Origin of the sequence: Pseudomonas costantinii (assembly GCF_001870435.1) — a bacterium.
GTDB lineage: Bacteria > Pseudomonadota > Gammaproteobacteria > Pseudomonadales > Pseudomonadaceae > Aquipseudomonas > Aquipseudomonas costantinii.
Map to the genome: position 1 here is coordinate 57,672 of NZ_MDDR01000004.1, position 57,106 is coordinate 114,777.

Here is a 57,106-nt window from a genome sequence, read left to right on the forward strand (position 1 = left end):
GCGCGAAGTGCAGGAAGCCTTTGATGACGTGATCCGCGCCCGTGAAGACGAACAGCGTTCGCGCAACCAGGCTGAAACCTACGCCAACGGCGTCGTGCCGGAAGCGCGTGGTCAGGCCCAGCGTATCCTCGAGGATGCCAACGGTTACCGCGACGAAGTGGTCTCGCGTGCCAAAGGTGAGGCGGATCGCTTTACCAAGCTGGTCGCCGAATACCGCAAGGCTCCAGAAGTCACGCGTGAGCGTTTGTATCTGGACACCATGCAGGAAGTCTTCAGCAACACCAGCAAGGTTCTCGTGACCGGCAACAAAGGTGGGCAGAACAACCTGCTTTACCTGCCGCTGGACAAGATGATCGAAGGTGGTCGTAGCGGCGCGCCGTCCACCGGTTCGACAGCTGCTGCCAACGAAGCGAGCGCCCGTACGGCCGCTGACTTGCTGCAACAGCAAACACGTACCAGGGAGAGTCGTTGATGAGCAATAAATCGCTGACCGCCCTGATTGTGGGCGTCGTCGTGGTCATCGCTGCCTGGAACTGCTTCTACATCGTGTCTCAGACCGAGCGCGCGGTGTTGCTGCAATTCGGTCGTGTGGTGCAGGCGGATGTCCAGCCGGGCCTGCATGTGAAAGTCCCCTACGTGAACCAGGTGCGCAAGTTTGACGCCCGCCTGATGACCCTGGATGCACCGACACAGCGCTTCCTGACCCTGGAAAAGAAAGCCGTGATGGTTGACGCCTACGCCAAGTGGCGCGTCAAGGATGCCGAGCGTTTCTACACCGCTACCTCCGGCCTCAAGCAGATTGCCGATGAGCGTTTGTCGCGCCGTCTGGAGTCGGGCCTGCGTGACCAGTTTGGTAAGCGCACCCTGCATGAGGTGGTATCCGGTGAGCGTGATGCGCTGATGGCTGATATCACGCGTTCGTTGAACGTAATGGCGGAAAAAGAGCTGGGCATCGAGGTTATCGATGTTCGGGTCAAGGCCATCGATCTGCCGAAGGAAGTGAACCGCAGCGTGTTCGAGCGCATGAGTACCGAGCGTGAGCGTGAAGCTCGTGAGCACCGCGCCAAGGGTAACGAGTTGGCTGAAGGTATCCGTGCGGATGCCGACCGTCAGCGCCGTGTACTGCTGGCCGAAGCCTATCGCGAGTCTGAAGAGGCCCGCGGTGATGGTGATGCTCAAGCTGCGTCGATCTACGCCAAGGCTTATGGTCAGGACCAGGAGTTCTACGCGTTCTACCGTAGCCTGCGTGCTTACCGTGAAAGCTTCGCGAACAAAACCGACGTCATGGTACTGGACCCAAGCAGCGACTTCTTCCGCTACCTGGAAAAGTCCAAGTAACAGCCTGTGACTTTAGGGCGCACTCCGTCGGGCGGCTAAAACGCCTGGCGGGGTGATCCTTTCAGAAAACGGGTGTATGATGCGGCAGCCGGGAAATTCCCGGCTTTTTTGCGTCTGCATGTTTGATTCGGCAGGCGTGACAGGTTTTTCGAGGAAAGTGCCCGACGAGGCCGGTTATGGGTCGTTCGTCACGTCGTTCTTGCGCGTTGTTTATGCAGGAGCAGGGCGTTTTCTGCTTCACTCAAGGCTCGGCCGAGGGCTGGCCGCCCGGATCATAGGGGAATGGCGTAATGGCAACGGTAGACCGCTGGCTGCTGCCAGATGGCATCGAAGAAGTACTGCCACCAGAAGCTGCGCGCATTGAAGTGGCGCGTCGTCAGGTGTTGGATCTGTTCCAGAGCTGGGGTTACGAGTTTGTCGTGACCCCCCATATCGAGTACCTGGAATCCCTGCTGACTGGCGCGGGCCAGGACCTGGATCTGCGCACCTTCAAGGTCATCGACCCGCAGTCGGGCCGGCAAATGGGCTTCCGTGCCGACATCACGCCGCAAGTGGCGCGTATCGATGCGCACACCCTGCGTCGCGAAGGGCCGAGCCGTCTGTGCTACGCCGGCAGTGTGCTGCATGCTCAGCCGCGTGCCTTGTCATCTTCCCGTAGCCCGATCCAACTGGGCGCCGAGCTGTATGGCGATGCGAGTCCGAGCAGCGACGTTGAAGTGATCAGCTTGATGTTGGCCATGCTGCAGCTGGCTGATGTGCCGGATGTCCACATGGATCTGGGCCACGTCGGCATCTACCGTGGCCTGGCCCGTGCGGCCGGTTTATCCGGTGAGGTCGAGCAACAGTTGTTCGATGCCTTGCAGCGTAAGGCTATCGATGAAGTGATTGCTCTCACCGAAGGTGTCCCTGCTGACCTGGCCGGCATGCTGCGCGCGCTGGTGAATCTGTGCGGTGGCCGTGAAGTGTTGGTGGCTGCGCGTGAGCGCCTGGCCAATGCGCCAGCGCCGGTATTGGCTGCGCTGAACGACGTGCTGGCCATCGCCGAGCAGTTGTCGGCGCGCTTCCCGGAGCTGCCGCTGTATTTTGACCTGGGTGAGTTGCGCGGTTACCACTACCACACGGGTGTGGTGTTCGCGGTGTTTGTACCGGGTGTTGGCCAAGCCATCGCCCAAGGCGGTCGTTATGACGATATCGGCGCTGACTTCGGTCGTGCACGTCCGGCGACTGGCTTTTCCACCGATTTGAAAACCCTGGTGACCCTGGGGCGTGCTGAGGTCGAGCTGCCGTCTGGTGGCATCTGGATGCCCGACAGTACGGACGCAGCACTCTGGCAGCAGGTTTGTCAGTTGCGCAGTGAGGGTCAGCGTGTCGTCCAGGCTTTGCCTGGGCAGCCATTGGCCGCCGCCCGTGAAGCGGACTGCGACCGGCAATTGATTCTGCAGAACGGGCTTTGGCAAGTATCGCCACTGGCTTCTTGAGTTTTCCTGCCGGCCATCGCCGGCACCAAGTTTGCGCGAATGAGGACAAGTGTTATGGGTAAGAATGTCGTAGTCCTGGGCACCCAATGGGGTGATGAGGGCAAAGGCAAGATCGTTGATCTGCTGACCGAACATGCTGCCGCCGTAGTGCGCTACCAAGGTGGCCACAACGCTGGCCACACCCTGGTCATCGATGGCGAAAAAACCGTCTTGCACCTGATCCCCTCGGGCGTCCTGCGCGAAGGCGTGCAGTGCCTGATCGGCAACGGCGTAGTAGTTGCACCTGACGCCCTGCTGCGCGAGATCACCAAGCTGGAAGAGAAAGGCGTACCGGTGCGCGAGCGCCTGCGTATCAGCCCGTCGTGCCCGCTGATCCTGTCCTTCCACGTAGCGCTGGACCAGGCTCGTGAAAAGGCCCGTGGCGAGCTGAAGATCGGTACTACCGGTCGCGGCATTGGCCCTGCGTACGAAGACAAGGTTGCTCGTCGTGGTCTGCGTGTTGGCGACCTGCTCAACATGCCGCGCTTTGAAGACAAGCTGCGTGAGCTGGTGGATTACCACAACTTCATGCTGGTGGGTTACTACAAAGAGCCGGCCATCGAATTCGACAAGACCCTGGCCGAATGCAAAGAATACGCTGAGCTGCTCAAGCCGCTGATGCTGGACGTGACTGCCGAGCTGCACGACCTGCGTCGCGCTGGCAAAGACATCATGTTCGAAGGTGCTCAAGGTTCGTTGCTGGACATCGATCACGGTACCTACCCGTACGTGACCAGCTCCAACACCACCGCTGGCGGCGTTGCTACCGGTTCGGGTGTTGGCCCTATGTTCCTGGACTACATCCTGGGCATCACCAAGGCTTACACCACCCGCGTAGGTTCGGGTCCGTTCCCGACTGAACTGTTCGACGAAGTCGGTGCACACCTGGCCAAGCAAGGTCATGAGTTCGGCGCGACTACCGGCCGCGCTCGTCGCTGTGGCTGGTTCGACGCGGTTATCTTGCGTCGCGCTATCGATGTGAACAGCATCTCGGGCATCTGCCTGACCAAGCTGGACGTGCTCGACGGTCTGGAAACCATCAACATCTGCGTCGGCTACAAAGATGCAGAAGGTAAGGACGTTGCTCCGACTGACGCTGACAGCTACGTGGGCCTGCAGCCTGTGTACGAAGAAGTGCCGGGCTGGACCGAATCGACCGTGGGTGCCAAAACCCTGGAAGAGCTGCCAGCCAATGCTCGTGCTTACATCAAGCGCGTTGAAGAACTGATCGGCGCACCAATCGACATTATTTCGACGGGCCCGGACCGCAACGAGACTATCGTTCTGCGTCACCCGTTCGCTTAATAAGCTGTTGATGTAAAAAGCAAAGGGCTCCTTCGGGAGCCCTTTGTCGTTTCTCGCTGGCAAACGGCACGACCCTTGCTATGGTTCTTCCTTTCGCGGTGCTATCAAATTAATGGCACCCGTGGTGGAGGGATTTCCAGTGTCTGCTGTTCTCTCATTGTTACAAAGCCGTCTGTTGCGGCCAGTGTTCGTTACCCTAGGTATCGCTCTTTTGGTGCAGGTGCTGGTGGCCGTCGCTCTGACGCGGAGCACCGTCACGGCATTGGAAGCCGATTTGGGCAACCGCCTGGGTATCGACAGCCAGAAGCTGTCTGGCGAACTGGCGCAGGCCGGCAAGGAAGTCACCTCCAGTTTGGACAGCCTGTCTTCCAGCACCCGCCAGCGTCTCACCAGCGGTTTGTCTTCGCGCTTGCAGGAAGAGCAGAAGCAGCTGCGTGCGACCCTGGAAAAAGACCTGCAAGACTCTGCCAATGACATGGCGCAGTTGCTGGCCTCGGTGGCGCCACGCGCCATGTGGGACAATGATGTGCCGACGCTGTCGGAGTTTGCCCGGCGTGCGCAACGTAATCCCAATGTGCTGTTCGTGGTGTATGACGACGCAGCCGGGGAGCATCTGACCCGTTACCTGAACCGAGACAACCCGATCAACCAGGCGCTGTTGGCAAAAGGCCAGGGCGACCGCGCCTTGGACAAAGTGCTGAGCGCCGCCAAGAACGACCCGTCGGTGTACTACGTCGAGGCCTCCATCAGCCCTAATGGCGTGGAGATCGGCAAAGTCATCATGGGCGTCTCGACAGCCTCGGTTGAGACCGACCTGGCGGCGTTGGATAAGCGTTTTGCCGCGCTGATTGCCAGCAGTGACCAGTTGGTGGGCGACAGCCTGAAAGGCGCAGCTGCCGACAGCGCAGCCGCCATGGGCGCTCGCCTGCAGTCGGCGCAAGCCACTGCCACCCAGATGGCCGCCAACACCACCAGTGCCGTACAGGACGCGGCGGGTACCTTGCGCTGGCGCATTGGCATGGGGCTCGCAATTGTCGGATTCGGTGTATTGCTGCTGATCGCCATTGTGTTGGGGCGTCGCGTGGTTAATCGCCTGAAGCTGCTGATCGCCGCTATGAATGATCTGGCTGCGGGTGAGGGCGACCTTACCAAGCGCGTGCAGATCAGCAGCAAGGATGAAATCGGCGACATGGCCTCGGCGGTCAATCGCTTTGTGGATAAGTTGCAGCCGATCGTACGTGAGGCGGGCGATGTGGCTCAGCGTACCGGTGTGGAAATCGGCGCCATGACCTTGCGCAATGCCGGTGCCGATGCGGCGGCGGGTTTGCAGCGTGATGAAGTGGCAGAGAGCTTGCGCGCGCTGTCGCAAATGGCCGATGAGGCCCAGGCCGAAAGCCACGCGATGCAGGCGGCGTTGCAGCAGGTGGTGGATATTCGCCAGGCAACGGATGAGAACTCGCGCACCTCAGCAGAGGTTGGTAGCTTGATCGAGGCGTTGGCCGGGCAGGTTCAGACCGGCGCCAAGGTGATCGAGCGTCTGGCCCAACAAAGCGAGCAGATTGAGGTGGTGCTGACGGTGATCCACGGTATCGCCGAGCAAACCAACTTGCTGGCCCTTAACGCGGCTATCGAAGCTGCGCGTGCCGGTGAAACCGGACGTGGCTTCGCGGTAGTGGCGGACGAAGTGCGTGCACTGGCCAGCAAAACCCAGAGCTCTACAGGTGATATCCAGGCGCACATTGTGGCGTTGCAGCAAGGCGCACGCGAGGCGGTGGAAACCATCGGCAAGGCTGGGCGCCAGGCCAGTGAGGGTCTGCTGGTGCTGCGCGACAGCGTGCGTTTACAGCAGACGGTACAGGCGTCGGTGGAGCAGGTGCATGCGGCGATTGGGCTGGCGACGCGGGCGGCTGAGCATCAGGCTCAAGGCGCGCAAGCGGTGCGTGGGCGGGTCGAGGTGATCCATGCCCAGGCTGAGCGTGCTGCACAGGCGGTGGTAGAAACTACGGCCAGTGGCAAAGTGTTGGATGGGTTGGCGGCGCAGTTGAAGGCGAGCTTGGGGCAGTTCAGAGCCTGAGGGTGTCTGGCCTGGCCTCATCGCAGGCAGGCCAGCTTGTGCCATTCGCCGGGAACATTTTTAAACCCCTGAAACGAAAAAACCCGCTTTCGCGGGTTTGATCTGAATTTGGTGCCCAGGAGAAGACTCGAACTTCCACGACCTTGCGATCACCAGCACCTGAAGCTGGCGTGTCTACCAATTTCACCACCTGGGCAGCATCAGCAACGTTGCCGCTGTTGATGGAGCGAACTATACGGAGCGCTTTTTGATCTGTAAACCCCTGATATCAAAAATATAATTCAATATTCTCGTTAAAAATCAAAGGCCTGAAACGAAAAAACCCGCTTTCGCGGGTTTGATCTGAATTTGGTGCCCAGGAGAAGACTCGAACTTCCACGACCTTGCGATCACCAGCACCTGAAGCTGGCGTGTCTACCAATTTCACCACCTGGGCAGCATCAACAACGTTGCCGTCGTCGATGGCGCGCACTATACGTAGGGGACTTTGAGCTGTAAAGCCCTGCCATGAAAAAAGCCTGGAAAATTTCGCCAATGGTCGTGCAAGGTGTCCGACGCGGGCTGCAAAGGGCTTTTAAACGCTTGTTGATGTCTGAAATTTCCCGTTTCAATACGCGTATGCCAAACTAACCCGCATATAGACAAGGTGAAAACTCTCTAATGGCCGATTGGCAGTCCCTCGATCCCGAGGCCGCTCGTGAAGCGGAAAAATATGAAAACCCTATTCCTAGCCGCGAACTGATCCTGGCGCATCTCGCCGATCGTGGTTCGCCTGCTAGCCGCGAGCAGCTGGTTGAAGAGTTCGGTCTGACCACCGAAGACCAGCTCGAAGCCCTGCGCCGCCGTTTGCGTGCCATGGAGCGCGACGCTCAACTGATCTACACCCGCCGTGGCACTTACGCGCCGGTAGATAAGCTTGACCTGATCCTGGGCCGCATTGCCGGACACCGTGATGGCTTCGGCTTCCTGATCCCGGACGACGGTAGCGACGACCTGTTCATGAGCCCGGCGCAAATGCGCCTGGTGTTCGATGGCGACCGTGCCTTGGCGCGCGTCTCCGGTCTGGACCGTCGTGGTCGCCGTGAAGGCGTGATTGTCGAAGTGGTTTCCCGTGCCCACGAGGCCATCGTCGGCCGTTACTTCGAAGAGGGCGGTATCGGCTTTGTGGTGCCGGATAACCCGAAGGTCCAGCAGGAAGTGCTGATCACCCCGGGCCGCAATGGCGCCGCTAAGGTCGGTCAGTTCGTCGAGGTGAAAATCACCCACTGGCCAACCGCGCGCTTCCAGCCTCAGGGCGATATCGTTGAAGTGGTCGGCAACTACATGGCGCCGGGCATGGAAATCGATGTTGCGCTGCGCACCTACGATATTCCTCACGTCTGGCCTGAGGCTGTGCTGAAAGAAGCTGCCAAGCTCAAGCCGCAAGTTGAAGAAAAAGACAAAGAAAAACGCATCGATCTGCGCCATCTGCCGTTCGTTACCATCGACGGCGAAGATGCCCGCGACTTCGATGATGCGGTCTACTGCGAAGCCAAGCCTGGCAAGTTGCGCCTGTTCTCCGGCGGCTGGAAGTTGTTCGTCGCGATTGCCGACGTCTCCAGCTACGTGAAGATCGGTTCTGCCCTGGATAACGAAGCCCAGGTGCGCGGCAACTCCGTGTACTTCCCTGAGCGCGTGATTCCGATGCTGCCTGAGCAGTTGTCCAACGGTCTGTGCTCCCTGAATCCGAAAGTCGACCGTTTGGCCATGGTGTGCGAGATGACTATCTCGAAAACCGGCGAAATGACCGACTACCAGTTCTACGAAGCGGTGATCCACTCCCAGGCACGCCTGACCTACAACAAGGTCAGCACCATCCTGGAAGCGCCGAAGACCAGCGAAGCCAAGGCTCTGCGCACCGAATACGCTGGCGTGGTTCCGCACCTCAAGCAGTTGTACTCGTTGTACAAGGTGTTGCTGGGCGCCCGTCACGTACGTGGTGCGATCGATTTTGAAACCCAGGAAACCCGAATTGTCTTCGGTTCCGAGCGCAAGATCGCCGCGATTACGCCAACCACGCGTAACGATGCACACAAGCTGATCGAGGAATGCATGTTGGCAGCCAACGTGGCTACCGCTGAATTCCTGAAAAAGCACGAAATTCCTGCGTTGTACCGGGTGCACGACGGCCCGCCGCCAGAGCGCCTGGAGAAGCTGCGTGCGTTCCTCGGTGAGCTCGGCCTGTCCCTGCACAAAGGCAAGGACGGTCCATCGCCGAAGGATTACCAGGCACTGTTGGCAGGCATCAAGGATCGTCCGGATTTCCACGTGATCCAGACCGTTATGCTGCGCTCTCTGAGTCAGGCGGTGTACAGCGCCGACAACCAGGGCCACTTCGGTCTGAATTACGAGGCGTATACCCACTTCACCTCGCCGATTCGCCGTTACCCGGACCTGCTCACGCACCGCGCTATCCGCAGCGTGATCCACTCCAAGCAGAACACCCCGCACGTCAAGCGCGCCGGTGCCATGACCATTCCGAAGGCGCGGATTTATCCGTACGACGAAGCGGCCCTGGAACAACTGGGCGAGCAGTGCTCCATGAGCGAGCGCCGTGCCGACGAAGCGACCCGCGACGTGGTGAACTGGCTCAAGTGCGAGTTCATGAAGGATCGCGTAGGCGAATCGTTCCCGGGTGTGATCACTGCCGTGACCGGCTTTGGCCTGTTCGTCGAGCTGACCGACATTTACGTCGAGGGCCTGGTACACGTCACCGCCTTGCCGGGTGATTACTACCACTTCGATCCTGTGCATCACCGCCTGGCGGGCGAGCGCACCGGTCGCAGCTTCCGATTGGGCGACACCGTGGAAGTGCAGGTCATGCGCGTCGACCTCGACGAGCGCAAGATTGACTTCGGTATGCCTGAGCAAACTATCGATACGCCGACCGGCCGCAAAAAGCGTGGCGGCGAAACCGCAGCTCCAGCCGCCAAAGGCAAAGGCGCTCCTGCGAAAGCAGCTGCTGAGCCTGAGCCGGCCAAGGCGGGCCGTCGTTCGTCTTCCAAAGACAAGGCCCCTGAAGCCTACCGTCCAAGTGATGCCGCCGCGAAAAACGCCGAGCTGCGCAAAAGCCGCGAGTTGAAGCAGCAGTTGCTCAATGAAGCCAAAAGCGGTGGTAAAGCGGCGTCTGGGGGAAAGTCCCACGGGGCGGAAAAACCGTCGAGCAAGCCAAGTAAACACCGTAAAGGCCCGCCTAAAGCGGGTTCGGCTCCCGCGAAAAGCGGCGGGTCGCGCAAACCTAAGGCCAAGTCATGAGTCTGGAAAAAATCTACGGCGTGCACGCCGTAGAAGCACTGCTGCGTCACCACCCTAAGCGCGTCAAGCAAGTGTGGCTGGCCGAAGGCCGTAGCGAGCCGCGCGTGCAAGCGCTGGTCGAGTTGGCTACCCAAAACAAAGTTGCCATCGGTCAGGCCGAGCGTCGTGAAATGGACGTGTGGGTGGACGGCGTTCACCAGGGCGTGGTTGCGGACGTGAGCCCGAGCCAGGTCTGGGGCGAAGCAATGCTCGACGAACTGCTCGACCGTACTGAAGGCGCTCCGCTGTTGCTGGTGCTGGACGGCGTGACTGACCCGCACAACCTTGGCGCTTGCCTGCGTTCGGCGGACGCTGCCGGTGCGCTGGCGGTGATCGTGCCAAAAGACAAGTCGGCCACTCTCACGCCAGTCGTGCGTAAAGTGGCTTGCGGCGCCGCGGAAGTGATTCCGTTGGTCGCCGTGACCAACCTTGCGCGTACTCTGGAGAAGCTCCAGCAGCGCGGCCTGTGGGTCGTGGGTACGGCAGGCGAGGCCGAGGTCAGCATTTATGACCAGGACCTCACCGGCCCGACCATCCTGATCATGGGGGCCGAAGGCAAAGGCATGCGTCGCCTGACCCGTGAGCATTGTGACTACCTGGTGAAACTGCCGATGGCCGGTAGCGTCAGCAGTCTCAACGTTTCGGTCGCGACCGGCGTGTGCTTGTTTGAAGCGCAGCGTCAGCGTGGCGCGAAGGCCAAGACCAAGAAGTAACGGTTTGGATCGTTCCCATGCTCTGCGTGGGAATGCATCTTGTGACGCTCCGCGTCACGCTTCAGCAGCGGACGCAGAGCGTCCAGGGCTGCGTTACCACGCAGAGCGTGGGAACGATCAGTTAATTGCGCGGTGATTGTTCAAATAATCACCAATCACCTTGCGCCGTTTCTCCCCCTTCTCTACAATTGCGCCCCTTGCCTTCCTGGCAGGCACCGATGTGCCTCCCTGCGGCAAGATCCATAAGTGTCATTCACTCCTTGTCTGACCGTTTTTGAGCGGCAGGCTACAACCCGTAAGGAGCATTCATGCGTCATTACGAAATCATCTTTTTGGTCCACCCGGATCAAAGCGAGCAAGTCGGCGGCATGGTAGAGCGTTACACCAAGCTGATCGAAGAAGACGGCGGCAAAATCCACCGTCTGGAAGATTGGGGCCGTCGTCAACTGGCCTACGCAATCAACAATGTTCACAAGGCTCACTACGTGATGCTGAACGTTGAGTGCACTGGCAAGGCCCTGGCCGAGCTGGAAGACAACTTCCGCTACAACGATGCTGTGATCCGTAACCTGGTCATCCGTCGCGAAGAAGCCGTTACCGGCCAATCCGAGATGCTCAAGGCTGAAGAAAACCGCAGTGAGCGCCGTGAGCGTCGCGACCGTCCTGAGCACGAAGGCGCTGATAGCGTTGATAGTGATGACAGCGACAACAGCGATAACGCTGACGAGTAATCCACGGACCTTTTAAGGAGCCTATCAAATGGCACGTTTCTTCCGTCGTCGTAAATTCTGCCGCTTCACCGCTGAAGACGTGAAAGAGATCGATTACAAAGATCTCAACACTCTGAAAGCCTACGTATCCGAGACCGGCAAAATCGTTCCAAGCCGTATCACCGGTACCAAAGCACGTTATCAGCGTCAGCTGGCCACCGCTATCAAGCGCGCCCGCTTCCTGGCCCTGCTGGCCTACACCGACAGCCACGGCCGCTGAGACCGGGCAGTCGACAAGTAGTAAGGGATTGAATGCATGCGCGCCTTAGCTGAGTTCATCATGCGCGGTCGCGTGCAAGCCACTCTGGTAGTGGCTGGATGTGCGGCATTGCCGTTGCTTTATTGGTTGGGTGCTGCCGCAGGTTGCCTTGTGCTCCTGCGGCGCGGTTTGAAGGACGCCCTTGGCGTTCTTGCCCTGGGATTGTTGCCGGCCTTGATCTGGTGGCTGCAATTCGGCGATCCACGAGTACTTCTGGTACTGCTGGGGTCATCGAGCCTTGCGTTGGTTTTACGCGCAAGTGAGTCCTGGGTCCGCACGCTGCTGGTCAGCGTGGCATTGGGGTTGGTGTACTCAGTGATGCTTGGCGCGGCTTTCCGCCCGCAAATCGAGGCGCTGTCGCAAGAGATCGTCAAGATCCTGCCGATGGCCCTCGGGGATCTCTACCAGCAATTGTCGGTAGATGAGCGAGCGCGGTTTGCGTCACTGATTGCCCCGGTCCTGACCGGCCTGATTGCGGCATTGTTGCAGGTTGTCAGCGTGCTGAGCCTGATTCTTGGGCGTTATTGGCAGGCGTTGTTGTACAACCCGGGTGGTTTTGGTCGCGAATTTCGCAGTATCAGAATCCCCGCGGGGCCGGCGATGTTGCTGCTGGCGTGCATGGTTGTCGGGCCGAATTTCGGTCCACAGATGGCCTTGCTGGCGCCGATTTGCAGCGTACCGCTGGTGTTTGCCGGACTGGCCCTGATTCATGGGCTCGTTGCGCGAAAGCGCCTGGCCAAGTTTTGGCTGGTGGGGTTGTACGTGACGCTGTTGCTGTTTATGCAGCTGATCTATCCGTTACTCGTGGTTTTGGCCATTGTCGACGGCCTGATTGATTTTCGCGGTCGTCTGGCATCGAAAGATGCCGATAACGCGAACGGTGAAGGTTAAAAGTTAGAGGATTTTCACATGCAACTGATCCTTCTGGAAAAAGTCGCCAACCTGGGCAACCTGGGCGACAAAGTGAACGTTAAGGCCGGTTACGGTCGTAACTACCTGCTGCCATACGGCAAAGCCACCGCTGCAACCGCTGCCAACCTGGCTGCGTTTGAAGAGCGTCGTGCTGAGCTGGAAAAAGCAGCAGCAGACAAAAAAGCTTCGGCCGAAACTCGCGCTGCCCAACTGGCTGAGCTGGAAGTGACTATCACTGCCACCGCCGGTGACGAAGGCAAGCTGTTCGGTTCGATCGGCACCCACGACATCGCTGATGCACTGACCGCCTCCGGCGTTGAAGTGCAGAAGAGCGAAGTTCGTCTGCCGAACGGCACCATCCGCAACGTAGGCGAATTCGACGTAGCCGTGCACCTGCACGCCGAAGTTGAAGCCACCGTACGCGTTGTTGTGGTAGCAGCTTAAGCAGCACCTAACTGACTGGCACCTCGCGTGCCAGACGGTTAACATCGGGCACGATCCTGTTTACAGGTCGTGCCTTTTGTTTTTCTACAAACCCCTAATTCCAAGTGGCCATGAACGATATTTCAGCTCCTGAGCAATACGATCTGCAAACCGCTGCCCTGAAGGTGCCGCCGCACTCCATCGAGGCCGAACAGGCCGTGCTCGGTGGTTTGATGCTGGACAACAACGCCTGGGAGCGCGTGCTGGATCAAGTCTCGGATGGTGACTTCTATCGCCATGACCACCGCCTGATTTTCCGCGCCATTGCCAAACTGGCTGACCTCAACTCCCCGATCGACGTCGTGACCCTTGCCGAGCAATTGGACAAGGAAGGTCAGACTTCACAAGTGGGCGGTCTCGGTTACCTGGGTGAATTGGCAAAAAACACCCCGTCGGTCGCCAACATCAAGGCCTATGCGCAGATCGTTCGCGCACGGGCGACGTTGCGTCAGTTGATCGGCATCGCCACTGAAATCGCTGACAGCGCGTTCAACCCGGAAGGGCGTACGGCCGAAGAAATCCTCGACGAGGCTGAACGGCAGATCTTCCAGATTGCCGAGGCGCGCCCGAAGACCGGCGGCCCAGTCAGCGTCAACGACCTGCTGACCAAGGCCATCGACCGTATCGATACCCTGTTCAACACCGACAACGCCATCACCGGCTTGTCCACCGGCTACACCGACCTCGATGGCATGACCAGTGGCCTGCAGCCGGCTGACTTGATCATTGTTGCGGGTCGTCCGTCGATGGGTAAAACCACCTTCGCCATGAACCTGGTGGAAAATGCCGTTCTGCGCAGTGAAAAAGCGGTGCTGGTCTACTCCCTCGAGATGCCAGGTGAATCGCTGATCATGCGGATGCTCTCGTCCCTGGGGCGTATCGACCAGACCAAAGTGCGTGCTGGCCGCCTGGAAGACGACGACTGGCCGCGCCTGACCTCGGCAGTCAACCTGCTCAACGACCGTAAGCTGTTCATCGATGACACCGCAGGTATCAGCCCCTCGGAAATGCGTGCCCGCACCCGACGCCTGGTGCGTGAGCACGGTGACGTCGGCCTGATCATGATCGACTACCTGCAACTGATGCAGATCCCGGGTTCCAGCGGCGACAACCGAACCAACGAAATTTCTGAGATCTCCCGCTCGTTGAAAGCCCTGGCCAAGGAATTCAACTGCCCGGTAGTGGCGCTGTCCCAGCTCAACCGTTCCCTGGAACAACGTCCCAACAAACGCCCGATCAACTCCGACTTGCGGGAATCCGGAGCGATCGAGCAGGATGCCGACGTAATCATGTTCGTGTACCGGGACGAGGTGTATCACCCGGAGACCGAGCACAAGGGTATCGCCGAGATCATCATCGGCAAGCAGCGTAACGGTCCAATCGGTACGACGCGCCTCGCGTTCATCGGTAAATACACCCGCTTCGAAAACCTCGCGCCAGGCAGTTACAACTTCGACGACGAGTAAATAAGTGCCACCAATTCCGACTGCAAAGGTCGGAATTGATCAAATTTTGTGCTATATTCCGCGCCCGCGATTTTTCATCTCAACACCGGTCACCGTCATGCAAACAGCCAAGCCGTTATTTGACTATCCCAAGTACTGGGCCGAATGTTTCGGCCCTGCGCCATTCCTGCCGATGAGCAGGGAGGAGATGGATCAGCTTGGCTGGGATTCATGCGACATCATCATCGTCACCGGTGACGCGTACGTGGACCATCCGTCGTTCGGCATGGCAATCATCGGCCGGCTGCTGGAGTCCCAGGGCTTTCGCGTCGGGATCATTGCCCAGCCCAACTGGCAGTCCAAAGACGACTTCATGAAGCTCGGCGAGCCGAACCTGTTTTTCGGCGTCGCGGCCGGCAACATGGACTCGATGATCAACCGCTACACCGCCGACAAGAAAATCCGTTCCGATGACGCCTACACCCCAGGTGGCATGGCCGGCAAGCGCCCGGACCGCGCAAGTCTGGTGTACAGCCAGCGTTGCAAGGAAGCCTACAAGAACGTGCCGATCGTACTCGGTGGCATCGAAGCCTCCCTGCGTCGCATCGCCCACTACGACTACTGGCAAGACCGCGTGCGCAACTCGATCCTGATCGACGCCGCCGCCGATATCCTGCTGTACGGCAACGCCGAGCGCGCGATTGTCGAGGTTGCCCAGCGCCTGTCGTGGGGCCACAAAATCGAAGACATCACCGATGTGCGCGGCACCGCGTTCATTCGCCGTGACACACCCGCGGGCTGGTACGAAGTGGACTCCACGCGTATCGACCGCCCGGGCAAGATCGACAAGATCATCAACCCGTACGTGAACACCCAGGACACCCAAGCCTGCGCCATCGAGCAGGAAAAAGGTCCGGTTGATGATCCGGACGAAGCCAAGGTCGTACAGATCCTGGCCAGCCCGCGCATGACCCGCGAGAAGACCGTGATCCGCCTGCCGTCGGTAGAAAAAGTCCGTGGCGACGCGGTGCTCTACGCCCACGCCAACCGCGTGTTGCACCTGGAAACCAACCCAGGCAACGCCCGCGCCCTGGTGCAGAAACACGGTGAAGTGGACGTGTGGTTCAACCCGCCGCCCATCCCGATGACCACCGAAGAAATGGACTACGTGTTCGGCATGCCTTACGCACGTATCCCGCATCCGGCGTACGGCAAGGAAAAGATCCCGGCCTACGACATGATCCGTTTCTCGGTGAACATCATGCGTGGCTGCTTCGGCGGCTGCACCTTCTGCTCGATCACCGAGCACGAAGGCCGGATCATTCAGAACCGTTCCGAAGAGTCGATCATTCGCGAAATCGAAGAGATCCGCGACAAGGTGCCCGGCTTCACCGGCGTCATCTCCGACCTCGGCGGCCCGACCGCGAACATGTACCGCATTGCCTGCAAGAGCCCGGAAATCGAATCCGCGTGCCGCAAGCCGTCCTGTGTGTTCCCGGGTATCTGCCCGAACCTGAACACCGACCACTCGTCGTTGATCCAGCTGTACCGCAGCGCCCGTGCGTTGCCGGGTGTGAAGAAGATTCTGATCGCTTCCGGCCTGCGCTACGACCTCGCGGTTGAGTCGCCGGAGTACGTGAAAGAACTGGTCACCCACCACGTCGGTGGCTACTTGAAGATCGCCCCGGAACATACCGAGGAAGGTCCGCTCAACCAGATGATGAAACCGGGCATTGGCAGCTATGACAAGTTCAAGCGCATGTTCGAGAAGTACACCAAGGAAGCGGGCAAGGAGCAGTACCTGATTCCTTACTTCATCGCGGCCCACCCGGGCACCACCGATGAAGACATGATGAACCTGGCCCTGTGGCTCAAGCGCAATGACTTCCGCGCCGACCAGGTGCAGGCGTTCTACCCGTCGCCGATGGCCACCGCCACCGCGATGTACCACTCGGGCAAGAACCCGCTGCGCAAGGTCACCTACAAGAGCGACGCGGTGACCATCGTCAAGAGCGAGGACCAGCGCCGTCTGCACAAGGCGTTCCTGCGCTACCACGACCCGAAAGGCTGGCCGATGCTGCGTGAAGCGCTGACCCGCATGGGCCGCGCCGACTTGATCGGGCCGGGCAAGGAGCAGTTGATCCCGCTGCACCAGCCGTCCACCGACAGCTACCAGAGTGCCCGTCGCAAGAACTCGACGCCGGCCGGCAGCCACAAGGTCGCCAAGGAAACCACCACCAAGATCCTCACCCAGCATACCGGTCTACCGCCGCGTGGGAGTGACGGCAGCAACCCATGGGACAAGCGCGAGCAAGCCAAGGCTGCGGCCATGGTCCGCAACAAGCAGGCGGCTAAAGAGCGCACCGACGCGGCCAAGGGCAAAGGCAAGAAGCCAGCCCGCAAGCCAGTCGTGCCGCGTTGATCGCAGCCTGAACATGCAAAACGCCAGCCTCGTGCTGGCGTTTTGCTTTCTAGGCGGTGGATGGAGCGTTTGTTAAGGTGGCGCCCATTAGATTGTCATTGCGGGCTAGGCCGCAATGAGGCCGGTCCGGCCATCATCACCCTCAAGGAAGAACGTACATGGGCAACCCCCTACTCGGCATCGGCATGGATTCCAACCGCTCACAGTTCATGGCGCGCCAGCGCATCGAAAGCCAGATCAACCTGCCGCGCTTGTTTGCGGCCATCGATGCAGACCCTGCGATTGTCGGCGCGGGTGTCGTGTACATCGACGCTGACTTCAATGTGATCACCCTGCGCGAATTCCAACCCATCTGCAGTATTGCGCCCAAACGGGTGATTTTGCGCGAGGCGCAGAAGTACATCGCACCGGCGCAGTTTGCGCAGCAGGTGCAAGACAACCCCCGAGAGTCGCGCGTGGTGGGGGAGGCACTCAACACCACATTGTCCTGTGCCGGTGCGGTCATCGGTTGGATCGTTGTACTCAGCGGTTCCGTTGCGGTGCCGTTCACGGCGGGTGCCAGCAGTGTGGTTGCTGCGATTGGCTACACCGCCGCCACGGCCAGTACGCTCCAGTGTGTCGCCAGTGGCTATCGCACGGTCAATGAAATCAGCAATCCGGCCAAAAATGACGAACTCGACAGCGCGCAGTGGTATCAGTACACGATGATCGCACTGGATGCCGCTTCGTTGGTCGGGGTAGGTGCATCGACACTGACCACGATAAAACTGGTGCGCATGAATCAAGCCACCACCGGCAAAAGCGTGAGGGAAGTACTCAAAGGTTTAAACCGCCAGGAGCGCGCCAAGCTGACCAAGGAATTGCTCAGCATCAAAGACCCGCGCATGACCTCAAAAATGCTCAAGTTGAAGCAACTGTCAGGCGAGGCGACCAAGCGTTTCACGCCCACCCAGGTCAAGCATGCAACAGTGACGCAGATAAAGGATGCTTTGGGCGCAGCGATCGGTTTCACCGGCAGTGCGATTTCAGGGAATGTGAGCACCATTGCCGTCGGCCTGTATGAGGAGATCGAGTAATGAGTGAACTCCCTAGCATTCGCAGTTTTCTGTCGCAGTATTTTCCTGTGTTCATGGGGGCGATCTTTGCAGCGGTCTTTACGCTGGTGCTCGCCGTTCCGTTGGTTTTTGACAGTTATTTCCCGGACCTCCCGTTGGCGGACAACGCCAAGTATTCCTTTCTGGGCGGCCTTGCGCTGGCCTGGGTCGTGGTGCATTGCAATTTCATGATTGCGCGTGGGCGTGCGCAGTGGGTATGGCCGCTGATAACCCTGTTGGGGCTGTGCATTTTGGCGGTATTGCCCACTATCGCGTATCGACCGCATTTTCTGCTTTATGGCTTGAGCTTGTTGTTACCGCTGCTGGGACTGTTGCTGCTCAACAGTAAACGCCACCGCGAAATGCGCCAGAAGCTGGTCGAGGTACGCCACTTGCGTGAAGCCGTGATTGCCAAGCTCAAAGCTCGCTGATTGGGTAGATTCACCACCCACGCCACCCCACTCGCGCCTCAAATATGTGCGGCGCTTGCACCAGGGAGCATACGATGGCGCCGTTTTGGTGCTGTACTGCACCGGGTCTTACGATAAAGCGCAATGACGGCCGCTCTGGCATAAGTCTTGCGCGCTTTGTTTCCATGCCCTGGCTCGCAGGAGGCCGCCGTGTCGATTCATGTCGCGTTGCACCACGTTACGCATTACCGCTACGACCGCGCTGTTGAACTCGGCCCACAGATCGTGCGTTTACGTCCGGCGGCCCATAGCCGTACGCGGATTTTGTCCTACGCATTGAAAGTGCTGCCCGAGCAGCATTTCATCAATTGGCAGCAAGACCCTCAGGGCAATTACCTGGCGCGGTTGGTATTCCCGGAAAAGACTGACGAGCTGCGTATCGAAGTCGACCTGGTCGCTGAGATGGCGGTGTTCAACCCGTTCGACTTTTTCCTCGAGCCCTATGCCGAAAAAATCCCCTTCAGCTACGCCGCCGATGAGCAGCGCGAGCTGGCGCCGTACCTGGAAACGTTGCCGCTGACACCGAAGTTTACCGCCTACCTGGCTGGCATTGACCGCACGCCGTTGCCGGCAGTGGACTTTCTGGTGGGGCTCAACCAACGGCTGGCCACCGATATCGGCTACCTGATTCGCATGGAACCTGGCGTGCAGACCCCGGAGTTCACCCTGGAAAACGCCTCCGGCTCCTGTCGGGATTCGGCCTGGTTGCTGGTGCAATTGCTACGCAACCTGGGGTTAGCGGCGCGCTTCGTGTCCGGTTACTTGATCCAACTGACCGCCGACGTCAAAGCCCTGGACGGCCCATCCGGCACCGAAGTGGACTTCACCGACCTGCACGCCTGGTGCGAAGTGTATTTACCCGGCGCCGGTTGGATCGGACTCGATGCCACGTCCGGTCTGTTCGCCGGTGAAGGCCATATCCCATTGGCCTGTAGTCCCGATCCATCGTCCGCCGCTCCGATCAGTGGGCTGGTGGAACCGTGCGAGTGCGAATTTACCCACGAGATGTCGGTAGAGCGCATCTGGGAAGCGCCTCGGGTAACCAAGCCCTACACCGAAGAACAATGGCTGGCGATCCAGGCCCTGGGCCGACAGATCGATGGCGACTTGCTCAAGGATGACGTGCGCCTGACCATGGGCGGTGAGCCGACCTTCGTCTCTATCGACGACCCCGATGGCGCCGAGTGGAACACTGCCGCCTTGGGACCGGACAAGCGTCGCCTGTCTGCCGAACTGTTCCAGCGCATGCGCAAACATTACGCGCCCAAGGGCCTCGTGCACTTTGGCCAGGGCAAGTGGTACCCCGGCGAGCAACTGCCACGCTGGTCGCTCAACTGCTACTGGCGTCGCGATGGCGTGCCGATCTGGCATAACAGCGCGCTGATCGCCGATGAGCAAGAGGATTACGGTGCCGATGGCGTGATGGCCGGGCGCTTCCTGGCCAGCGTCGCCGAGCGGTTGAAGCTGCCGGCACGCTTTGTGTTCCCGGCCTTTGAAGACAACTTCTACTACCTGTGGCGCGAAGGCGCACTGCCGCAAAACGTCACCGCCAAGGACCCGCGCTTGAGCGACGACCTTGAGCGCGAACGCTTGCGCAAAGTGTTCAGCCAGGGCCTGGACAAAGTCATCGGTCAAGTGCTGCCGCTGGCACGCACGGCGGCCAATGACCGCTGGCAGAGCGGGCCTTGGTACCTGCGTGACAATCATTGTCGCCTCGTGCCGGGCGACTCGGCGCTGGGTTACCGTCTGCCCTTGGCCTCGCAGCCGTGGGTGACGGCGGCGGAGTATCCGTTTGTGCACCCCACTGACCCGAACCAGGATCAGCCGGAGCTGCCGACCACCACGCAACTGCAAAGCCATGGCGAACCTGCATCGAGCGATGAGCGTGTGCCGAAAGTGGATCAGTCCGCTGACTGGCTGACGCGCACCGCGCTGTGTGCCGAAGCACGGGAAGGGCGCCTGTATCTGTTTATGCCGCCGCTGGAACGCGTCGAAGATTATCTGGAGTTGGTGGCGGCCATCGAAGCCACTGCCGAGGAGCTGCATTGCCCGGTGTTGCTGGAGGGCTACGAGCCACCGGCCGATACGCGCCTGAGTAACTTCCGCGTCACGCCGGACCCGGGTGTGATCGAGGTGAATGTGCAACCGTCTGCGACCTGGGACGAGTTGGTGGAGCGCACCGAATTCCTCTACGAAGAGGCGCGGCAAACCCGCCTCACGACTGAAAAATTCATGATCGATGGCCGCCACACCGGCACCGGCGGCGGTAACCACTTTGTGTTGGGCGGGGCCACGCCCAAGGACTCGCCATTCCTGCGTCGCCCTGACTTGTTGCGCAGCTTGATCAGCTATTGGCATAACCACCCGTCGCTGTCATACCTGTTCTCCGGCCTGTTTATTGGCCCGACTTCCCAGGCTCCACGGGTGGACGAGGCGCGCAACGATGCCTTGTATGAGCTGGAAATTGCCTTCGCGCAAATGCCTGAGCCAGGCGAAGAATGCCCGCCGTGGTTGGTGGACCGTCTGCTGCGCAATCTGCTGATCGACGTGACGGGCAACACCCACCGCGCCGAATTCTGCATCGACAAGCTCTACTCGCCCGACGGGGCCACTGGCCGCCTGGGTCTGCTGGAGTTGCGCGCCTTTGAAATGCCACCTCACGCCCGTATGAGCCTGACTCAACAACTGCTATTGCGCGCGTTGGTTGCGCGCTTCTGGCGTGAGCCGTACGCGCCGCCGAAACTGGCGCGCTGGGGTACCGAGCTGCACGATCGCTTCTTGCTGCCGCATTTTATCGAGCAGGATTTTGCCGATGTGATCGTCGAACTGAATGCCGCCGGTTACCCGCTGCGGGCCGAATGGTTTGCCGCACACCTTGGGTTCCGTTTTCCCAAAGTCGGCGACTACGCTGTCAGCGGCATCGAGCTGGAACTGCGCCAGGCCCTGGAGCCCTGGCACGTATTGGGCGAGGAGGGCGCGGTCGGCGGCACGGTGCGCTATGTGGATTCGTCGCTGGAGCGGCTGCAAGTGAAGTTGAGCGGGCTGCCGCCGCAGCGCTATTTGCTGACCTGCAACGGCATCCCGGTGCCGCTGCAAGCCACTGGGCGAGTGGGCGAGTTCGTTGCCGGCGTACGGTATCGCGCCTGGCAACCGGCCAACTGTTTACAGCCGACTATCCCGGTGCATGCGCCGTTGGTGTTCGACCTGCTGGACACCTGGATGCAACGTTCCCTCGGCGGCTGTCAGTACCACGTCGCTCATCCGGGCGGGCGTAATTATGACAGCTTGCCGGTGAATGCCAACGAAGCGGAGAGCCGGCGTATGGCGCGGTTTTTCCGACTGGGGCACACTCCTGGAAAACTCCCGGTACCTTCTCTGGTCATCAATGATGAGTTGCCAATGACCCTGGATCTCCGGCATTTCCCCAATAAAAATGACTAAACGCGGCACTCATGTGGGAGCCAGCTCCCACATTAGATTGCAGTGAATTTGAGTTAATCTGAGCCCCCTTGCCTCTGCCGAGCGTTCCATGTCCGACTTGCTCGACCGTTACCCGCTGACCGCGGGCACTTATCACGAACTGCTGGACGACAGCGGCGCGGTGCGCGCCCATTGGCAGCGCTTGCTTGATCACCTGCAACGCAGCACACCCGCGCAACTGGCCCAGCGCCAGGCGCTGCTGACTCGGCAGATCCAGGAAAACGGCGTGACCTACAACGTCTACGCTGACCCCAAGGGGGCTGATCGCCCATGGGAACTGGATTTGCTGCCCCATGTGCTCGCCGCCGATGAGTGGCAGCGCCTGTCGGCGGGTATCGCCCAGCGTGCGCGTCTGCTTAATGCCGTGTTGGCCGATCTCTATGGCCCCCAGCGTTTGATCAAAGAAGGCTTGTTGCCGGCTGAACTGGTGTTCGGTCACAACAACTTCCTGTGGCCATGCCAGGGCATCCAGCCGCCTGACGGTGCATTTTTGCACCTGTATGCCGTGGACTTGGCGCGTACGCCGGATGGCCGTTGGTGGGTCACCGCCGACCGTACCCAGGCACCGTCGGGTGCGGGTTATGCGTTGGAAAATCGCACCATCGTGTCCCGCGCTTTTCCGGATCTGTACCGCGATTTGCAGGTGCAGCACCTCACCGGCTTCTTCCGTACCCTGCAGGAAACCCTGGCGCGCCAGGCGCCCAGCGATGATCAGCCGCCGCTGATCGTGCTGCTGACCCCAGGGCGCTTCAACGAAAGCTATTTCGAACACCTCTACCTCGCGCGCCAACTCGGCTATCCGCTGGTGGAAGGCGGCGATCTCACCGTGCGCGACAGCACGGTGTTCCTGAAGACCCTCAGTGGCCTGCGCCGGGTACACGCGATCATGCGTCGCCTGGACGATGATTTCTGCGACCCGCTGGAGCTGCGCACCGACTCGGCCCTTGGCGTACCAGGCCTGCTCGATGCCGTGCGCCAAGGCAATGTGCTGGTGGCCAATGCCCTGGGTAGCGGTGTGCTGGAGTCCCCCGGTTTGCTCGGCTTCCTGCCGAAGATCAACGAGTTTTTGTTTGGCGAAGAACTGATCCTGCCGTCCATCGCCACCTGGTGGTGCGGTGAAGCGCCAGTGCTCGCCGAAGCCTTGGAAAAACTCCCGGAGCTGCTGATCAAACCGGCGTTCCCGTCGCAAAGTTTCACCCCGGTATTTGGCCGCGACTTGAACGAAGAACAACGCCAGGCCTTGGCCGAGCGCATGCGCGCGCGGCCTTACGCCTATGTCGCCCAGGAGCTGGCGCAACTGTCCCAGGCGCCGGTGTGGCACACCATCGATGACCACCTTCAACACCGCGCCATCGGTATGCGGGTGTACGCCGTGGCCAGCGACGAGGGTTACCGCGTACTCCCCGGCGGCCTGACCCGCGTGGCGGCTGAGGCCGATGCCGAAGTGGTGTCGATGCAACGCGGCGGCGCGAGCAAGGACACCTGGGTACTCGGTGAGCGCGCCATCGGTGGCGAGCACTGGCGCGCGCAGCGGGCGATTGGCGCCCACGACCTGGTGCGTCGTGACCCTTATCTGCCGTCACGCGTGGTGGAAAACCTGTTCTGGTTTGGCCGTTACTGCGAACGTTGTGATGACAGCGCGCGCTGGTTGCGAATCGTGCTGGCGCGTTATGTCGACGGCGACGATCCATTGGCGTTGCAAGCGGCGGTTGAGCTGGGTGAGAGCTTGCGGCTGTTGCCGGAAGAGGGCGAGTTGCCCGAGCGCCTGCTCGCTGCCTTACTCGGTGACGACTGGCCGTCGAGTCTGCGCGCCAACCTGCAGCGCTTGCAGTGGGCGGCGTCCCAGGTGCGCGGCAAGTTGTCCCGGGAGAACTGGCAGGCCCTGGTGGAGTTGCAACGCGAAGCCATGGAGCTGGAAAGTGAAACGCCGGACTTTGGCGAGTTGCTGGACTTCCTCAACCGTTTGGTGATGTCGCTGGCGGCGTTGTCCGGATTTGCCCTGGACGACATGACCCGTGACGAAGGCTGGCGCTTTTTGATGATGGGGCGGCGCATCGAGCGTCTGCAATTTCTCAGCAGCAGCCTCGCGGCGTTCCTGCGTGGCGTGGCAGTGTTCGATCAGGCGGGGCTGGAGTGGTTACTGGAACTGGGCAACAGCAGCATCACCTATCGCTCTCGCTACCTGGCGGTGCCGCAATTGATACCGGTGCTCGACTTGCTGCTGCTGGACGAGCAAAACCCGCATGCGGTGTTGTTCCAATTGAAGCTGGTTAGCCGCACGTTACGCCGTCTCAACGACGACTTCGGCGTGCCGCGAGAAACCGGCCTCGGCCCGTTGGTGGAGCGCCTGGCGCATTTCGACCTGGGCTGCCTGGAGAACTCGTTGTTTGGCGAATCCAGCGTGCGTGCTGCGTTGGACGGCCTGGCGGACTTGCTGCAAGCGGTAGCGGATGAGAGTGGGCAAGTGTCGGATCGCCTGGCGTTGCGCCATTTTGCCCATGTGGATGATGTCAGCCAGCAAACGGTGTCGGTGTGATGAGTGCGCGCTACCAGATTTTCCATGATACCCATTACCACTACGACAGCCCGGTGTCCCTGGCCCAGCAGTTGGCGCACTTGTGGCCACGGCCGTGTGCCTGGCAGCGGTGCAGCTCACAGCAATTGGATATCAGCCCTGAGCCGACTTCTCGTCGTGATGAGTTGGACGTGTTCGGCAACCCGATCACCCGGCTGGCGTTCGAGCGGCCCCATGATGAATTGCTGGTAAATGCCGGGCTGACTGTGGAAGTGCTGGCGCGGCCTGCGCTGGACTTTCAACAGTCGCCGGCCTGGGACCAGACCCGCGACAGCCTGACCTACGACAGCCAGCCGATGTCCGCGCAGTTGATCGAAGCGTGTCGCTATCGCTTCGAATCGCCCTACGTGCATTTGAAGAAAACCTTCGTCGAGTTTTCCGAAAGCTGTTTTCCTCCGGGCGAACCCTTGCTGCTGGGTGCGCAGGCGTTGATGGAGAAGATCTTCAGCGAGTTCACCTTCGATGCGGAAGCCACTCAGGTCGCCACGCCGCTGGTGGAAGTACTGGAGCGCCGACGCGGCGTATGCCAGGACTTCGCCCACCTGATGCTCGCCTGCCTGCGCTCGCGGGGGCTGGCGGCGCGCTATGTCAGCGGCTACCTGCTCACCCAGCCACCGCCCGGCCAGCCACGTCTGATCGGCGCCGACGCGTCCCACGCGTGGGTCTCGGTGTATTGCCCGGTATCGGGCTGGGTAGATTTTGATCCGACCAACAATGTGCAGCCGGCACTGGAGCACATCACCCTGGCCTGGGGCCGGGACTTTTCCGATGTATCGCCGTTGCGCGGGGTGATTCTGGGGGGAGGGAGCCATGACCCGGAGGTGCGGGTGACGGTGATGCCTTTAGAGTAAAGATCGTTCCCACGCTGTGCGTGGGAATGCCTGCTGTGACGCTCTGCGTCACCGTTGCGCAGGCTTCGAATCTTGCGTTGCACCGTGGACGCGGAGCGTCCGAGGCTGCATTCCCACGCAGAGCGTGGGAACGATCAATTATTCAGCCGGATCTTTTGGTGTTTCAGTCTCGTCGCTCGTTACTTCACCATCGACATCCGGGTTCAGCCCGCCGGCCTCTTCGTCTGCAGCCGCTTTCTTGCGCTGCAGTTTTTCCTCTTTCTTCTGTTCCTTGGCCAAGTCTCTCTGACGTTTGGCGAAGGAGTAATTAGGTTTGGCCATGGGCGATCCTCTAGGGTCGAAGGTGAGGGTGGGCGGCGCGCAGCTGCCTTGGGTCGCTATGGTAGCAGCTTAGCAGCGCGCTTGGCCTTCACTTACCGCAGGCGTAAGCAGCCAGCAGCCCATTGAACAGTTGGTTGAGGTGCATGGCGCGGACTCCAATGGGGAATGGGCCGATCATAGGTCGATAGCTGTACTTTGGCTGGTAGATTGTGTTGATAAGTCTGATAGCCTAAAGTTGTATACAATCTGTTGATTCAGATCATAAGAATTTCGGCCTGCCTCAGGCACCCTTGTCGCAATACGCGTTTTTTAAACCCTGCCTTGGAGATTCACATGTTTGCCAAACTCGTTGCTGTTTCCCTGCTGACTCTGGTGAGCGGCCAGTTGCTTGCTGCAGAGTGCAAGGTCACCGTCGACTCCACCGACCAAATGTCCTTCAACACCAAGGCCATTGAAATCGACAAAAGCTGCAAGACGTTCACCGTGGAACTGACCCACTCCGGCAGCTTGCCGAAAAACGTCATGGGTCATAACTGGGTGCTGAGCTCTGCTGCCGATATGCCTGGCATCGCCAGCGACGGCATGGCTGCCGGTATCGACAAGAACTACCTGAAAGACGGCGACACCCGCATCATCGCCCACACCAAGATCATCGGTGCCGGCGAGAAAGACTCCGTGACCTTCGATGTGTCGAAATTGGCTGCTGGTACGGATTACGCGTTCTTCTGCTCGTTCCCAGGCCACATCTCGATGATGAAAGGCACTGTGACCCTGAAGTAATAGGATTTCAGCTGCAAAAAAAGCGCCTTGCGGGGCGCTTTTTTGTGGACGGCGAAAACCTGTGGCAAGCCCGCTCACCACAACGGCCCATTCACTAAAGTGTTCACGGCGCGAATGGCATGACCCGCTTGTGCTCGGTCTTGCGGTAGGTGTCGCAGATGATTTTGAACGCTTCCTCGCGCACCGGCTCACCGTGCAGGAAGGCGTCGATCTCGGCGTAGGTCACGCCGTGGGAGGCTTCATCCGGCTTGCCCGGCGACAGGTCTTCCAGGTCGGCCGTCGGCACTTTCTCGACCAGCGACTCTGGCGCACCAAAGTGCCGTGCAATCGCGCGTACCTGATTTTTCACCAGTCCGCTCAGCGGTGCCAGGTCACAGGCGCCATCACCAAACTTGGTGAAAAAGCCCATCACCGCTTCCGCCGCATGGTCAGTGCCGATCACCAGGCCTCCCGCCGCGCCGGCGATGGTGTACTGCGCCACCATGCGCATGCGCGCCTTGGTGTTGCCCAGTACGAAATCGCGGGACACCGCCGCTTTGCCTTCAAATGCGGCCACTTCATTGGCCAGGGATTTCACCGCCGGACCGATGTTCACGGTGTGGCGCTCGTCTGGCTCGATAAAATCCACCGAGGCCTGGGCGTCGTGTTCGTCGAACTGGGTTTCGTAGGGCAGGCGCACCGCAATAAAGCGGTAACCCTCCTCACCGGTGCTGTCGCGCAGTTCTTTCATCGCGCGTTGGGCCAGCAGGCCTGCGGTCAGGGAGTCGACGCCGCCGCTGATGCCCAGCACCAATGTCTTGAGCCCTGAATGACGCAGGCAGTCCTGGATAAAGGCCACGCGTCGGGCAACCTCGGCCTCAAGGGCGGTCCGGTCTTTGAACGGCGCTTGGACCTTGAGCTGTTCAGCAATCTCACGCTGTACGGCTTGCATGATTCACTCCTTGCTAGAGATGGCAGGTACTTTGAAAACGTGACGCAAATAGGCGACGAAATTCGGGTCGGTGCAGTGGGTCTTGCCCGCTTCATCGGAGATTTTAGCGACGGGCTGGCCATTACAGGCGGTCATTTTAAGCACGATGCTCATCGGTTCCACACCTGGAATATCGCAGGTCAGGTTGGTGCCGATGCCGAAGCTCACATTGATCCGACCGCGCAGCGCCCGGAAAATCTCCAGGGCCTTGGGCAGCGACAAACTGTCGGAGAACACCAGCGTCTTACTCATCGGCTCGATGCCGAGCTTATGGTAGTGGGCGATGGCTTTCTCGGCCCATTGCACGGGATCACCGGAGTCGTGGCGCAGGCCGTCGAACAGCTTGGCGAAGTACAAGTCGAAGTCGCCCAGGAATGCGTCGGTGGTGATGCAGTCGGTCAGGGCGATACCCAGCAGGCCACGGTATTCGCGCACCCAGCAATCGAGTGCGGCGATCTGGCTGTCGATCAGGCGCGGGCCGAGTTGCTGGTGCGCCATGATCCATTCGTGGGCCATGGTGCCCAGCGGCTTCATGTTCAGTTCACGGGCCAGGTGCACGTTACTGGTGCCGACGAAGCGGCCGGGGAAGTCGTGCTTGAGCACATTGACCACTTCTTCCTGCACCCGGTACGAAAAGCGTCGACGCGTGCCGAAGTCGGCCACTTGCAGCTCCGAGAGCTCTTCGCTGCTGGCATTCGCCGTCAGCCAGTCGAACTTGCGATACAGCTGCTCGCGCGCTTGCTCGAGGATCACGGTCTGGTAGCGGTAGCGGTTGCGCACCTCGCTGACGATCGCCAGCATCGGCACTTCAAACAGGATCACATGTAACCACGGCCCGCGCAGGCGGATAAACAACTCGCCGTTTTCGATACCGGTTTGCACATAGCGCAGGTTGAAGCGGAACAGCCCGAGGAAGCGCAAAAAGTCGGGCTTCATAAAGCTGATACGTTCCAGGAAGCCCAACTGATCCGGGCTCAGGCTCAGCTCGGCGAGGCGCTCGATCTGGTAGCGGATCTCCGCCAGATACGGGCGCAGGTCTTCACTGTTGCGGCAACGAAACTCCCATTCAACGTCCACGTTCGGGTAGTTGTGCAGCACCGCCTGCATCATGGTCAGCTTGTAGAAGTCGGTGTCGAGCAGGTTCTGCACGATGCGATCGGCAAACACACTCTCGCTCATAACGGGAATCTCCAGACGGGTCGGCGATGGGCGCCGACCTTTACGCACAATTAAGGAATGGCGCTAGTGGCGCATAGACCTGTGGGGTTTTGCCAGTGATTTTTTTGGTGAGGCTGTGGGCCCTATCGCAGGCAACAAAAATCAGCAGATCAGACCTGCTCCATCATCCACTTCACAAACTCGCGCACCTTGGGTACTTCCGCCGAATGTTCGGGGTAGGCCAGGTAATACGCATCCTGGCTCGGCATCGCATGCTGCCAAGGAATCACCAGCTTGCCGTCCGCCAGTTCTTCTTCCACCAGAAAACGCGGCAACAGCGCCACGCCACAGCCCACCTGTGCTGCCCGGATGCACATATAGAACGTGTCGAAACGCGGCCCATGGTAGCTGTGCTCGGTTTGGTAACCCTGACTGGCGAACCAGTCGTGCCAGCCCTGAGGGCGCGAGGCGTTTTGCAGCAGCACCAGTTCGCTCAATTGCGTCGGGTCGGTGAACGGTTGTGCGGGCAAGCTCTCCGGCGCACAGACAGGTACAAGCTCTTCGCTGAACAGTTTCAGGCTCTCGGTGCCGGGCCGTGAACCCTGGCCGAAGTAGAAGGCCATGTCGGCCTTACCTTGCAGCAGTTCGTCCGGTTCCTGCTCGTTGCACAGGTCCAGGTGAATCTGCGGATGGCGCAGCCGCCAGCCCTTGAGGCGCGGCACCAGCCAGCGCGCGCCGAAGGTGTAGGGCGTGGATACTCGCAGCACTTCAGTTTCGCCGCCGTAGGAACGCAGGTAGTGGGTGGACATCTCCACTTGCGTGAGGATCTTGCGCACTTCCACCAGGTACAGGTCGCCCGCCGGGGTCATCTGCAAGCGGCGGCGCACCCGGCGAAACAGCAGGTGTTGCAGCAATTCTTCCAACTGCGCCACCTGCTTGCTCACCGCGCTTTGCGTGAGGTTCAGTTCCTCGGCGGCGCGGGTGAAGCTCAGGTGGCGGGTGGCGGCTTCGAAACACTGCAGGGCGGTGATCGAGGGCAAATGTCTTTTGTTCAGCACGGCACGCCTCTTTTTTATTCTTTGCATGAATAAACGGAATGATATCTCGCCTAATCGTCGTTTGTTGGCAAGTCTTGGGCCAGCTACAAATAAGGTCTGGATCGTCGCGCGGGACGCGGCGCACATTTTCTGTTTGTAGATTGAAGGAGTGACCCATGGTTGCCGCATTGCTTGACCGTCTCGGGGTAAACCCGGCGCTGTACCAGTCGGGTAAACAACCCGTGCATTCGCCGATTGATGGCAGCCGTATCGGCAGTGTGCACTGGGAAGGTGCCGCCGAGGTGGAGCAACAGGTCAGTCGCGCCGAGCATGCATTCGACGCTTGGCGCAAAGTGCCGGCCCCGCGCCGCGGTGAGCTGGTGCGTCAGTTTGGCGACGTGTTACGTGAATACAAGGCGGACTTGGGTGAGCTGGTGTCCTGGGAAGCCGGCAAGATCACCCAGGAAGGCCTGGGTGAAGTGCAGGAAATGATCGATATCTGCGACTTCGCCGTCGGTCTGTCCCGCCAACTGTACGGCTTGACCATTGCCTCCGAGCGTCCGGGCCACCACATGCGTGAAACCTGGCACCCACTGGGTGTGGTCGGCGTGATCAGCGCCTTCAACTTCCCGGTCGCCGTGTGGGCGTGGAACACCACCCTGGCACTGGTGTGCGGCAACGCGGTGATCTGGAAGCCGTCGGAAAAGACCCCGCTTACGGCCCTGGCGTGCCAGGCTCTGTTCGAGCGCGTGCTGAAGAAATTCACCGATGCGCCCGAGTACCTGAGCCAAGTGATTATTGGCGGCCGCGATGCCGGCGCCGCACTGGTGGATGACCCGCGCGTCGCGCTGATCAGCGCCACCGGCAGCACCCGCATGGGCCGCGAAGTGGCGCCTAAAGTTGCCGCACGTTTCGCCCGCAGCATCCTCGAGCTGGGCGGCAACAACGCGATGATCCTCGGCCCAAGCGCCGACCTGGACATGGCCGTGCGCGCGATTCTGTTCAGCGCCGTCGGCACCGCCGGCCAACGCTGCACCACGCTGCGTCGGTTGATCGCCCATGAGTCGGTCAAAGCAGAAATCGTCACCCGTCTCAAGGCCGCCTACTCCAAAGTGCGCATCGGCCACCCGCTGGAAGGTAATTTGATCGGCCCGCTGATCGACAAGCACGGTTTCGAGAATATGCAGGATGCCCTGGAGCAAGCCTTGAGCGAAGGCGGCAAGGTGTTCGGCGGCAAGCGTCAGTTGGAAGATAAATTCCCGAATGCCTACTACGTGTCGCCGGCGATCGTGGAAATGCCCGAGCAGAGCGAAGTGGTGTGCACCGAAACCTTCGCGCCGATTCTGTATGTGATTGGCTACAACGACTTTACCGAAGCCCTGCGCCTGAACAACGCCGTGCCCCAAGGCCTGTCGTCGTGCATCTTTACCACTGACGTGCGTGAAGCCGAGCAGTTTATGTCGGCGGTGGGCAGTGACTGCGGTATCGCCAACGTCAACATCGGCCCGAGCGGCGCGGAAATTGGTGGCGCGTTTGGTGGTGAGAAAGAAACCGGTGGTGGTCGTGAGTCGGGTTCGGATGCGTGGCGCGGGTATATGCGTCGCCAGACCAATACCGTGAATTACTCGTTGGAACTGCCGCTGGCCCAGGGCATTACTTTCGACTGATCCCTCAAGTCAGAGCTGATCGTTCCCACGCAGAGCGTGGGAACGAGCGGTGGTGAACTCATCCCGGAGTCTGGCAATGCCATTACGCGAAACATGTTTGTGGGAACAACTCACTCCAGGCCGGCCGGATCGCGCCGCGCTCAGGGGCGAGGTCAAGGTGGATGTGTGCGTGATCGGCGCCGGGATCACCGGTTTGTCGGCCGCCATTCACCTGCTGGAACAAGGTAAAAGCGTCGCCGTGCTGGAGGCTCATCGCACCGGCCATGGTGGTTCGGGGCGCAACGTCGGGCTGGTCAATGCCGGCATGTGGATTCCCCCCGATGAGATCGAAGCCGGTTTCGGCGAGGCGGTGGGCAGCCAGCTCAACCGTATGTTGGGTGCGGCACCGTCCCTGGTGTTCAGCTTGATCGACAAATACAACATCGATTGCCAATTGCGCCGTGAAGGCACCTTGCACATGGCGCACAACGCCCGTGGCGAGGCGGATTTGCGCAGTCGTGAAGAACAATGGAAGCGCCGTGGTGCGCCGGTTGAGTTGCTCACCGGCCAGGCGTGCGAGCAAGCCACGGGCACCCAGAAAATCGCCGCCGCGCTGCTGGATAGGCGGGCCGGCACCCTGAATCCGATGGCCTACACCAGCGGTTTGGCCTATGCCGCCGTCGGTCTGGGCGGGCAGTTATTCGACCATTCCCCGGTCACCCAGCTTGAGCGCCAAGGCACACTTTGGTCGGTGCAGACCGCTCAGGGCTCAGTGCAGGCTGCACAAGTCGTGATTGCCTCCAACGCCTACACCGAAGGTGAATGGACCGAGCTGCGGCGTAATTTTTTCCCTGGTTATTACTACCAGGTCGCGTCGGCCCCGCTGACCGATGAGGCGGCCCAACAGATCCTGCCCGGTGGCCAAGGTTCGTGGGACACGCGCCAGGTGTTGAGCAGCATTCGCCGGGATGCCGATGGCCGCCTGTTGCTCGGCAGCCTGGGCAACGGTAACCAAAAACCGACGTGGTTCCTCAAGGCGTGGGCCGATCGGGTGCAGCAGCATTACTTCCCGTACCTCAAATCGGTGCAGTGGGAGTGCACCTGGACCGGTTGCATTGCCTTCACCCCGGACCACCTGATGCGCCTGTTCGAGCCAGCCCCCGGCCTGGTGGCAGTGACGGGCTATAACGGGCGTGGCGTGACCACCGGTAGCGTAGTGGGCAAGGCCTTTGCCGACTATTTGTGTCACCAGAATCCCCAAGCGTTGCCGATCCCCTTCGCACCGATGCAGCCGCTGGCCGGGGTGGGCTTGCGCAGTTGCTTATATGAAGCTGGATTCTCGCTGTATCACGCCGGGCAATGTCTGAGGATCGTGATCTGATCAGCGAAATACCTGTCAGAAGCCTGCATTTTCTTAGCAGGCTACTCATCTGTATTGGTGCAAGTCGTAGCAGTCACGCACTGTAAATGTGCAGTTCCGTTACGCACATTGTTACAGGTGTAGGAACTGTCGTTTATCCGTCTGGTTGCAGGTGCTACCTGTCAGGGTTGTACTTTTTTGACCTGTTGGTTGCACCTATTGATGCTAGACGGTTGCACGTGCTGGAAAAAGGAGTCGAAACGCCTGTAATAACAATGACACCGTGTCTTTTTGAAGAATAAAAAAGTAATGGCACGCGCCTTGCTCTGGGCTTTCCCGTGAAAGTTTGTCGTGAACTCGTAGTGCCAATAAACAAAAACCTCGGAGCACCACTCATGTCCCAGACGTTTTACAAGAAAGGTTTTCTGGCCCTCGCCGTTGCAGCGGCGCTGGGTGTTTCTACGTTTGTTCAAGCTGATGTGAAGATTGGCGTGGCGGGGCCGATGACCGGCGCCAACGCGGCTTTCGGTGAGCAGTACATGACAGGTGCCAAAGCCGCCGCCGATGTGATCAACAAGGCGGGCGGTATCAACGGCGAGAAAATCGTGCTGGTGGCCGGTGATGACGCCTGTGAGCCGAAGCAAGCCGTGGCCGTGGCCAACCGTCTGGTTGACCAGGACAAGGTGATCGGCGTGGTCGGGCACTTCTGTTCCTCCAACACCATTCCAGCCTCCGAGGTTTACAGTGACGCGGGCGTGATCGCGATCACCCCTGGCTCCACCAACCCGCAAGTGACCGAGCGTGGCCTGACCGCCATGTTCCGTATGTGCGGGCGTGACGACCAGCAAGGCATTGTCGCCGGCGACTACATCGTCGACGTGCTCAAGGGTAAGAAGGTCGCAGTTATCAACGACAAGGACACCTACGGCAAAGGCCTGGCTGACGCCACCGCAGCCCAGTTGACCAAGCGCGGCGTCAAGCCGGTGCTGGAAGAAGGCCTGACCCGTGGCGAGAAAGACTTCAGCGCCCTGGTCACCAAGATTCGCGCCACCGGTGCCGACGTTGTCTACTTCGGTGGTCTGCACCCGGAAGCCGGCCCTCTGGTTCGTCAACTGCGTGAAGCCGGCCTCAAAGACGTCAAGTTCATGTCCGATGACGGCATCGTGACCGATGAGTTGGTGACCACCGCCGGCGGTGCGCAATACGTGGATGGCGTGTACATGACCTTCGGTGCCGACCCGCGTCTGCTGCCGGACAGTAAGGCTGTGGTTGAAGAGTTCCGTAAGGCAGGCAAAGAACCGGAAGGCTACACCCTGTACGCCTACGCTTCGGTCCAGGCCCTGGCCGCCGGCTTCAACGGTGCCAAGTCCAACAAAGGCGAAGACGCCGCCAAGTGGCTGAAATCTCACCCGGTAAAAACCGTAATGGGCGAGAAGAACTGGGACGCCAAGGGTGACCTGAAAGTCTCCGACTACGTGGTTTACCAGTGGGACAAAGACGGCAAATACCACCAGTTGGACAAGCAGAAGTAATAGTTAACGCGACGGGTTGAACGCCACTGCCCTCTGTGGGAGCCGGGCTTGCCCGCGATGACGGACTGACAGTCGACATCTGTGTTGAATGTGAAATCGCCATCGCAGGCAAGCCAGCTCCCACATGGGGTCGTGGTTGCTCGCACCCTTGTGTCCGGCAACAGATCTGTCTTTTCCTCCAGAAGAGCCGCGCACCTACAAGGTGTGCAAGCTCTCACCGCGTGAGATTGCGTTATGGATGGTATTTTCCTGCAGCAACTGGTCAACGGCCTGACCCTCGGGTCGGTCTATGGCCTGATCGCCATCGGCTACACAATGGTCTATGGCATCATTGGCATGATCAACTTCGCCCACGGCGAGGTTTACATGATTTCCGCTTACCTCGCGGCAATCAGTCTGGCACTGCTGGCTTACTTCGGCATCGAATCCTTCCCGCTGCTCATTCTCGGCACCTTGATCTTCACCGTGGTCGTCACCGGCGTTTACGGTTGGGTTATCGAGCGTGTCGCCTACAAACCGCTACGCAACTCCACCCGACTGGCACCGCTGATCAGCGCCATCGGGATCTCCCTGATCCTGCAGAACTACGCGCAGATCGCCCAGGGCGCCAAGCAACAAGGTATTCCTACCCTGCTGGCCGGGGCCTGGCGCGTCGATATCGGCACCGGGTTCGTCCAGTTGACGTACACCAAGGTCTTCATCCTGGTTGCAGCCTTCGCGGGCATGGCCTTGCTGACCTACATCATCAAATACACCAAGCTGGGCCGCATGTGCCGCGCGACCCAGCAAGATCGCAAGATGGCCTCGATCCTCGGCATCAACACCGACCGCGTGATTTCCTACGTGTTTGTCATCGGTGCTGCCATGGCCGCTCTGGCTGGCGTGCTGATCACCCTCAACTACGGCACGTTCGACTTCTACGCCGGCTTCATCATCGGCATCAAGGCGTTCACCGCAGCAGTACTTGGCGGCATTGGTTCCCTGCCTGGGGCGATGCTCGGCGGGATCATCCTCGGTATCTCCGAGTCGTTGTTCTCGGGGTTGATCAACTCTGACTACAAAGACGTGTTCAGTTTCTCCCTGCTGGTGGTGATTCTGATTTTCCGTCCTCAGGGCCTGCTTGGTCGCCCACTCGTGGCGAAGGTGTAAACATGTCTGCTGCCAAATCTATCGATATCAAGAAAAGTGTGGTCGATACGGTCCTCGCCGGGCTGATTTCGCTGATCGTGTTTGGTCCGATCGTCGGCGTGGTCCTCGACGGCTACGGCTTCAACCTGCAACCGGCCCGCGTGGCCATCCTGGTCGCCATCGTGATGGCTGGCCGCTTCGTCCTGAGTCTGTTCCTGCAAACCCCGAAAGGGCTGAAGATTCTGCAAGGCTTCGAAAGCACCGGCTCCGGGGTGCACGTGCTGCCGCCGGACTACAAGTCGCAGTTACGTTGGGTCATCCCAATGATTATCGCGATAGCGATCGTCTTTCCATTCCTCGCCAACAAGTATGTGCTGACCGTGGTTATCCTCGGCCTGATCTACGTGTTGCTGGGGTTGGGACTGAACATTGTGGTGGGCCTAGCCGGCCTGCTGGACTTGGGTTATGTAGCGTTCTATGCGATTGGTGCTTATGGCCTGGCGTTGGGCTACCAGTACCTCGGCCTGGGCTTCTGGACGGTGTTGCCGTTGGCGGCGATTACGGCGGCACTGGCCGGCTGTATTCTCGGCTTTCCAGTGTTACGAATGCACGGTGACTACTTGGCCATCGTGACGCTGGGCTTTGGTGAAATCATTCGGCTGGTCCTCAACAACTGGCTGTCGTTTACCGGTGGCCCGAATGGTATGCCGGTGCCGTCGCCGACTTTCATGGGCTTGGAGTTTGGCCGGGTTGCCAAGGATGGTGGGGTACCTTTTCATCAGTTCTTCGGCCTGGAGTTCAACCCCAACCTGAAATTCATCTTCATCTACACCGTGCTGTTCCTGGTGGTGCTGGCGGTGCTTTACATCAAGCACCGTCTGACCCGTATGCCAGTCGGTCGGGCGTGGGAAGCGTTGCGTGAAGACGAAATTGCCTGTCGCTCCATGGGTTTGAATCATGTGTTGGTCAAGCTCTCGGCGTTCACCATTGGTGCGTCCACGGCGGGTCTCGCAGGCGTGTTTTTTGCCAGTACCCAAGGCTTCGTCAACCCGACTTCGTTTAACTTCTTCGAGTCGGCGTTGATCCTGGCGATTGTCGTGCTGGGTGGTATGGGGTCAACGGTTGGGGTGGTGATCGCGGCCTTTGTGCTGACCATCACGCCAGAGCTGTTGCGCAGCTTCGCCGAGTATCGGGTATTGCTGTTGGGCGTATTGATGGTGGTCATGATGATTTGGCGCCCAAGAGGCCTGATTCGTGTGAGCCGAACCGGTGTGACACCACGCAAGGGGGTAGCGCCATGAGCAAGGAAGTCGTCCTCTCTGTGGAACACCTGATGATGCACTTCGGTGGCATCAAGGCCTTGAGCGATGTGAGCCTCAAGGTCGAACGCAACTCGATCTTCGCCCTGATCGGCCCCAACGGCGCCGGCAAGACCACGGTGTTCAACTGCCTCACCGGCTTCTACAAAGCCAGCGGCGGTAAGATCGAGCTCAACGTGCGCGGCAAGCAGACCAACGTGATCCAACTGCTCGGTGAGCGCTTCAAAGCCGTCGACTTCGTTTCGCCGAAAAGCTTTGTCAGCCGCATGTACTACAAGATGTTCGGTGGCACCCACTTGGTGAACCGCGCTGGCTTGGCGCGGACCTTCCAGAACATTCGCCTGTTCAAGGAAATGTCGGTACTGGAAAACTTGTTGGTGGCCCAGCACATGTGGGTCAACCGCAACATGCTCGCGGGCATCCTCAACACTAAGGGTTACCGCAAGGCCGAAAGCGACGCCCTCGACCATGCCTTCTATTGGCTGGAAGTGGTGGACCTGGTGGACTGCGCCAACCGCCTGGCCGGTGAGCTTTCCTACGGTCAGCAACGCCGCCTGGAAATCGCCCGTGCCATGTGCACCCGGCCGCAGATCATCTGCCTGGACGAACCGGCAGCGGGCCTCAACCCTCAGGAAACCGAAGCCCTCAGCGCGATGATTCGCCTGTTGCGCGACGAACACGACCTCACGGTGGTGCTGATCGAACACGACATGGGCATGGTGATGAGTATTTCCGACCACATCGTGGTGCTCGACCACGGCAACGTGATTGCCGAGGGCGGCCCGGAAGCGATCCGTAACGACCCGAAAGTGATTGCCGCCTACCTGGGCGCTGACGAGGAGGAGCTGGTATGAGTGCACCTATCCTCGAAATGAAGGACCTGGACGTGTTTTACGGCCCGATCCAGGCCCTGAAAAAAGTCTCGCTGCACATCAACGAAGGCGAAACCGTCAGCCTGATCGGCTCCAACGGTGCGGGTAAGTCCACGCTGCTGATGTCGATCTTCGGCCAGCCGCGGGCCGAGTCCGGACAGATCATCTACAACGGCGTCGACATTACCCACAAGTCGTCCCACTACATCGCCTCCAACGGCATTGCGCAGTCGCCGGAAGGGCGGCGGGTGTTCCCCGACATGACCGTCGAGGAAAACCTGCTGATGGGCACCATCCCGATTGGCGACAAGCATGCGGCTGAGGACATGCAGCGCATGTTCGAGCTGTTCCCACGGCTCAAGGAGCGGCGTACCCAGCGCGCGATGACCATGTCCGGTGGCGAGCAGCAAATGCTCGCCATCGCCCGCGCGCTGATGAGCCGGCCCAAGCTGTTGCTGCTGGATGAGCCGAGCCTGGGGCTGGCGCCGATCGTGGTGAAGCAGATCTTCGCCACCCTGCGCGAGCTGGCGGCTACCGGTATGACCATTTTTCTGGTGGAGCAGAACGCCAACCACGCGCTGCGTTTGTCGGACCGGGCATACGTGATGGTCAACGGCGAGATCCGCCTCACGGGCACCGGCAAGGAACTGCTGGTGAATGAGGAGGTACGTAACGCTTACCTTGGTGGGCACTGATCTAAAAAGCCTGATGCAGGACCCCGTGTGGGAGTTTGCTTTATGTGGGAGCTGGCAAGCCAGTTCCCACATAAAGCAGACTCCCACATTCTTTTTAGTGCTATCCACAGATCAATCTGGAAATTGTGGAAAACAAATCCAGTGACCTCTCAAAGCGCGACATATAGCCGCCGCAAATCTCTGTTTTGTCACAGTTTTGACTTGTCCCCATTCGCTGTGGAACCGGCTGTGGGTAACGTGGGAGTAGCTGGCTGAAAGCCTTTAACTGCGGGGCTTACAGCGTCGTGGTTGTTTATTGAGCAGCTGGTTTTTCGCGACTAGCCAAGGGTTTTGTCAACCTGTTTAAAGACACAGGTATATGACCAAAATATGTCGCTCCAGCCTGTGGATAAGTCTGTGATTAAACTCTGGAAAGACGGCCGCAGAGGCCGGAATGACTGGCCTGGAGCCATCGTTCAAATTTTCCCTCTTCACATTGGGCTACATACCGCCAGACCGAGGTCAAGCAAAAAACTTTCTAAAATCGTCTGCAGGCCTTGTACACAGCGGGTTGAGGCGTTTTGCACTTGCCCCCAAAGACTGTGGGCGCAGTTGTGGATAACCTGCGTGTATCTGGCTGCAGGCCACGATTTATAAGGCTTTTATTAAGGTGGTTAAAAAGTGATCAGCTGTAAATAAAGTCTTGTGCTTAGCGGTTGCCGCAACGGCGGCGTAAGGGCATTCTGCTGGCTGATTTTTTCCCCGACGCCCGCAAGGAGAACACCATGTCCGACACGCTATTTATTACTGGCGCAACCTCAGGCTTCGGCGAAGCCTGCGCCCGTCGTTTTGCCGAAGCCGGCTGGAAACTGGTGCTCACCGGCCGTCGTGCCGACCGCTTGAATGCTTTGGTCGAAGAGCTTTCCAAGCAGACCGAAGTGCACGGGTTGGTGGTGGATGTGCGTGACCGCAAGGGTATGGAAGACGCCATCGCCAACTTGCCGCCGTCGTTTGCCAAGCTGCGCGGGCTGATCAACAACGCAGGCCTGGCCGTGGGCACCGACCCTGCGCCCAAGTGCAGCCTCGACGATTGGGAAACCATGGTCGATACCAACATCAAAGGCCTGCTGACCACCACCAGCCTGCTGCTGCCGCGCTTGATCGCACACGGCCGTGGCGCAGGCATCATCAACCTGGGCTCCATCGCCGGCAGCTATCCGTACCCGGGCAGCCATGTGTATGGCGGCTCCAAAGCGTTCGTGAAGCAGTTCTCACTGAACCTGCGCTGCGACCTGCAAGGTACTGGCGTGCGTGTGACCAACATCGAGCCAGGCCTGTGTGAGAGCGAGTTCTCGCTGGTGCGCTTCGGCGGTGACCAGGCGCGCTATGACGCCACTTACGCCGGTGCCGAGCCGATCCAGCCGCAGGATATTGCCGACACGATCTTCTGGGTGCTCAACACCCCGGCGCACGTCAACATCAACCGTTTGGAACTGATGCCGGTGAGCCAGACGTGGGCTGGGTTTGCGATTGAACGTGGGGCCAAAGGCTAACACGCGTTTGTGGGTGATCGTTCCCACGCGCTGCGTGGGAACGATCAGCATGCGGCAAATCGGCCAAAACACGACATAAGGTACACTCCACCCTTGAAAGCCCCACCGCACCCAGCGGTTTAAAGGTTTTGACGGGAGGAAATGTGAGTAACCGAGGTGAGCAGGCACTGCTCAAACAGTCGACCATCCTGATGTTCGCAGTCGCGATCGCCGGGATTGTCACGGGTGTGATTTCCGGCGCCCAATCCATTCTATTCGACGGCTTTTTCTCGCTGATCGCCACTGCCATCAAGGTGTTGATGCTGATCACGGCCAAGCTGATCGCCAAGAAAAGCAACGAGCGTTTCCAGTTCGGCTATTGGCACCTGGAACCCATGGTGCTGCTGATCGAAGGCAGCTTCCTGTTGCTGATCGCTATCTATGCGTTCCTCAACGGCGTGTTCGGCATTATCAATGGCGGGCGCGAGATCGAGTTGGGGCTGGTGATCATCTACGCGGCGGTGTTTACCGTCGTCGAGTTCGCCTACTTCTTCTATGTGCGTTATCGCAATCGCAGTCTCAAGTCATCGCTGATCCAGTTCGACAACATCAGCTGGTTGGTGGACGCGATGCTGTCGGTGGGCTTGCTGATCAGCTTTCTTGCGGCGTTGTTGCTCAAGTCCCAGGGCTATGGCGAGTGGGCGGTGTATGTCGACCCGCTGATCCTGATCCTGCTGGCCCTGAGCATGCTGGCGCCGGCGTTCAAGATCCTGCGCCCGGCGTTGCGCGACGTGCTGGGGATTGCCCCGGACCAGTTGGATGACAAAGTGCGCGAAGTAATGGACGCGGCCCAGGCCAGACACGGTTTCGACGACTACGTGTCGTACGTGCAAAAGCACGGGCGGGCGCGGTTTATCGAGATTCATGTGGTGTTGCCGGCGGACTACCCGGTGGATAACGTCGCGACCCTCGACGGGCTGCGTGAAGAGATATCCACAGGGCTCGGCACGCCGGACGCAGCGCGCTGGCTGACGATCAGCTTTACCGGCGATCGCAAGTGGATTGCGTGAGACCGCAGTGAGGCCTTCGCGAGCAAGCCCTGAAGGTCAGCCGAGATGCTGGATCAAGCCCTGATAGCAAGTTGCCAAGTGATAAGGCGTGGTCGACGGCATGTCCCGTCGGCTCACGACGCCCTTGGCGTCCAGGCATTCATGCCAACCTTTCTCATGCAAGAAGTGTTGTTGCAGCGCCAGCAATTGGTGCTGCAACACCGCCTCGCTGCCAGGCCGCAAGGTCAGTGCCCGCAGGTATTCAGCCTGGGCCCAGATGCGTTGGGTGCCGTCGCGCAGGCTGCCGTCCAAGGCGAGCATGCCGCTGACCGCTCCGGTGGTTTTATCCACACCTTTCTGCTCGGCGTAGGCAAACGCCCGCGTCAACGAGGCACGCAGTGGTGTATCACGCAGTACCTCTGATGATTCCACCAAGAAAAACCATTCAAACTGGTGCCCAGGTTCAAACCAGTTGTCCACAGCCCCCAGTGGTTTTTCCATCATCACGCCGGTTTGACGGTCGATGAAGCGCTTCTGCATGGCGGTGGCCAAGTCCAGCAGCGCGTCTTGCGTGATGGCGTCTTCACGTACAGCCAGCGTGGCGAGGAAGCCTTCGGCCAAGTGCATCAACGGGTTTTGCAGTGGCCCGGACTCGAGGGACGACCAGTTGCGCTCCAATACCGCCTCGTACAGGCCGTCGCCCGTGGCGAAACGTTCGGCGACCACTTCCAGGGCCGCATCGAGCACCGACTCCACCAACGGCTCACGCACTTTGGCCCAGTAATGGGCGCAGGCGAAGATGATGAAAGCATGGGTGTAGAGATCTTTGCGCTTATCCAGCGGTTGGCCGGCAGGGTCGATGCTGTAGAACCAGCCACCGTATTCGGCGTCATGGAAGTGCCGTTGCAGGGAACGGAACAGCGCCGACGCGCGCTCTTCGGCGAAGCCTGCACCAGGCTCGCCGATCAGGCTGGCGAACAGGTACAACTGCCGGGCACAGGCCATGGCGCGGTAGCGTTGTGGGGGCAGTGGCCGGTGATCGGCGTCCAGCGCCTCATAAGGCAGCGCCAACTCGGCATTCCAGCCCGGGCCTTGCCAGAGCGGCACGATCAGGTCATGGAAGTGCGTGAGCACGGCATTTAATGAAGGCTTGGAGGCAGAGCTTGGAGCGATGGGCATTGGCTGGCGTCGTCACGGCAGGGTGTAGGCGCGCATGGTAGCAGGCTTGGGATAGTTGGTGCCTTTCACTCCGTCATCGCGGGCAAGCCAGCTCCACCTTTTTGAATTGTGAACCCAATCAAATGTGGGAGCTGGCTGCCTGCGATGAGGCCCTACAGGTGCAACAAAACTCAGCCCGCCAGCAACCAAACCCCAGTCGCCGCCGAAGCCGCCCCGGCAACCCGCACCAACGGCGCCGCCGCTGCCGGCAGGAAGCGCACCACGGCATAACCCGCAGCGTGCAACACGGCCGTCGCGCCGACAAAACCTGCGGCATACGCCCAAGGGTTGGACATGTCCGGCAGCTCCAAGCCATGCGCCACGCCATGGAACAGCGCAAACAATGCCGTCGCCCCTACGGCCACGAACAACGGTGGTCGCACCGCCAGCGCTACCGCCAGGCCCAGTGCCAGCACCGAGGCGGCAATCCCGCTTTCCAGCGCAGGCAGTTCCAGGCCCTCAAAGCCCAGCATGCCGCCAATCAACATGGTGCCGACGAAGGTGCATGGCAGCGCCCAACGGGCGGCACCTTTTTGCTGAGCGGCCCAAAGGCCGACGGCCACCATGGCGAGTAAATGATCGATGCCGCTGAGTGGGTGACTGATGCCTGCCACCAGCCCGTTATCACCATGCCCGGGGTGAGCGAAGGCGAGTGCGGGGACGAGCAGCAGGGCGGCGGTTGCGAACAGTTTGTTGAGACTCATGAGCAGGCTCCTTTTAGAGTGAGATCAGGCGGCGGTCAGCAAGCCCTGACGTTCGATAAAGGCGACGATTTCATCCAGGCCGACGCCGGTTTTCTGGTTGCTGAACACAAAGGGTTTACCGTTGCGCATGCGCTGGGTGTCGCTGTTCATCAGTTCCAGCGAGGCGCCCACCAGCGGTGCCAGGTCGATCTTGTTGATCACCAGCAGGTCGGATTTGCAAATACCGGGCCCGCCTTTGCGCGGTAGCTTGTCGCCGGCCGACACATCGATCACGTAGATGGTCAGGTCCGACAGCTCCGGGCTGAACGTCGCCGACAGGTTGTCGCCGCCGGACTCCACCAGGATCAGGTCCAGACCGGGAAAACGCCGGTTGAGTTGATCCACCGCTTCCAGGTTGATCGAGGCATCTTCACGGATTGCCGTGTGCGGGCAGCCGCCGGTTTCCACGCCGATGATGCGTTCGGGCGCCAGGGCCTGGTTGCGCACCAGGAAGTCGGCGTCTTCGCGGGTGTAGATATCGTTGGTGACCACCGCCAGGTTGTAGCGGTCGCGCAGGGCCAGGCACAAAGCCAGGGTCAGGGCGGTTTTGCCGGAGCCCACCGGGCCGCCGATGCCGACACGCAGGGGTTGTGTGTTCATGTGCTTCTCCAAAATTTAAGTCCTTAGGAACGGAACAGGCGGCTGTACTGGCGCTCGTGGGCCATGCACGCCAGGGACAGGCCGAAGGCGGCGCTGCCGACAGGGTTGGGGTCGATTCGTCCTGCGTCCTGCTGGGCTTGTTGCAGCAGTGGCAGCAGTTCACTGGTCAGGCGTTGGGCGGCTTGCTGGCCCAGGGGCAGGGTTTTCATCAGCACGGCCAATTGGTTTTCCAGCCAGCTCCACAGCCAGGCGGCGAGGGCGTCGTCCGGGCTGATGTTCCAGGCGCGGGCGGCCAGCGCCCAGCCCAGGGCCAGGTGCGGTTCGGCGCATTGCTCCAGGAAGCTGCGGGCCGCGTCGTCCAGCTCCGGCAGCCCGTTGAGCAGTTGTTGCAGGGAGTAGCCCATCTGCCGGCTCTCCTGATACAGCTCGCGGGTCTCACGGCTGGCGCGGTGTTCTTCGCAGAGCTGTGCCAGGCGCGGCCAATCCTGCTCGGCTGCGGCACGGCAGTGGGCGAGCAACAGCGGCGCTTCGAAGCGGGCAAGGTTGAGCAGCAACTGGTCGCTGATCCAGCGTCGAGCACTGGCCGCGTCGTTCACGCGGCCATTCTCCACGGCCATTTCCAGGCCTTGGGAATAGCTGTAGCCGCCAATCGGCAATTGCGGACTGGCCAGACGCAACAGCGCCCAGGCTGGGTTCATAGACGTACGCCGAACTGGTGCAGTTTGGGCGGGTAGTTGAAATCTTCGTCGCCGTGGCGCGAATGATGATGGCCGCCGCCATAGGCGCCGTGTTCCGGTTGGAAAGGTGCTTCGATGGTTTGCGTGGTGGCGCCTAGCTGGTCGAGCATGGCTTTGAGCACGTAGTCATCGAGCAGGCGTAACCAGCCGTCACCCACTTGCAGAGCCACATGACGGTTACCGAGGTGGTAGGCGGCGCGGGTCAGTTCAAACGGGCTGCTGCAAGTGACGTGCAGCAGTTGTTCAGGGCGAGCACACACACGTACGACACGTCCGTCTTCAGCCTGTAGGAATTCGCCATCATGCAGCGGCGACTGGCCACGCTCCAGAAATAGGCCGACGTCTTCACCGTCGGCACTGAAACAGCGCAGGCGGCTTTTGCTGCGTGCTTCGAAGTTCAGCAGCAACTCGGCGGCCCAGAGGGCTTGGGGGGCGATTCGGCGGTGGATCACCAGCATCAGGAGGCTTCCAGCTATGAGCGATAAGGGAGCTAGAGCAAGGGGCTTGCCAATCACGCGTGTGGGTGGGAAATCCCTGTCGGCAAGCACCGTCATGCCACCGAATAGGGCGTCAGCTCATTTCAGCAGTGACTCAAATTGGTGCGTAATTGAATTTATAGCACTGGATGTGGGCGTTTTGCGTTGAGAGCCACCGTGGGTTGCATGAAGTTTCTTTCATCCTCTTCGTGCTGGCGCTTTCTCAGATTTGTCCTACGGGGTATCAGGATTTGGCGTTCAAAAAGTTACGCGCTGTTTGATTAGGATTTGCGCCGTGTTTAATTCGCAGCGACGTTCATCATGCTCAAGTCATTTTTTTGTTTAGTCATTATCAGTTTGTCTTGCGTCATCACATCGGCGTCGGCCAGTTTTCAACATCGCGTGACCGCTATCGACAATGTGATCGAGCGCGCTTACGAGTTGCTCGGTACACCTTACCAATCCGGTGGGGCTTCGACGCAGCGGGGGTTTGATTGCAGTAGTTTTCTGGTCTATCTGTTCAAGACACAAGCCAATATTCAGTTACCACGCACCACTGCCGCCATGCACCGTTCGACTGCGGCTACCATTCAGCGCCACGCACTCAAGCCGGGTGATGCCGTGTTCTTCAAGGGTAATGGGCGCGGCCAGGTCAGCCATGTCGGCCTTTATATAGGCAAAGGAAAATTCATCCATTCGCCCAGTACCGGCAAACGCGTTCGCATCGACTCGCTGAACAGCAGCTACTGGAAAAAGAACTACACCCTCGCCAAGCGCTTTCACGCGGCGGGCTGACCGGTTTACTCGGTGCTGCCCAGGCCTTGCCAATGCTTGAGGCCGATAAAGATAAAGCGCAATTGCTGGGTGATTTTCGCCTGGGGCGTGAGGTGGTCAGGCAGGGTATGTGCTGGCGGGTCGATGATATCGGGCAGGGTGGCGAACACGCTCTTGACGATCAGGTCGGCCATCACATGCAAGCCTTCGGCATCCAGGTGCTGGAGCTTGGGCATAAAGGTGAGGTCGGCCGCCAGGTCGCTGGTAATGTCTTCGCGCAAGGCGCCGATAGCTTGGCGCACCGCCAGGCAGCCACCGTATTGCTCGCGGGCCAGGAACAGGAATTGCGATCGGTTGGCCGACACCACATCCAGAAAAATCCGCACGGACGCATCGATGATGCCGCCCATCACGAACTCGTTGTGGCGTACCAGGCGAATCGTGGCGCGGAAGGTCTGGCCGACTTCACTGACGAGTACCAAACCAAGCTGGTCCATGTCGTCAAAGTGACGGTAGAACCCGGTCGGGACGATACCGGCGGTCTTGGCCACTTCCCGCAGGCTCAGGCTGCCAAACCCACGGCCACACTCCATCAGATGGCGGGCTGCGTCCATCAGGGCGAGGCGGGTCTGTTGCTTCTGTTCGGCGCGGGGCAGCATGGGCGGGTGGGCTTTGTTGGCAAGTACAGCGACGCACTCTAGCAAAACAGCTTCGTCGGCGTCGAACTTGGCGGGGGTGATGCGTGATGGGGTCTATATAAAAGCAAAAGCCCGATCGACTGATCGGGCTTTTTTCCGGGCTACCACGGGGTTAGCTCTGTGCTTGATGCAGTTCTTGCAGGCGATCTGCACCACCTTCGGCAACACCGTCGGTGTAAGCGCGTTTGTTAGCTTGTTCAGCACCGCCTTCTACCAGACCTTTCTGTTCCAGGCGATCACGGCCACCTTCAGCAACGCCGTCGGTGTAGGCACGTTTGTTGGCGTGTTCCGAACCGTTCTCAGCAACAGCGCCTTTAGCGTAGTCACGGTTTTCATCTTCTTGCGAACCGCTGCGAGCCAGGGTTTGGCTGGATTGAACGGCTTGGGCTTTATTCTGTGGAGTGGCTTGTTCGGCTGCTGGCAGGGCAAAGGCACTGGAAGCGAGGACGGACAGTAGGGCGACAGCGAGTACTTGGCGTTTCATGATGGTTGCTCCTTGGGAGGGCGATAAAGTGGGTACAGGGCTAATGCTACTCTCGATAAGTCGATATAAAAGTTCATAAACACAATGGTAATAATCAACAGAATTGATTGTTCCCGGCAGAGGCTCTAGAACGCGCCTCTCAAGCCCGCGGTTTTGCACCATGGTGGGTATTTTCGACCCGTTCGTGGGTAACACCGGTGCATTGTTGGTGGCTTGGGTCGTTGGGGCTGTAGGAAGAATCGCTTTTTTTGCGGTTAATTCGTTCTCGGGCTAAACCCCCAGGCTGTTTGCCAGTCGTAGCCTTGTAAGCTGTAGTCCAAAGGTGCGCCGCAGCGCGCACCCTCAGTCGTAATCAGGAGTCCTGTGCAATGACGCGCACTCGTAAAATCGTCGCTTGGAGCTGCGCCAGCTTCGTTCTGTTAATCGCCGTGGTGGTGTTGGTTCTGGTCTTCTTTGACTGGAACCGCATCAAGCCGCAACTCAATGCCAAGGTCTCCGAAGAACTGCATCGCCCCTTTGCCGTTAATGGCAACCTGGCGGTGGTGTGGGCGCGTGAGCCGGAAGAAGGCGGCTGGCGTGCCTGGGTGCCGTGGCCCCACTTGATCGCCGAAGACCTGACGCTGGGCAACCCTGATTGGTCGAAACAGCCGCAAATGGTCACGCTTAAAAAAGTGGAGCTGCGCATTTCGCCCTTGGCGTTGTTGGTGCAGCGCGTGGTGATCCCGCGTATCGACCTCACCGAGCCGAGTGCCGACTTGCAGCGCCTGGCCGATGGCCGCGCCAACTGGACCTTCAAGTTCGACCCCAAAGACCCCAACGCCGAACCTTCCAGTTGGGTGGTGGACATCGGCGCCATTGGCTTCGACAAGGGCCATGTGAGCCTCGACGACCAAACCCTAAAGACCCAACTCGACGTGATCATCGACCCGCTGGGTAAATCGATCCCCTTCGGCGAAATCGTCGGCGACGCCGATGCCAAGAAGGCCTTGGAAAAAGGCTCGGCGCCCCAGGACTATGCGTTCGCGCTCAAGGTCAAAGGCCAATACCACGGCCAGAAGCTCGACGGCACCGGCAAGATCGGTGGCCTGCTGGCCCTGCAGGACGTGGCCAAGCCATTCCCGTTGCAAGCCCAAGTGAAAGTCGCCGACACCAGCATCGCCCTGGCCGGCACCCTGACCGACCCACTGAACCTCGGTGCCCTGGACCTGCGTCTGAAGTTATCCGGTAGCAGCCTGGGCAACCTGTACCCGTTGACCGGTGTGACGTTGCCGGATTCCCCGGCCTATTCCACCGACGGTCACTTGATCGCCAAGCTGCACGATGCCGGCGGCGCGTCCTTCAGCTACGAAAACTTCAACGGCAAGATCGGCAACAGCGATATCCACGGCAACCTTGGCTATGTCGCCAGCCAGCCGCGCCCCAAACTCACGGGTGCGCTGGTCTCCAATCAATTGCTGATGGCTGACCTGGCCCCCTTGATCGGCGCGGACTCGAATGCCAAGCAAAAAGCCCGTGGTGGCGAAAGTAAGCAGCCGGCGACCAAAGTGCTGCCGGTAGAGGAGTTCCGCACCGAGCGTTGGCGCGATATGGATGCCGACGTGGAGTTCACCGGCAAGCGCATTGTGCACAGCGCCGAACTGCCTTTCACCGACCTCTACACCCACCTGGTACTCAACGACGGTGAACTGAGCCTGGAACCGCTGCGCTTCGGCGTGGCCGGCGGCAAGCTGGATGCGCAGATTCGCTTGAATGGTCGCACTACGCCACTGGAAGGCCGGGCCAAACTCACTGCGCGCAACTTCAAGCTCAAGCAGCTGTTCCCGACCTTCGAACCGATGAAAACCAGCTTTGGCGAGCTCAATGGTGATGCGGATATTTCCGGGCGCGGCAACTCCGTGGCAGCCCTGCTGGGCACCTCTAACGGTGACTTGAAGATGCTGATCAACGACGGCGCTATCAGCCGCAGTCTGATGGAAATCGCCGGGCTCAACGTGGGCAACTACGTGGTGGGTCGCCTGTTTGGCGACAAAGAAGTGAAGATTAACTGCGCAGCGGCGGACTTCGGTATCAAGACCGGCCTGGCCACGCCCCGCCTGTTTGTATTTGATACCGAGAACGCGATCATCTACATCGATGGTACGGCGAATATGGCGACGGAGCAGTTGGACCTCACCATCACGCCGGAATCGAAGGGTTTCCGCTTGTTCTCCCTGCGCTCACCTCTGTACGTGAACGGGCCATTTATCAAACCCAATGCCGGTGTCAAAGCCGTGCCGCTGATGCTGCGCGGAGCCGGGATGGTTGCGCTGGGCGTGATTGCCGGCCCGGCGGCGGGGCTGTTGGCGCTGGTGGCACCGAGTGGGGATGAAAAACCGAACCAGTGTGCGCCGTTATTGCAGCAGATGCGGGAAGGCAAGGCGCCGAAGACGGTTAAGGGATAACTGAGGGAGTTGAAATCAAAGGTTTTATCGGATTTCACAAGGCATGGCCGCAAAGCCTGGCTTCCTCCTGTACCCACTGGAAAAACGCCCTGACCGGCGGGTGGCGTTCGCGCCCCGGCACACAGAGGGCGCTGTAGCCGGCGCCGCCCACACTGATCTGCGGCCGGTAGGGCACCAATAAACCGTTGGCGATGCTTTCCGAGACCAGAATGTTGCTCGCCAATACCAAGCCCTGACCGGCAATCGCCGCTTGCAGCGCGTAGTGTTCCTCGTCGTATTCGCGCAACAGGGAGGTGTGGGCCAACCAGGACTCCCCGGCTTTTTCGCACCAGGCTTGCCAGCCCAGGACGTAGAGCTTGGAGTTATGCCAGCGCACGCTGATCAGCGTCGGCACTCGGGTGCTTGCCAGTGCGACCTGTTCGGGAGAGCCATACACCGCGAAACATTCATCGAACAGGCACTCGCCGTACAGGTGGGGGGAATCGCCGAGGCTGTAGCGAATCACCAGGTCGACACTGGCGTCCTGCTGCAGGTCCACGACTTCGCACTGGGTATCCAGGCGCAGGCTGATGTCGGGGTGGGCGGCATAAAAGCGCCCTAGTCGTGGTACCAGCCATAACGCAGTAAAGGCTGGCGTGGTGGAAACGGTGAGTTGCCCGGCGCTGCGTTGCGGGCGCAGCGTGTCGACGCTTTGCGCCACGTCCAGCAAGGCGCCATGCAGGCTGTGAAACAGTCGCTCGCCGCCGTCGGTGAGACGCACCTGGCGCGGCAGGCGTTCGAACAGGGGGATGCCCAGCCAGGTTTCCAGGCTGCGGATCTGGTGAGACACCGCCGTGGGCGTCACCGACAACTCCTGGGCTGCCGCCTTGAAGCTCAGCAGGCGCGACGCCGATTCAAAGGTGCGCAGGGCGGTGAGGGGCAGTGAGGCGAACATATGGGCTCCATGGATGAAACTAATTCATCCTGATCAACTATTGCTCATTTGTCGGTTGGTGCGCCTGCCTCTAGATTTTCTGGCAAGAGTGGCGGCCAAACAGGTCGCCTGAGTCTAGCCCGCGAAGGTCGTACAGATGAAAAAAATGCTAATGATTCACGCCAGTCCCCGTGGCGAACGTTCTCACTCCCGGCGCCTGGCCGAGTCGTTTCTCGACACCTGGCACACCGCGAACCCCAGTGCGCAGGTGACCCGCCGTGAAGTCGGTCGAGCTTTCATTCCCCATGTCAGCGAAGCCTTCGTGGCGGCGAATTTCTACCCCGAGCCGCAATCCTTACCCAAGGTGATGAAGGCCGACCTGCAACTGAGCGACGAGTTGGTGAACGAACTGATCGGCCATGAGTTGTTGGTGATTTCCATGCCGCTGTACAACTTCGGGGTGCCCAGCGGCCTCAAGGCCTGGATCGATCAGATCGTACGCTTGGGCCTGACCTTCGATATCGCGCAGGACAGCGACGGAATTGCGCAGTACCAGGCGTTGTTGACGGGTAAAAAGGCGCTGATCATCACCAGCCGAGGCGGCAGCGGGTTCGGTCCGGGCGGGGAGTATGAATGGATGAACCATGCTGACCCGCACCTGCGTACGGTGCTTGGCTACATCGGTATCGACGACATCCAAGTGGTTGCCGCCGAAGGTGAAGAGTCGGACAAAAGCGTCTTCCAGCGTTCCTGTGAAGAAGCCGAACGCCAACTGCACGACTTGGCGCGGCGCTTTTAAGCTGTCATGACTTGGTCATGGGGCGGTCATGTCGAGTTATGAAGCGCTGGTCTAGGATGGAATCATCGCTTTTCCGACTAGGATGCCTGCGCCATGCCCGATTCCCTCGCCACACGTTACCCCTTGGTGCTGGTGCCCGGCATGTTGGGGTTTGTGCGCCTGGGGTTGTTTCCCTATTGGTACGGCATCGTCCCGGCGTTGCGGGCGGGTGGGGCCCAGGTGTTTCCCGTGCAAGTGGCGCCGCTTGATTCCAGCGAGGTGCGAGGCGAACAGTTGCTGATGCAAATCGAGCAGATTCGCCAGCAGACAGGCGCCGACAAGGTCAACCTGATCGGCCATAGCCAGGGCTCGCTGACCGCGCGTTATGCGGCGGCCAAGCGCCCGGAGTGGGTGGCTTCGGTGACGTCGGTGGCTGGGCCCAATCATGGTTCGGAACTGGCTGACCATATCCACACCCATTACCCCATCGACAGCGTGAAAGGCCGGGCCATGAGCGCGCTTTTTCATCTGGTCGCCAGGGTGATGAGTCTGTTGGAAACCGGCTATCGCGGGCCGCGCTTCAAGGCCGACTTGCAAGCCTCGCATCATTCCCTGACCAGCGCGGGCGTGGCCCTGTTCAACCGCCAGTATCCCCAGGGTTTACCGCAGCGTTGGGGCGGGCAGGGCAGCGAAGTGGTCAACGGCGTGCGCTATTACTCGTGGTCCGGCACCTTGCAGCCGGGCAAGACCGATCGCGGGCGTAACATGTTCGACGGGACGAATCGCAGTTGCCGGTTGTTCGCCCGCAGCTTTGTGCGCGAAAAGGGCCAATGTGACGGCATGGTCGGGCGTTACAGCTCACATTTGGGTACGGTTATCGGCGATGACTACGCCCTGGACCACTTCGATATCGTCAATCAGTCCATGGGACTGGTGGGCAAGGGCGCCGAGCCCATTCGTTTGTTTGTCGAGCATGCCCAAAGACTAAAGGCCGCCGGTGTTTAATTCGCGTAGCAGTTGTCGAGCGCCAGCGAGGCTACGTTGGTCGCACTGCCGATGATGCGCCTGGCGGCCTCGTCGCGACTAACCCAGCCACGCAGGCGCTCGACAGCTGCTACGGGCAGTTTTTCACTGGCGTACCGGCGTGGTCCAGCGCTCCGACAAGATCACCCCGCCCAAGGTCAGCAGGCCACCTACCAGGTGATACGGGGCCAGCTCTTCCTTCAACACCACCGCCGCAATCAGCGCGGTAATCAACGGCAGCAGGTTGAAAAACAGTGTGGTGCGGCTTGGCCCCAGGGTTTTCACCGAGTGCATCCAGGCCAGCGGCGCGAGCATCGAAGCCAGCAAGCACGCGTACAACACCAGCGGAATATTCGCCCAACCCAGACCCGCTTTCGCCGAAAACAAAAACAATGGAAACAGCACCACCACCGCCACCAGTATCTGCAAATACAGCAATACCAAGGGTGGCAGGCGCAATTGCCATTTTTTCAGCAGGGTGCTGTAGACCGCGTAGGCCAGGGTGGCGACCAGCATCATGGCATCGCCCAGGTTGACTCCGTGTTGCAGCAACGCGCCGAGGCTACCGGCCGACACCACCACGACCACGCCTGCGAATGACAGCACTGCGCCGGTCAACGCGCCAAAGGTCAGGCGTTGGCCGAGGCTGATGATCGCCGCCGTCAGCGCCATCAAGGGCATCAACGACAGGATGATGCCCATGTTGGTCGCGGTGGTGACCGTCGCCGCGTAGTAGGCCAGGCTTTGATACACCGCCATGCCCAGCACGCCGAGGATGAAGATCTTGCCCAGGTTCGGGCGGATCAGCGCCCAATTGGCAATCACCGGTTTGAGCATGAACGGGGTAAACAGCAGCGCCGCCAGTAACCAGCGGTAAAAGCCTATTTCAGCGGGGAAGATCGCACCCACGGCCAGTTTGTTGATGACGGTGTTGCCGGCCCAGATAAAGATGGCCAACAAGGGATACGCATATTGCATCGAAAGAAACCAAGTGTGTTGATGAGGCGGGATTATCCCCTGTCTGGATAGAAGCCTATACTGCGATCCAGACAAACGACCTTTGTATCCAGACAATATGCCCAGACACACCGTACGCCTTGCGGATTTCCCCAGCCTGCCGAGCCCGGTCTACTTCCGTTACTCTGATTTCGCCCCTAACACCGAGTGCACGCCGCACCGGCATTTCTGGGGCTCGCTGGACTACTCGGCCAGTGGCGTGATGCGCATGGAAGTGGCCGGCAACCGCTTTATGTCGCCGCCGCAGTACGCGGTATGGATCCCACCGAATACCGAGCACAGCTCCTACAACGCCCAAGCGATTGTCTACCGCTCGGTGGGCCTGGCCCCTGAACTCTGCGAACAACTGCCGCAGATGCCGTGCACCCTGGCGATCAGCGAAATCCTCAAGGCCATCCTTAGTGACTTCGCTCAGCGTGATGTCAACATCCCGCAGACCGAGGCGGATATTCGCCTGGCCCAGGTGCTCGTGGACCAACTCAAGCAGGCGCCGATTCACGATTGCTTCCTGCCTTACGCCCGTCATCCCGGGCTACTCGGCGTGCTGGAGGGCATGCAGGCCGAGCCGGGCGACAACCGGCCTCTGGCGCAATGGGCGGCGCAGGTGCATGTGAGCGAACGCACCCTGGCACGCCAGTTTGTGCGGGAGCTGGGCATGAGCTTTGGCGAATGGCGCCAGCGCCTGCGCTACCTTGCGGCCATCGAGGCGCTCGACAGTGAACGCAGCGTTCAGCATGTGGCATTTGACCTGGGCTACAGCACCGCCTCGGCCTTTATCGCCATGTTCCAGCGCCATGCCGGCTGCACCCCGGAGCAGTACCGTCGGTCGAATATACGCAGTCGGTGAAGATGTAACAGGCTTTGGCTACACTGCTGCGTAGGCCGCGCCCCTTTGGCACGGTAACAGGGAGAAAACTCCATGAAGATGCTGCGTATTCCGCTGTTGATGATGGGACTGTTGTTGTGTTCCCAAGGCTTTGCCGCCACCGCCCAGCAAAACAAAATGACCACCTGCAATGCTGAGGCCACCACCAAGACGCTCAAAGGTGATGACCGTAAGGCTTTCATGAGTACGTGCCTCAAGGCGGCTCCTGCGGCCAACGACGCCAAGACCCTGACCCCGCAGCAACAGAAGATGAAAGACTGCAATGCCACGGCGAAAACCCAAGCGCTGGCCGGCGATGCGCGTAAGACTTTTATGAGCACCTGCCTGAAGAAATAATAGCCCCAGGCCATAGAAGGCTGCGACACTCGCACACAGCCCCCCCTGCTGCAGGAGCAAGCAACCTTGCTCCTGCAGCAACATCCTTTAACGCCGTTCGTTTTGAGGCTGTATGCCAACGTTTTCTCAGCGTCACGTGTTGTTGCTGGTCAGTTGCGTCATCATTTTCGGTGGATTATTGCTGGTCCTGCCGCTGAAGCTGCTGCCCAGCCTGCTGGCCGGTCTGCTGGTGTATGAACTGGTCAATATGCTCACCCCGCAGTTGCAGCGCCTGATTGAAGGTCGGCGCGCGCGTTGGCTGGCGGTGGCGTTGCTCGGCACCTTGATCGTCAGCGTGCTGGCCCTGATCTTTGCCGGCGCCATCAGCTTCCTGCTCCACGAAGCGGAAAATCCCGGGGCCTCTCTCGACAAATTCATGGTTGTGGTCGACCGCGCGCGCGGCCAACTGCCGCCGTTCCTTGACGCCTACCTGCCCGCCAGTGCCGCCGAATTTCGCGTGGCCATCGGCGACTGGCTGAGCAAGCACCTGAGCGAACTGCAACTGGTGGGCAAAGACGCCGCCCACATGTTCGTCACCCTGCTGATCGGTATGGTGTTGGGCGCGATCATCGCCCTGCAACGCGTGCCCGACCTGACCAAGCGCAAACCCTTGGCCGCTGCCCTGTTCGACCGCCTGCACCTGCTGGTCCAGGCCTTTCGCAACATCGTGTTCGCCCAGATCAAGATTGCCGCCCTCAACACGGCCTTCACCGCCGTGTTCCTGGCCGTGGTGCTGCCGTTGTGCGGGATTCACCTGCCGCTGACCAAAACCCTGATCGTGCTGACATTCCTGCTGGGCCTGCTGCCGGTGATCGGCAACTTGATGTCCAACACGCTGATCACCATCGTCGCGCTGTCGCTGTCGATCTGGGTGGCGGTGGCGTCGCTGGGGTATTTGATCGTGATCCACAAGGTCGAGTACTTCCTCAACGCGCGGATTGTGGGGGGGCAGATCAGTGCCAAGTCGTGGGAGTTGCTCCTGGCGATGCTGGTGTTTGAAGCCGCGTTCGGCTTGCCTGGCGTGGTGGCGGGGCCGATTTACTATGCGTATCTGAAGAGTGAGCTGAAGCTCGGCGGGATGGTTTAAGTCTTTTACTGCCTGTGCCGACACTATCGCGGGCAAGCCCGCGATAGTGTCGTAAGCTAAAACTCAGCTGCCGTAGCGCTTGCTGGCCTCAATCGCCAACCCGCTACCAATACTGCCAAAGATGTTCCCTTCAACATGCCGCGCGTTCGGCAACATCGCCGAAATGCTATGGCGCAGCGCCGGAATCCCGCTGGAACCACCGGTGAAGAACACCGTGTCCACCTGCGCCACACTTACCGAGGCGTCATTGAGCAACTGCGTCACACTGCCTCGCACACGTTCCAGCAAGGCATCGATTGCCGACTCAAACAGCGTCCGACTCAATTCAACGCTCAACCCTGGCTCAACCCGGTCCAGAAGCACATGGCGGCTGTCTTCATGGGTCAGTTGGATCTTGGTTTCTTCGACTTCCATGGCCAACCAGTGCCCGGCGCGCTGTTCGATCAACTTGAACAGGCGGTCGATGCCGCCGGTGTCTTCGATGTCATAACGCATGCTGCCCAGTGCCAGCTGGGATTTTTGCGAGTACACCGAGTTGATGGTGTGCCAGGTGGCGAGGTTCATGTGGTGGCTGGTGGGCATGTAGGCGCCGCTTTTCATGCGGCTGCCGTAGCCGAACAGCGGCATCATGCCTTGCAGGCTGAGCTGTTTGTCGAAGTCGGTACCGCCGATGTGCACACCGCCGGTGGCGAGGATGTCGTCGTGGCGGTTNGGGGACAGGCGCACCAGGGAGAAGTCTGAAGTACCACCGCCGATGTCGACGATCAGTACCAGCTCTTCTTTCTGGATGGTGGATTCGTAGTCGAAGGCCGCAGCGATTGGTTCGTACTGGAACGAGATGTCCTTGAAGCCGATCTTGCGGGCCACGTCGACCAGAGTATTTTCGGCTTCCTGGTCGGCCATCGGGTCGTCATCGACGAAAAACACCGGGCGGCCCAGTACCACTTCTTCGAACTCACGGCCGGCGTTAGCTTCCGCGCGGCTCTTGAGTTGGCCGATAAACAGTGCCAGCAGGTCGGTGAAGGGCATTGCGGTGCCGAGCACGCTGGTGTCGTGCTTGATCAGCTTGGAACCCAGCAGGCTCTTGAGCGAGCGCATCAGCCGGCCTTCGTAGTTCTCCAGGTACTCGTGCAGTGCCAGGCGACCGTAAACCGGGCGGCGCTCCTCGAAGTTGAAGAACACCACCGACGGCAGGGTAATTTTGTCGTCCTCCAGCGCGATAAGCGTTTCCATGCCGGGACGGATCCAGCCGACGGTGGAGTTGGACGTGCCAAAGTCGATGCCACAGGCACGGGCTGGGGATGGGTTTTCCATGTCTATCGGGTTCCGGTTGAAAAACGGCCGCGCAGTGTATGCCAGTCGAAGGCGGATGCGTAGGCCGACCATCCGTTAAATCATGCTTGAAACCTGGCGATTCGCCCCCACATCTGCTGCATACGGCAAGCGCCGATAAATACTTTGACGCACCCCCAGGCCACAAGACTCAACAGGTGCAAAGCAGCGCACGTTGTGCCCCGGGCTGTGCGATCTCGATAAAGGATGGTGAACCGCCGATGGATTTCAAAGATTACTACAAGATTCTGGGTGTCGAGGACACGGCCGATGACAAGGAAATCAAGGCCGCCTATCGCAAGCTCGCACGCAAATATCACCCGGATGTAAGCAAGGAAAAAGACGCCGAAGAAAAATTCAAAGACGCGTCCGAAGCCTATGAGGCGCTTAAAAGCGCCGACAAGCGCGCCGAGTACGACGAGCTGCGCAAATACGGCCAGCATGGCCAGCCGTTCCAGGGACCACCGGGCTGGCAGAGCCGTGGCGGTTACGGCGGTAGCCAGGACACGGGCGATTTCTCGGACTTCTTCAGCTCGATCTTCGGCTCGCGCGGCGACGCGTTTGGCGGCGGTCAGCGCCGACCTACCGGGCGCAAGGGCCAGGACGTGGAAATGCAGTTGACCGTGGCGCTGGAAGAGACGCTGTCCACGGAGTCCAAGCAGATCAGCTTCCAGGTGCCGCAATACGACGCCTCGGGTCGGCATGTCAGCAACACCACCAAGAGCCTGAATGTGAAGATCCCCGCCGGTGTAGCCGACGGTGAGCGCATCCGCCTCAAAGGCCAGGGCGCGCCAGGCATTGGCGGTGGGGCCAATGGTGATCTGTATCTGATCATCAAGTTTGCGCCGCACGCCAAGTTTGAAGTGGAAGGCGAAAACCTGGTGATTACCTTGCCGCTGGCGCCGTGGGAATTGGCGTTGGGTGCGGAGATCGCCGTTCCGACCCTCACCGGCAAGATCAACCTCAAGGTGCCGGCCGGCAGCCAGAACGGCCAGCGCATGCGTGCCAAGGGCCATGGCTTGCTGAACAAGGCCGGGCAACGTGGCTTCCTGTATGTACAGCTCAAGGCGGTGATGCCAAAGCACGCCGACGACGAAACCATCGC

49 protein-coding genes, 2 tRNA genes and 2 pseudogenes (2 of these 53 only partly in view) are annotated in these 57,106 nt (G+C 59.9%); 37 read left to right on the plus strand and 16 right to left on the minus strand.

Annotated elements, in window-relative coordinates:
- From hflK to BFL40_RS34515, 6 genes and pseudogenes are all read left to right on the plus strand, one after another.
- On the plus strand, positions 1-472 hold the final stretch of the coding sequence (hflK, locus tag BFL40_RS01680) for an FtsH protease activity modulator HflK (RefSeq protein WP_071482780.1). Its footprint begins 698 nt before the window's first position; the window shows 472 of its 1,170 coding nt (coding positions 699-1,170); the start codon falls outside the window, past its left edge; it ends in the stop codon at positions 470-472.
- Entirely contained in the window at positions 472-1,338 is an 867-nt protein-coding gene (hflC, locus tag BFL40_RS01685; RefSeq protein WP_071482781.1) for a protease modulator HflC, read from the plus strand. The genes hflK and hflC overlap by 1 nt, the downstream gene beginning before the upstream one ends.
- Positions 1,339-1,628: 290 nt before the next feature.
- Complete coding sequence (locus tag BFL40_RS01690; RefSeq protein WP_071482782.1) at positions 1,629-2,816, plus strand: ATP phosphoribosyltransferase regulatory subunit; 1,188 nt, start codon at positions 1,629-1,631, stop codon at positions 2,814-2,816.
- A 54-nt stretch (positions 2,817-2,870) separates the two neighbouring features.
- A complete protein-coding gene (locus BFL40_RS01695) occupies positions 2,871-4,160 on the plus strand; it encodes an adenylosuccinate synthase (RefSeq protein ID WP_071482783.1) in 1,290 nt (429 codons plus the stop codon).
- A 1,114-nt stretch (positions 4,161-5,274) separates the two neighbouring features.
- A pseudogene (locus tag BFL40_RS34510) lies at positions 5,275-5,328 on the plus strand (hypothetical protein); the annotation flags it as partial.
- A gap of 390 nt (positions 5,329-5,718) precedes the next feature.
- Positions 5,719-6,234 (plus strand): annotated as a pseudogene (locus BFL40_RS34515) (methyl-accepting chemotaxis protein); the annotation flags it as partial.
- Positions 6,235-6,343: 109 nt separating this feature from the next.
- On the opposite strand, the gene BFL40_RS01705 reads toward BFL40_RS34515, so the two are convergent.
- A tRNA-Leu gene (locus BFL40_RS01705) sits at positions 6,344-6,430 on the minus strand.
- A gap of 153 nt (positions 6,431-6,583) precedes the next feature.
- Positions 6,584-6,670 (minus strand) — tRNA-Leu (locus tag BFL40_RS01710).
- 224 nt (positions 6,671-6,894) lie between these two features.
- Here BFL40_RS01710 and rnr point away from each other — a divergent pair.
- The 13 genes from rnr (at position 6,895) to BFL40_RS01775 (ending at position 25,041) form a co-directional block, all read left to right on the plus strand.
- The gene (gene rnr / locus BFL40_RS01715) at positions 6,895-9,528 is read left to right on the plus strand and encodes a ribonuclease R (protein WP_071482785.1); all 2,634 of its coding nucleotides are present in this window, start codon (positions 6,895-6,897) and stop codon (positions 9,526-9,528) included.
- Positions 9,525-10,280, plus strand: coding sequence for a 23S rRNA (guanosine(2251)-2'-O)-methyltransferase RlmB (gene rlmB, locus BFL40_RS01720; protein WP_071482786.1), 756 nt, complete (start codon positions 9,525-9,527; stop codon positions 10,278-10,280). Before rnr ends, rlmB begins: the two co-directional genes overlap by 4 nt.
- 308 nt (positions 10,281-10,588) lie before the next feature.
- The gene (rpsF, locus tag BFL40_RS01725) at positions 10,589-11,011 is read left to right on the plus strand and encodes a 30S ribosomal protein S6 (RefSeq protein WP_010563335.1); all 423 of its coding nucleotides are present in this window, start codon (positions 10,589-10,591) and stop codon (positions 11,009-11,011) included.
- Positions 11,012-11,039: 28 nt separating this feature from the next.
- Positions 11,040-11,270, plus strand: coding sequence for a 30S ribosomal protein S18 (rpsR, locus tag BFL40_RS01730; protein ID WP_002551829.1), 231 nt, complete (start codon positions 11,040-11,042; stop codon positions 11,268-11,270).
- Between the two features lie 36 nt (positions 11,271-11,306).
- Positions 11,307-12,200 (plus strand): YybS family protein, encoded by an 894-nt coding sequence (locus tag BFL40_RS01735; RefSeq protein ID WP_053254059.1) that lies wholly within the window; start codon positions 11,307-11,309, stop codon positions 12,198-12,200.
- A gap of 18 nt (positions 12,201-12,218) precedes the next feature.
- Complete coding sequence (gene rplI, locus BFL40_RS01740) at positions 12,219-12,665, plus strand: 50S ribosomal protein L9 (protein ID WP_003171376.1); 447 nt, start codon at positions 12,219-12,221, stop codon at positions 12,663-12,665.
- A 110-nt stretch (positions 12,666-12,775) separates the two neighbouring features.
- Positions 12,776-14,170: a replicative DNA helicase gene (dnaB, locus tag BFL40_RS01745; RefSeq protein WP_071482787.1), complete on the plus strand. Its 1,395-nt coding sequence runs from the start codon at positions 12,776-12,778 to the stop codon at positions 14,168-14,170.
- Between the two features lie 97 nt (positions 14,171-14,267).
- Positions 14,268-16,571, plus strand: coding sequence for a YgiQ family radical SAM protein (locus BFL40_RS01750; RefSeq protein ID WP_071482788.1), 2,304 nt, complete (start codon positions 14,268-14,270; stop codon positions 16,569-16,571).
- Positions 16,572-16,729: 158 nt separating this feature from the next.
- A complete protein-coding gene (ssp4, locus tag BFL40_RS01755) occupies positions 16,730-17,647 on the plus strand; it encodes an Ssp4 family T6SS effector (RefSeq protein ID WP_071482789.1) in 918 nt (305 codons plus the stop codon).
- Positions 17,647-18,096, plus strand: coding sequence for a hypothetical protein (locus BFL40_RS01760; protein WP_071482790.1), 450 nt, complete (start codon positions 17,647-17,649; stop codon positions 18,094-18,096). Before ssp4 ends, BFL40_RS01760 begins: the two co-directional genes overlap by 1 nt.
- A 189-nt stretch (positions 18,097-18,285) precedes the next feature.
- Positions 18,286-21,576, plus strand: coding sequence for a transglutaminase family protein (locus BFL40_RS01765; RefSeq protein ID WP_071482791.1), 3,291 nt, complete (start codon positions 18,286-18,288; stop codon positions 21,574-21,576).
- Positions 21,577-21,664: 88 nt separating this feature from the next.
- Positions 21,665-24,151, plus strand: a complete 2,487-nt coding sequence (locus BFL40_RS01770; protein ID WP_071482792.1) for a circularly permuted type 2 ATP-grasp protein — start codon at positions 21,665-21,667, stop codon at positions 24,149-24,151.
- Complete coding sequence (locus BFL40_RS01775) at positions 24,151-25,041, plus strand: transglutaminase family protein (RefSeq protein WP_071482793.1); 891 nt, start codon at positions 24,151-24,153, stop codon at positions 25,039-25,041. The genes BFL40_RS01770 and BFL40_RS01775 overlap by 1 nt, the downstream gene beginning before the upstream one ends.
- Before the next feature lie 138 nt (positions 25,042-25,179).
- Here BFL40_RS01775 and BFL40_RS01780 read toward each other — a convergent pair whose 3' ends face one another.
- On the minus strand, positions 25,180-25,362 hold the full coding sequence (locus BFL40_RS01780) for a hypothetical protein (RefSeq protein WP_071482794.1): 183 nt from the start codon (positions 25,360-25,362) through the stop codon (positions 25,180-25,182).
- Positions 25,363-25,695: 333 nt separating this feature from the next.
- Here BFL40_RS01780 and azu point away from each other — a divergent pair, with 333 nt between their 5' ends.
- On the plus strand, positions 25,696-26,142 hold the full coding sequence (azu, locus tag BFL40_RS01785) for an azurin (RefSeq protein WP_071482795.1): 447 nt from the start codon (positions 25,696-25,698) through the stop codon (positions 26,140-26,142).
- A gap of 103 nt (positions 26,143-26,245) precedes the next feature.
- On the opposite strand, the gene nadE is transcribed toward azu, so the two are convergent.
- The 3 genes from nadE to BFL40_RS01800 all read right to left on the minus strand — a co-directional run bounded on the left by nadE (position 26,246) and on the right by BFL40_RS01800 (position 29,328).
- Positions 26,246-27,073 (minus strand): NAD(+) synthase, encoded by an 828-nt coding sequence (gene nadE / locus BFL40_RS01790; RefSeq protein WP_071482796.1) that lies wholly within the window; start codon positions 27,071-27,073, stop codon positions 26,246-26,248.
- Positions 27,074-27,076: 3 nt separating this feature from the next.
- The gene (gene pncB, locus BFL40_RS01795; RefSeq protein WP_071482797.1) at positions 27,077-28,291 is read right to left on the minus strand and encodes a nicotinate phosphoribosyltransferase; all 1,215 of its coding nucleotides are present in this window, start codon (positions 28,289-28,291) and stop codon (positions 27,077-27,079) included.
- A gap of 149 nt (positions 28,292-28,440) precedes the next feature.
- Entirely contained in the window at positions 28,441-29,328 is an 888-nt protein-coding gene (locus BFL40_RS01800) for a LysR family transcriptional regulator (protein WP_071482798.1), read from the minus strand.
- A gap of 155 nt (positions 29,329-29,483) precedes the next feature.
- On the opposite strand from BFL40_RS01800, the gene amaB reads away from it, so the two are divergent.
- From amaB to BFL40_RS01845, 9 genes are all read left to right on the plus strand, one after another.
- Entirely contained in the window at positions 29,484-30,974 is a 1,491-nt protein-coding gene (amaB, locus tag BFL40_RS01805; RefSeq protein WP_071482799.1) for an L-piperidine-6-carboxylate dehydrogenase, read from the plus strand.
- A gap of 76 nt (positions 30,975-31,050) precedes the next feature.
- Positions 31,051-32,334, plus strand: coding sequence for an L-pipecolate oxidase (gene amaA / locus BFL40_RS01810; protein WP_071482800.1), 1,284 nt, complete (start codon positions 31,051-31,053; stop codon positions 32,332-32,334).
- 374 nt (positions 32,335-32,708) lie between these two features.
- Positions 32,709-33,845: a branched-chain amino acid ABC transporter substrate-binding protein gene (locus BFL40_RS01815; RefSeq protein ID WP_071482801.1), complete on the plus strand. Its 1,137-nt coding sequence runs from the start codon at positions 32,709-32,711 to the stop codon at positions 33,843-33,845.
- Between the two features lie 234 nt (positions 33,846-34,079).
- On the plus strand, positions 34,080-34,994 hold the full coding sequence (locus BFL40_RS01820) for an ABC transporter permease subunit (protein WP_003188099.1): 915 nt from the start codon (positions 34,080-34,082) through the stop codon (positions 34,992-34,994).
- Positions 34,995-34,996: 2 nt separating this feature from the next.
- Positions 34,997-36,274, plus strand: a complete 1,278-nt coding sequence (livM, locus tag BFL40_RS01825) for a high-affinity branched-chain amino acid ABC transporter permease LivM (protein WP_071482802.1) — start codon at positions 34,997-34,999, stop codon at positions 36,272-36,274.
- Positions 36,271-37,146, plus strand: a complete 876-nt coding sequence (locus BFL40_RS01830) for an ABC transporter ATP-binding protein (RefSeq protein WP_071482803.1) — start codon at positions 36,271-36,273, stop codon at positions 37,144-37,146. The genes livM and BFL40_RS01830 overlap by 4 nt, the downstream gene beginning before the upstream one ends.
- On the plus strand, positions 37,143-37,859 hold the full coding sequence (locus BFL40_RS01835) for an ABC transporter ATP-binding protein (protein WP_071482804.1): 717 nt from the start codon (positions 37,143-37,145) through the stop codon (positions 37,857-37,859). Before BFL40_RS01830 ends, BFL40_RS01835 begins: the two co-directional genes overlap by 4 nt.
- Positions 37,860-38,623: 764 nt before the next feature.
- Positions 38,624-39,391: an SDR family oxidoreductase gene (locus BFL40_RS01840; protein WP_053254078.1), complete on the plus strand. Its 768-nt coding sequence runs from the start codon at positions 38,624-38,626 to the stop codon at positions 39,389-39,391.
- 143 nt (positions 39,392-39,534) lie between these two features.
- Entirely contained in the window at positions 39,535-40,440 is a 906-nt protein-coding gene (locus BFL40_RS01845) for a cation diffusion facilitator family transporter (protein WP_071482805.1), read from the plus strand.
- Between the two features lie 36 nt (positions 40,441-40,476).
- Here the strand turns inward: BFL40_RS01845 and BFL40_RS01850 are convergent, their stop codons facing one another.
- From BFL40_RS01850 to ureE, 5 genes are all read right to left on the minus strand, one after another.
- Positions 40,477-41,598, minus strand: a complete 1,122-nt coding sequence (locus tag BFL40_RS01850) for an AGE family epimerase/isomerase (RefSeq protein ID WP_071482806.1) — start codon at positions 41,596-41,598, stop codon at positions 40,477-40,479.
- A gap of 170 nt (positions 41,599-41,768) precedes the next feature.
- Positions 41,769-42,341 (minus strand): HupE/UreJ family protein, encoded by a 573-nt coding sequence (locus tag BFL40_RS01855; RefSeq protein WP_071482807.1) that lies wholly within the window; start codon positions 42,339-42,341, stop codon positions 41,769-41,771.
- A 24-nt stretch (positions 42,342-42,365) separates the two neighbouring features.
- On the minus strand, positions 42,366-42,980 hold the full coding sequence (gene ureG / locus BFL40_RS01860; RefSeq protein ID WP_017849719.1) for an urease accessory protein UreG: 615 nt from the start codon (positions 42,978-42,980) through the stop codon (positions 42,366-42,368).
- Positions 42,981-43,003: 23 nt separating this feature from the next.
- The gene (locus BFL40_RS01865; protein WP_071482808.1) at positions 43,004-43,678 is read right to left on the minus strand and encodes an urease accessory protein UreF; all 675 of its coding nucleotides are present in this window, start codon (positions 43,676-43,678) and stop codon (positions 43,004-43,006) included.
- On the minus strand, positions 43,675-44,175 hold the full coding sequence (ureE, locus tag BFL40_RS01870) for an urease accessory protein UreE (RefSeq protein ID WP_071482809.1): 501 nt from the start codon (positions 44,173-44,175) through the stop codon (positions 43,675-43,677). The genes BFL40_RS01865 and ureE overlap by 4 nt, the downstream gene beginning before the upstream one ends.
- Positions 44,176-44,514: 339 nt before the next feature.
- On the opposite strand from ureE, the gene BFL40_RS01875 reads away from it, so the two are divergent.
- A complete protein-coding gene (locus tag BFL40_RS01875) occupies positions 44,515-44,988 on the plus strand; it encodes a C40 family peptidase (protein WP_071482810.1) in 474 nt (157 codons plus the stop codon).
- 5 nt (positions 44,989-44,993) lie between these two features.
- Here the strand turns inward: BFL40_RS01875 and BFL40_RS01880 are convergent, their stop codons facing one another.
- Positions 44,994-45,626, minus strand: coding sequence for a TetR family transcriptional regulator (locus tag BFL40_RS01880; protein WP_071482811.1), 633 nt, complete (start codon positions 45,624-45,626; stop codon positions 44,994-44,996).
- A 151-nt stretch (positions 45,627-45,777) separates the two neighbouring features.
- Positions 45,778-46,149 carry a hypothetical protein gene (locus BFL40_RS01885; RefSeq protein ID WP_071482812.1) on the minus strand — a complete coding sequence of 124 codons (372 nt, stop codon included), beginning with the start codon at positions 46,147-46,149 and terminating at the stop codon, positions 45,778-45,780.
- Positions 46,150-46,517: 368 nt separating this feature from the next.
- On the opposite strand from BFL40_RS01885, the gene BFL40_RS01890 reads away from it, so the two are divergent.
- Positions 46,518-48,590 carry an AsmA family protein gene (locus BFL40_RS01890; RefSeq protein WP_071482813.1) on the plus strand — a complete coding sequence of 691 codons (2,073 nt, stop codon included), beginning with the start codon at positions 46,518-46,520 and terminating at the stop codon, positions 48,588-48,590.
- Between the two features lie 34 nt (positions 48,591-48,624).
- Here the strand turns inward: BFL40_RS01890 and BFL40_RS01895 are convergent, their stop codons facing one another.
- Positions 48,625-49,524, minus strand: a complete 900-nt coding sequence (locus tag BFL40_RS01895) for a LysR substrate-binding domain-containing protein (protein WP_071482814.1) — start codon at positions 49,522-49,524, stop codon at positions 48,625-48,627.
- 136 nt (positions 49,525-49,660) lie between these two features.
- Here BFL40_RS01895 and BFL40_RS01900 point away from each other — a divergent pair, with 136 nt between their 5' ends.
- Both BFL40_RS01900 and BFL40_RS01905 read left to right on the plus strand, forming a co-directional pair.
- Positions 49,661-50,302: an FMN-dependent NADH-azoreductase gene (locus BFL40_RS01900; protein ID WP_071482815.1), complete on the plus strand. Its 642-nt coding sequence runs from the start codon at positions 49,661-49,663 to the stop codon at positions 50,300-50,302.
- A 93-nt stretch (positions 50,303-50,395) separates the two neighbouring features.
- A complete protein-coding gene (locus BFL40_RS01905) occupies positions 50,396-51,286 on the plus strand; it encodes an esterase/lipase family protein (RefSeq protein WP_071482816.1) in 891 nt (296 codons plus the stop codon).
- Positions 51,287-51,409: 123 nt separating this feature from the next.
- Here the strand turns inward: BFL40_RS01905 and BFL40_RS01910 are convergent, their stop codons facing one another.
- Entirely contained in the window at positions 51,410-52,282 is an 873-nt protein-coding gene (locus BFL40_RS01910) for a DMT family transporter (protein ID WP_071482817.1), read from the minus strand.
- A gap of 97 nt (positions 52,283-52,379) precedes the next feature.
- Between BFL40_RS01910 and BFL40_RS01915 the strand changes: the two genes are divergently transcribed.
- The 3 genes from BFL40_RS01915 to BFL40_RS01925 all read left to right on the plus strand — a co-directional run bounded on the left by BFL40_RS01915 (position 52,380) and on the right by BFL40_RS01925 (position 54,669).
- The gene (locus tag BFL40_RS01915; RefSeq protein WP_071482818.1) at positions 52,380-53,168 is read left to right on the plus strand and encodes an AraC family transcriptional regulator; all 789 of its coding nucleotides are present in this window, start codon (positions 52,380-52,382) and stop codon (positions 53,166-53,168) included.
- A gap of 72 nt (positions 53,169-53,240) precedes the next feature.
- Positions 53,241-53,543: a PsiF family protein gene (locus BFL40_RS01920; protein ID WP_071482819.1), complete on the plus strand. Its 303-nt coding sequence runs from the start codon at positions 53,241-53,243 to the stop codon at positions 53,541-53,543.
- Positions 53,544-53,655: 112 nt separating this feature from the next.
- The gene (locus BFL40_RS01925) at positions 53,656-54,669 is read left to right on the plus strand and encodes an AI-2E family transporter (RefSeq protein WP_071482820.1); all 1,014 of its coding nucleotides are present in this window, start codon (positions 53,656-53,658) and stop codon (positions 54,667-54,669) included.
- Between the two features lie 63 nt (positions 54,670-54,732).
- Here the strand turns inward: BFL40_RS01925 and BFL40_RS01930 are convergent, their stop codons facing one another.
- Positions 54,733-55,983: an Hsp70 family protein gene (locus BFL40_RS01930; protein WP_071482821.1), complete on the minus strand. Its 1,251-nt coding sequence runs from the start codon at positions 55,981-55,983 to the stop codon at positions 54,733-54,735.
- A 239-nt stretch (positions 55,984-56,222) separates the two neighbouring features.
- Here BFL40_RS01930 and BFL40_RS01935 point away from each other — a divergent pair, with 239 nt between their 5' ends.
- On the plus strand, positions 56,223-57,106 hold the 5' portion of the coding sequence (locus BFL40_RS01935; RefSeq protein ID WP_071482822.1) for a DnaJ C-terminal domain-containing protein. Its footprint extends 55 nt past the window's final position; 884 of the gene's 939 nt are visible here — the first part of the coding sequence; its start codon is at positions 56,223-56,225; its stop codon lies off the right edge, out of view.

Coding starts and splice junctions, on each gene's coding strand:
- BFL40_RS01770 (WP_071482792.1), top strand. CDS start 21,665: ATGTCCGACTTGCTCGACCGTTACCCGCTGACCGCGGGCACTTATCAC.
- amaA (WP_071482800.1), top strand. CDS start 31,051: ATGCCATTACGCGAAACATGTTTGTGGGAACAACTCACTCCAGGCCGG.
- BFL40_RS01850 (WP_071482806.1), bottom strand. CDS start 41,598: ATGCCCATCGCTCCAAGCTCTGCCTCCAAGCCTTCATTAAATGCCGTG.
- BFL40_RS01885 (WP_071482812.1), bottom strand. CDS start 46,149: ATGAAACGCCAAGTACTCGCTGTCGCCCTACTGTCCGTCCTCGCTTCC.
- BFL40_RS01760 (WP_071482790.1), top strand. CDS start 17,647: ATGAGTGAACTCCCTAGCATTCGCAGTTTTCTGTCGCAGTATTTTCCT.
- BFL40_RS01750 (WP_071482788.1), top strand. CDS start 14,268: ATGCAAACAGCCAAGCCGTTATTTGACTATCCCAAGTACTGGGCCGAA.
- ssp4 (WP_071482789.1), top strand. CDS start 16,730: ATGGGCAACCCCCTACTCGGCATCGGCATGGATTCCAACCGCTCACAG.
- BFL40_RS01855 (WP_071482807.1), bottom strand. CDS start 42,341: ATGAGTCTCAACAAACTGTTCGCAACCGCCGCCCTGCTGCTCGTCCCC.
- BFL40_RS01925 (WP_071482820.1), top strand. CDS start 53,656: ATGCCAACGTTTTCTCAGCGTCACGTGTTGTTGCTGGTCAGTTGCGTC.
- rpsF (WP_010563335.1), top strand. CDS start 10,589: ATGCGTCATTACGAAATCATCTTTTTGGTCCACCCGGATCAAAGCGAG.
- BFL40_RS01910 (WP_071482817.1), bottom strand. CDS start 52,282: ATGCAATATGCGTATCCCTTGTTGGCCATCTTTATCTGGGCCGGCAAC.
- BFL40_RS01890 (WP_071482813.1), top strand. CDS start 46,518: ATGACGCGCACTCGTAAAATCGTCGCTTGGAGCTGCGCCAGCTTCGTT.
- BFL40_RS01780 (WP_071482794.1), bottom strand. CDS start 25,362: ATGGCCAAACCTAATTACTCCTTCGCCAAACGTCAGAGAGACTTGGCC.
- livM (WP_071482802.1), top strand. CDS start 34,997: ATGTCTGCTGCCAAATCTATCGATATCAAGAAAAGTGTGGTCGATACG.
- BFL40_RS01840 (WP_053254078.1), top strand. CDS start 38,624: ATGTCCGACACGCTATTTATTACTGGCGCAACCTCAGGCTTCGGCGAA.
- BFL40_RS01835 (WP_071482804.1), top strand. CDS start 37,143: ATGAGTGCACCTATCCTCGAAATGAAGGACCTGGACGTGTTTTACGGC.
- amaB (WP_071482799.1), top strand. CDS start 29,484: ATGGTTGCCGCATTGCTTGACCGTCTCGGGGTAAACCCGGCGCTGTAC.
- BFL40_RS01815 (WP_071482801.1), top strand. CDS start 32,709: ATGTCCCAGACGTTTTACAAGAAAGGTTTTCTGGCCCTCGCCGTTGCA.
- BFL40_RS01905 (WP_071482816.1), top strand. CDS start 50,396: ATGCCCGATTCCCTCGCCACACGTTACCCCTTGGTGCTGGTGCCCGGC.
- BFL40_RS01895 (WP_071482814.1), bottom strand. CDS start 49,524: ATGTTCGCCTCACTGCCCCTCACCGCCCTGCGCACCTTTGAATCGGCG.
- BFL40_RS01830 (WP_071482803.1), top strand. CDS start 36,271: ATGAGCAAGGAAGTCGTCCTCTCTGTGGAACACCTGATGATGCACTTC.
- rpsR (WP_002551829.1), top strand. CDS start 11,040: ATGGCACGTTTCTTCCGTCGTCGTAAATTCTGCCGCTTCACCGCTGAA.
- BFL40_RS01820 (WP_003188099.1), top strand. CDS start 34,080: ATGGATGGTATTTTCCTGCAGCAACTGGTCAACGGCCTGACCCTCGGG.
- BFL40_RS01880 (WP_071482811.1), bottom strand. CDS start 45,626: ATGCTGCCCCGCGCCGAACAGAAGCAACAGACCCGCCTCGCCCTGATG.
- BFL40_RS01690 (WP_071482782.1), top strand. CDS start 1,629: ATGGCAACGGTAGACCGCTGGCTGCTGCCAGATGGCATCGAAGAAGTA.
- ureG (WP_017849719.1), bottom strand. CDS start 42,980: ATGAACACACAACCCCTGCGTGTCGGCATCGGCGGCCCGGTGGGCTCC.
- BFL40_RS01695 (WP_071482783.1), top strand. CDS start 2,871: ATGGGTAAGAATGTCGTAGTCCTGGGCACCCAATGGGGTGATGAGGGC.
- pncB (WP_071482797.1), bottom strand. CDS start 28,291: ATGAGCGAGAGTGTGTTTGCCGATCGCATCGTGCAGAACCTGCTCGAC.
- azu (WP_071482795.1), top strand. CDS start 25,696: ATGTTTGCCAAACTCGTTGCTGTTTCCCTGCTGACTCTGGTGAGCGGC.
- dnaB (WP_071482787.1), top strand. CDS start 12,776: ATGAACGATATTTCAGCTCCTGAGCAATACGATCTGCAAACCGCTGCC.
- ureE (WP_071482809.1), bottom strand. CDS start 44,175: ATGCTGGTGATCCACCGCCGAATCGCCCCCCAAGCCCTCTGGGCCGCC.
- BFL40_RS01865 (WP_071482808.1), bottom strand. CDS start 43,678: ATGAACCCAGCCTGGGCGCTGTTGCGTCTGGCCAGTCCGCAATTGCCG.
- BFL40_RS01875 (WP_071482810.1), top strand. CDS start 44,515: ATGCTCAAGTCATTTTTTTGTTTAGTCATTATCAGTTTGTCTTGCGTC.
- rplI (WP_003171376.1), top strand. CDS start 12,219: ATGCAACTGATCCTTCTGGAAAAAGTCGCCAACCTGGGCAACCTGGGC.
- BFL40_RS01735 (WP_053254059.1), top strand. CDS start 11,307: ATGCGCGCCTTAGCTGAGTTCATCATGCGCGGTCGCGTGCAAGCCACT.
- rlmB (WP_071482786.1), top strand. CDS start 9,525: ATGAGTCTGGAAAAAATCTACGGCGTGCACGCCGTAGAAGCACTGCTG.
- BFL40_RS01920 (WP_071482819.1), top strand. CDS start 53,241: ATGAAGATGCTGCGTATTCCGCTGTTGATGATGGGACTGTTGTTGTGT.
- BFL40_RS01900 (WP_071482815.1), top strand. CDS start 49,661: ATGAAAAAAATGCTAATGATTCACGCCAGTCCCCGTGGCGAACGTTCT.
- nadE (WP_071482796.1), bottom strand. CDS start 27,073: ATGCAAGCCGTACAGCGTGAGATTGCTGAACAGCTCAAGGTCCAAGCG.
- BFL40_RS01775 (WP_071482793.1), top strand. CDS start 24,151: ATGAGTGCGCGCTACCAGATTTTCCATGATACCCATTACCACTACGAC.
- rnr (WP_071482785.1), top strand. CDS start 6,895: ATGGCCGATTGGCAGTCCCTCGATCCCGAGGCCGCTCGTGAAGCGGAA.
- BFL40_RS01915 (WP_071482818.1), top strand. CDS start 52,380: ATGCCCAGACACACCGTACGCCTTGCGGATTTCCCCAGCCTGCCGAGC.
- hflC (WP_071482781.1), top strand. CDS start 472: ATGAGCAATAAATCGCTGACCGCCCTGATTGTGGGCGTCGTCGTGGTC.